The sequence below is a fragment of the Paraburkholderia sp. BR10923 genome (genome assembly GCF_040948765.1).
In the GTDB taxonomy this organism is placed as follows: Bacteria; Pseudomonadota; Gammaproteobacteria; order Burkholderiales; family Burkholderiaceae; genus Paraburkholderia; species Paraburkholderia youngii.
The window spans coordinates 56,365-114,035 of the sequence record NZ_JBFPKO010000013.1; the positions used below are offsets into that span (position 1 = coordinate 56,365).

The following is a 57,671-nucleotide window of genomic DNA, read 5'->3' on the forward strand; positions in this document are numbered from 1 at the left end:
AACCGCCAAGTATCGAGCTTGTGGTCGGCTATAACCGGAACAACCGCTCAGCGATCCTGTCGACGTTTCTGTCGCGCATCGACCAGATCAAGCAGTAAGTTGCACAACGGCAGGTTGCACGCCAAAAGCTGTGGCCTGCGCGTGATAGCTGGCCACAAGTAGACCAAGCCTAAACTGAGTCCAGTATGCCGCTCTGAAGCGTGAGGCTGGGGCCCAGCCTCACGATCGGTACTGAACCGGTTGAGCCTTTTCGCGGGGACTTTCACCTTGGCATCCGCGCAGGAAATGGCGAGTTGCGCAGCGCTTGCGCCGGACGCAGTTATCACGGCTTTGATGCAGCTCGTCGACAAGTCGCTTGTTTCGGTGGCCTCGGGTAGTGGCAACGTCCGGTATGCAGACGGTTTGATCATCCCCGCGCTGAGATAATCGGACATTTGTTGCGAGCCCCTTGCTGACCATCGCAAGCTGCACGTCTTCAAGATCAAGGGCCGGTGCTTTGTTCGGTTCAACGTCTGCGCCGGTTCATCGCGCACCTGTCCGCTTCGCGGCCGACTTATGCGAACCCGCACCCCGCGTGCGACGTCAATCGACGCTGACGGTCCACCCGGACGGCTAGTGATAATCTTCCCCCGCGAGCAGCGGAACGACCCTGGTGAAAAGTACATGAGGGGGCATTACCGCGAATCCGGCACGGATATTACGCTCTCGACGATGCCGGCGAAGGTCTGCACAGCGGGACGGATGGCTTCGATATCGAGCGCACCGAATCCCAGCAGAAATCCGTCACGAAATCCTGGATCTCCTTGATTGAACGTGTGCAGCCTGCGAAGGTAAATTCCCTGTTCAAGCGATCGCGATACAGTCGTATCGAAGTCAAGCAGATCACGGATTCTGATTGTCATATGCAGACCCGCCGCGTTCCGTGATGTTTCAAGTGCATCGCCAAAGCACTGGTCCAGACATCGGAGCAATTCCGATTGTCTTGCCCCGTAGATGTCGCGCATCCGGCGGATATGCTTCGAGAAATGCCCGTCCGCAATAAAGTCTGCCATCGCTGCCTGCAAGGAAAGGTGCCCCGGTCTGTACAAGCGCAACGAAGCGGCTGCGAAGGAATCGACCAGGTCGGGCGGAACAACTATATAGCTGAGCCTCATGCCGGGATACATGACCTTGCTTAACGTTCCCATCAGAATGACACGGCCGTTTTCATCGACGCCCTGAAGAGACGGAAGCGGACGCTGGTCATATCGGAACTCACTGTCATAGTCGTCTTCCAGAACGAATGCATCCCACTGCTCAGCTGCCGCACGCAGACCGGCACGCCGTTCGTCCGACAACGTCACCCCCATCGGAAACTGATGCGATGGGGTCGTCACTATGAGGCGAGCTCGGCGCGAACAGCGTTCGAGCTTCATACCGTTATTGTCGACAGCAATAGCCTCCACTTCCAGCCCGTTGGCGCGCAACAGGATTGGCGTTGCCCAGTGGCAAGGGTTTTCAACGTAGGCCAGTTCGCCCACGTCGGCCAGAATGCGTGAGCAAAGGTCAATCGACTGATTGCTCCCCATCGTCACGATGATTTGTTCCGGGGAGGCCCGAACCGCGCGCGATACGCGCAAATATTCCGACAGCGCGCGGCGCAACGGCAGATATCCGCCCGGATTGGAGTAGCCCATGAGTTCCGCATGCTGCTCGCCGAGATAGCGATTCTGGATACGCCTCCATATCTGATACGGAAAACAATCCGTGTCGCAAACCCCCGGAACGAACGCCCCCTTGCGTTCCTGGATGCCCGCAGGAGCGCTTATCAGCCGCTGCCCGCGCTCGGACAGGGTTCGTGCGGTCGATTCCCTGGGCGCTGACTTCATTGATTGCGGCAGCTTGTCGGAGACACGCGTACCACTCGTGGAATCGGTATGGAGATAGCCGTCGGCCGACAGCCTGTCATAAGCCGTTACAACGGTTATCCGGGAGACTTTTAGTGCAGCCGCGAGCGCTCGGGAAGACGGCAAACGTGTGGAAGCCTTCAGAGTGCCGTCCCATACTGCGTCCCGGATCCCGTTCGCAATCTGGATCTGTAGTGGTAGGGACCCATCCCGGCGGAGGTGGCCGATCAGGAGGTCAGCAAGCAACGAGTCAGCCATTGGACCTATCCAGCTTTTTGAATTGGACTCATAGGTTCGCAGTGGGTACGCGTACTGTCAAGGCTCGTCATCGACCAGGGCCTTTTCAGTTATTGGGGATCCTATGCATGTATCTCTACGTGAGCGTATTCGTCAGTTACATCGCGTGATAGGCCTGAGCATCGGTCTGTTCGTCGTCATGGTGGCGATTACCGGCGCGGGCATGCTGTTTCGGGAGCCACTCGAACCCGTCATCTACCACGGTCTGCTCAAGGTCGAATCGTGCAAAGAGCGCCTGCCGCTCGATACGTTGATTGCCAATGCCAGCGCTTCCAATCCAGCCGCAGGCCGGCCAAAGCAGGTGCGCATATACGCCGACGCGGATTCCAGCACACGTGTTCTCCTCAGCGACGACCGGTGGTACTACGTCAATCCATGCACTGGCGAAGTGCTTGGCAGCGAGCATCGTTACGGCGGCCTGTTCGGTACGATGGCCAGCCTGCACAGTTTTCAGTTTCTGAAGAATGGAAGCGTCGTCGCTGGAACGCTTGCGCTGACATTCGCGATTGTGCTGGTCGGTGGCGGCCTGGCTGTGTGGATTCCAGAGGCGTTGCGCAAACGCAGGCGAGTCGTCACGATCAAGCCCAACCTCACCGGTCGCGCGCGCTGGCTCAGTCTGCACAAAACCCTTGGCGCGTATGTCAGCCTCATCGTACTTGCGTGCGCACTCACCGGCGCGCTGCAATCGTTTCAATTCTTGAGAGATGCGCTCTACACGCTGACGGCATCGAAGCCCCCCGCACCTTCCCCAAGATCGGTCGTGCAGGCCGCGACGCAACGCCTGCCAGTCGAGGCCCTCTGGCAACGCGCACAGGCACTGGTGCCGCAACCAGAATATGCCCGCATTCGCTACCCTGGCAAGCCGGGCGATGCTTTCAACTTCGATCTTGTCGCACGCGACGCGCCGCATATCAATGCGTTCTCCTACGTTAGTGTCGATTCGAACACAGGCAAAGTGTTGCGCTTTACTTCATATGCGGAGAACAGCCTGGGTCATCGAATTTACCTGACGGCGCTTGCGCTGCATTACGGTTGGCTGAGCGGCGGAGTTCTGCAAGTGCTGCAACTGATCGGCGTGCTCTCTGTACCGGTATTGGCTTACGCCGGCATCGGCAGTTATCTGCGCGGCAGACGGCCTCGGCCGGCTCCCGTGTCGCCCCGGACGACTCTCGCGTTGAAAGTAGCCAGAAAAACGGCGGAAGCGGAGAACATCCAATCTTTTGAACTTGTCGACCCTGCCGGAAAAGCGCTGCCGCCGTTTGCCGCCGGCTCCCACCTCGATGTTCACGTACCCGGCGGAAAGGTTCGACAATACTCGCTGTGCAATCCTCCCGGGGAAAGACATCGCTATCTGATTGCCGTCATGCGGGCGGAACCAACGCGCGGTGGGTCGAGGGCCATGCATGAGCAGGTCAAGGAAGGCGACCTGATCGAAGTCAGCGCTCCGAAAAATCACTTCCCGCTCGTGGAATCCGCGAAGCATTCCCTGCTCATCGCGGGTGGTATCGGTATTACGCCGATTCTTTGCATGGCGGAACACCTGGCTCGTCTCGGAGCCGATTTCGAAATGCATTACTTCGCGCGCTCGCCGGCGCGCGCGGCCTTTGTCGAGCACATCAAGCGCTCGACATTCGCCGACCACGTTTTCTTCCACTTCACGGAAGAAGAGAAACAGCAACGGCTGGATCTGGCCGTGCTTCTCCAGACGCACGATGCCGGAATGCACTTGTACGTATGCGGCGGCGAGGCATTCATGAATGCCGTCATCGACGCCGCATTGCAGAAAGGCTGGCGCAAAGACCGCGTGCACAGGGAATATTTCAGCGTTGAGAAGAGGGAATCCGACAGCAATGTCGAATTCGACGTCACGATCGCAAGCACAGGTAGGACTATTTGTATCCCGGCAGACAAGACGGTAATGACTGCTTTGGCCGATTACGGAATCCATATTACGGCGTCCTGCGAGCAGGGCGTCTGCGGTACCTGTGTGACGCGCGTGCTGGAAGGCGAACCGCAGCATCGCGACGTGTTTCTCTCCGACGACGAGAAGAATAGAAACGATCGATTCACTCCCTGCTGTTCACGTGCCAATAGCCGGACGCTGGTACTCGATCTGTAGATGGAAAGACCGGAACTGTTTCAACCACTGGAAGGAGACACAAATGGGGATCACCGGAAAACTCGCTGTCGTGGCAAGCCTGATTGCAAGCATGGGCATCGCCAGCCTGGCGCACTCGCATGGCATCTATTTCGCGCAGCGCTCGAACCAATTGGCGCTGATCTACGGCGAGGGCAGCGACGACCTGGATGTCATCAAGCGCCAGCACAAGGTGAAAAGCGTCACTGCCTACGACGAGCAGGGCAAGGAGGTCGTCACGCATCTCACGCCCAACGGACCGCTGCTCGTGGTGGATACCGACACGCAGCCGGCAATCGTTGCCGGGATGATGGACTACGGCCTGTGGAGCAAGACCGCGAACGGCGAGTGGCAAAACAAGGGCAAGGACGAGGTGCCCGGCGCCACGTTCAGCGAGCACACGTTCAAGTACGCGGTGCATCTGCGCCGGCCCCTGAATGGGGCGATGCCCGTACTGCCCGGGCAGAAGCTGCAGATCGTACCGGTTGGCAAACAGATGCCGGATCAGTTGGGTCAGCCGCTCACGGTGCGGGTGCTCTACGACGGCAAGCCCGCGCCCGGCGCCGAGGTGCAACCCGATTTCGTCAATGACCCTGATTCCAAACCAATGAAGACTGGTGCAGATGGCACCGTGACGATCAAGGTGCGCAACCAGGGCCTGAACGTGGTCGTAGCAACACTCGATACGCCGCCGTCGGAACCAGCGAAGGCGAACCAGGACGAGCATAAGGCCACACTGTCGTTCGTGCTGCCGCACCTGCCCGAGTGATCAACGGTTATCTGCTGGAACTCCTCCCCAATGAAACGAATTTCCGGCCTGCTGCACTTGCTGCAGCCGCTTGCGGCGTGAAGCTTGTCGCGGACGACAAGGCGATCGCTCTCGCGACGATAGAAGACGAGTCGACGAGCAGCGCGCGCTTTGTCATCAAGTAAGGAAGGCGTCCCTCGACCTCGGCAACTCTGATTTCCGGCGTTTTCGTCGTTCCCCGATGCGCTGCGCCGCAACCGGCTACATCCATCTCGACGCAGCGAAGCGGGAGAAGTTTTATCCACCACATCATATGCGCCGGGTCGTCGGGTGACGACGCGTGACGAGTGTCGTTCGCTTTATTTCATTTTCTTATTCAACCAAGACCTTCTTATGAAAAAGTCTTTGATTGCCGCGGCGCTCGTAGCCTCGTTCACATGTACGGCACACGCTCAGAATAGCGTGACTCTCTACGGTATGATCGACGTCGGCATGAACTATGTGAACAACGTTGGTGGCCACAAGCAGTATTCGATGGTTGCCGGAAATCTGAGTGGCAACCGTTGGGGGCTGCGAGGCGCTGAGGATCTCGGCGGCGGACTTCAAACACTTTTCGTGCTAGAAAACGGCTTCAGTGTTGCGAACGGGAAGCTCGGCCAAGGGGGCGACGAGTTCGGGCGTCAAGCCTATCTCGGTTTTTCATCATCGAACATAGGTACCGTTACGTTCGGGCGTCAATATGATTTGATTAACGACTTGACCTACATGTTCGTGGCGGCACAGATGTGGGGTGGATTCGCCAGCGCCCATCCTGGTGATTTAGATAACACAGATGGTAGCAACCACGTCAACAACGCGATCAAGTTTCGCAGTGTGTCATACGCTGGATTGTCGTTCGCGGGCCTCTACAGCTTTGGCGGTGTCGCTGGGAAATTCAACCAGAACCAGATCTGGTCGGTCGGGGCGAACTACAATTTGGGGCCACTCACGCTTGGCACCGCCTTCGTTGACGCGCGAGATCCTAACTTTTCCTATTTTGGCAATACCGCGGCCTCAAGCACGACGGGGTCCAACATGTCTGGAAGCCGCGTGTATTCGGGCTATGCGTCCGCGAAAAGCCAGCAGATTTTCGTCGCAGGCGCTTCTTATGTCGTTGGTGCCGCTACGTTCGGCGTTGTCTACAGCAACACGCAGTTCAAGGATATCGGGACGCTAGCGGGTCTCCCGGCTACCGGCGCAGGCGGCGATGCCAAATTCCACGACGTTGAAGTCAATCTCGGCTATCAACTCACGCCAGCCCTCCACCTCGGCGTCGCCTATAACTACCTGAAAGGATATGGCGTGAACGGTGCAACTTACAATCAAGGCACGATCGGGGCTAACTACTTGCTATCCAAGCGGACTGACCTTTACACAGTCGCGGTTTACCAGCATGCGTCGGGCACCGATTCGACCGGTGGGAATGCGGTCGCAAACCTCAACGGCCTAACCGCCTCCACAACTCAGAGCCAGGTACAAGTAGTTGTTGGCATCCGGCATCGCTTCTAGCAGAGCTTGAAGTAGGTTTCGGATTGACGAGATGGGCGGGCATCCAATGCAAAGTGAACTGACGACTATTAAAACCCTTCAGAGTGGTTCGTTGTTTTTTTGAAAGGAGAACATTCCGGCGCATCTTCGTGCTGGATCAATCGCAGCAAAGGGCCGATGGCCTGGTTTAGCAGAGGCTGGCGGTGGCGTACCCAAATCTGCATCGGCTCCGGCCGGCAGCCAATGCGCGCTTTAGGTGCGAGCGCTGTCCTGCCGAAAGAGACACGTCGGCAACGGAAATCAATTGCCTGCGTCAGTGACGCATGCAGCAGGCGCAGATATAGCGGCACACCATTGGCGGCTGTTTCGCGATCGAAGCCGATGTGCCAGACGACCGCCGTCTCAGCATCCTTGAGCGTCACAACGAAGCCGTAAATTTGGCTTCCCGTGACTGCGACGTGGAACGCGATGGATGCAGCGGCAGCTAGCGCTAACGCCGACCAGTATTCCTGTTCCAACATAAACGGGCGCAATTTGGCATTAGTGTGGGTCTGCAGATAGAGATCTTGCAAACGTGCAGAAAACGGCGTCACCTGGTCAAGACGCTCGATCCGGAATCCAGCCGCCTCGAATGGCTTGTAGATCTGGGACTTGACGGCATTGCGATACTTGGAAGCGAGACTCGCAAGATAGTCATCGTGGGTATGGACACCTTCAGGTAGCGTCAGCACCATGTTTGGCTCGGTTTCGACGGCGGAATAGCTGAGTTCCCCGAGGCAGGCACTGGGCATCTTGTCGGCCTCCAGAATGTCCTTGACCAAAATCACGTTGGTCTGGCCATCCAGCTTTTCGCTTCGACGGGTACGATACAGTGCTTCCGCCACGGCGGGCCACAGTTCCGCAGGGGTGCTGCCGGGCGCGAAACAAACCCCGTGCTGCCCATAGCTGAGCAGGTTGCCACAGATAAGCACGCGCTCTTTGAATGGAACCTTGAGTTTGTGGTTGCGTTGTTCGCCTAGGTGGTCGAGGCTCACCTGGACGATTTGCATGCAGACAGTGGCGCGCGGTCCGTCGTCATCCGAGATCAAGGCGTAGCGCGGCTCTAGATTGGCTGGACCTGCCGCTTCAATCATTTGCAGGTATTCCGGCGAAAAATAAAAGCTCTGCCCAGCAGTTACCGAGCGCCAATCCTCCACATTGAGCTGGCGGAGGCGATGAGCAATGGCGATTTGAAACCCGCTAGCGCGACGCAGTTTCTTGCGTAGTTGCATACGGGTGTTCAGTCGTGGTGGAAGTAGTTTCATCGCGAACGGGCCGAGGACCAGCGGCAAACTCAAAACGACTGCACATCCTGCTTTCTCATCTTAGGCGAAGCCTCGTCGACATTGTTGCCGCCGGTGTTAGTGGCTGGAGAACAGGACGTCCGCAATGATGCCAGTCGCGATAGCGGCGAGCACGTAATCCCCGTTCACCCCGACCCAGTGATAGCCGTGCGGCGGCGGTCGGAGGCCGTGGCCGCGCCAGTCGTCGACGACGTAGTTGTGATTGCGGTATTCGGACGGAAGTCGATCGCCCTGACGCCAGTCGGCGTGCGGCATCGGGCCGCCCGGCCGCCCGCGATAGGCCTCCTGCGGCATGGGGCCATGACCGTGAACGGGCGGCGGACGCATGTCGTGTTGTTTGGGACCGTGCGCCGACCAGTCACTGTGATGCTGATTGTCGTGAGGCTGGGCGAAAGCGGGGATCGACGCACCGAGTAGGGCTGCAATCATGAGTTGGGCGAGCAATTTTGATTTCATGGCTGCCTCGAGAGGAGAATTGATCGATATGAAACAGTGGCGTGTGACGGCGATGATGTTTCCCCAGCCGTTCAGCGGAGATGGTCAGTGCGCAGGCTCTCTGCGCACTTCCATGGAAAGACGGTCGGACGAAGAGCCGTCCGGCAGTCAGCCGGTTAGTGACCGAAGTAGACGGAACCCGGGCCGGTGCGGGCTGCTTCGCTCGTGTAGGCATGGCCGCCCGCTGCGGACGAACCGCTTATGACGCCACCCACTCCGGACGTGTCCCCGTGTTGCGCAGCAACCTTGGCTTCAGCAGCCTGGATGTCCGCTGGATATTCGCGCGGGTTCGCACGGGCTGGGTTGTAGCCCGCTGCTTCTATTTCGACCAGTTGCTCACGGACTTCAGCGCGGGTTAGTGGATGGTTTGCTGCCGCGTTCGCTGCGGCGAAAACCGTAATCGGAGCAGCGAAGGCGATGGCAGCGACAAAGGCGGCGAGTTTAACGAGGGGCTTCATGGTTACTACCTCCTTGGTTGTTGGTTGGACGTTACAAGCTTCTGCTTGTTTTCAACCGTCAAGAGAAGTGTAAGGAAATAGTAAACAAGGGTAAACACCTACTTTGCAAGAGACTATTGCATTCAGTGCAATAAACATAGGCTATTACGGCAGCACAGCAGATATATAGTGCAAATTAGATGGCAATTCACATGCGGGCAGGGACGAGGAGGGGCTGTCGTAGCTCGCGCTCGCGAAGCCACGAGCCTACGCACGACCTTGAAACTGCGGATCAGTTCGTGGCGGCTTATGGATTCATAGTCTCCGAGCGTGGGCGCGATCTCGTCATCGCAGGCGTTGCCGTGATCCATTCGGTGTTCTTGCTCTTTGCCGGCGGTCTGAAATTCATCTTGCTTTCAGCCGTCCCGTATGTGCTTGCGACCGCGCTCTACGTCTGGGCTGACCGCGAGCAGGGCAAGCCAGTATTCATCACGTCGGACTGGATCATTTTCGTCGTTGTCATGATCGGTGCGTCATTGGAATCTATGGTCTCGCGACAGGAGGGGTCATGATCTGGCGGTCCTGGGCGGATAAGGGCTCCGATATCTCCTTGCGCCGTTGCCGAACACGCAGTACAGGCGCGACTCGACTTGCTGGATTTCCGGCTGAGTCACACTGAACCGTTGTACTAGCCAGCGGACATGACGAGACGATCCTCTCGACCGCGACCTATAGCATTCATCGAGGCTTCGTCGGCAAGGTCAACGTATGGTGGAACGAGTTGGGTGACGTCGTTACGATCGGCACCCGTCTCTACTGTTGCACTATAGGTCCCGCGAAGAATCTCGCGGGACCATTGCCGCCAGGGAGCGAGACTTACTTGATCGCCTGGATCTCGTCGACGATCTGCTTCATCTGCGGGGTCTTTTCGTACTTCGCCCACACCGGCTGGGTCGCCTTCACGAACGCGGCACGGTCGATCTGTGCTGCCGGGATGATCGTTGCGCCACCTGCGGTGACGGTCTTCTGCGCTTCGGCTTCACGTGCGGTCCACAACTGCTGATACACCGGCACGGAGTCGGCCGCAGCCTTCTTGATGATCTGCTGCTCCTGCGGCGTCAGCCTGTCCCACACCTTCTTCGAGAACACCAGCACTTCGGGGGTCATCGTATGCTGGGTTTCAGAATAGACCGTGGCGACTTCGAAGTGCTTGCCTTCTTCATAAGTCGGGAAGTTGTTTTCTGCGCTGTCCACGATGCCGGTCTTCAGGCCCGTGTACACCTCCGCGGTCGGCATCGGCGTCGGGATGCCACCCATTGCCTTGATTTCGTCGACCACCAGCTCGGACGGCTGGACGCGGACCTTCAGGCCCTTCATGTCCGCCGGAGACTTGATCGCCTTCTTCGCGTACATCGAGCGCGCGCCGCTCTCGTAGAACGTCAGAGCGATCATGCCTTTCCCCGTGAACGCGTTGAGGATCTTCTGGCCTTCCGGGCCGTACATGACCTTGCGGAAATGGTCGATGTCACGGAACAGGAACGGCAACGACGGGATCATGATTTCCGGCACGATCTCGGTGAATGAAGCACCGTTGGCACGCGTCATGTCGAGTGCGCCGATGCGCACCTGGTCGATCGTGTCTTTCTCCGAGCCGAGTGCGCTGTTGCCGAGGACTGCTGCACGCGCTGCAGAGTGTTCCAGCAGATCACGTAACGGCCGAGTTTGAGACGCCGTAGGCATCGGCTTGCATGAGGCAATGAGTGGCCACCTGCAGCCGTTCACCATCGTTGCCACGCGGTGATGCGAGCGCCCGCTCTGTGCAATACAGCGGACTTCCATGCAGGAACCGTACTGGAGCCGTCCCCATTGAAATTGTCACTCTCTGACTGGCGCAGGCAGATGCCGACGCGCTTACGTTGCGACGCGCGGGCTCACGAAGCGGGAGCCCCGGAACCCCGGAGTAACTCAAGCAGCCTCGCGCATCGTCTTCGCATTGGTTGAGTCCTCTTTGTCTCTTTTGGGTGGTGCGCCAAACATCCGCGCGTACTCCCGACTGAATTGCGAAGGGCTCTCATATCCCACCGCAAATGAGGCGGCTTGAACGCTCATCGACTGTGACAGCAGCAGCCTGCGGGCCTCCAGTAGGCGCAATTGCTTCTGATATTGAAGAGGGGAAAGTCCGGTCAGCGCCTTGAATTGACGGTGGAACGTCGACTGACTTAGTTGGGCGATTTTAGCCAGATCTTCCACTCGCACTGGCTGCGAAAATCGAGTTCTGATATTTTCCATCGCGCGCAGGACACCGTGCGAGGCATTCCCGCTCGACGCCAGCTTTATGATTTCGGGGCCTTTTGGACCTCTTAGCAACCAATAACAAATCTCCCGCATGACCAGCGGGTAAAGAATTCCGACCGCGTCCGGGGTATCCAGCAAGCGAACAACCCGCAACGCGCAATCGGCCAGCGGGCCGTCGAAGTCCGCGATGAACACGCCGCAGCTTGCGTCTCCTGCCGCCACAGGTGGCGGCGACATCTCCCTTGCAACGGCGCGCATCATTATCAGGTCGAGTTCCAGAACAAGAACCAGGCAAGGATTGTCGGGACTCGCTTCGAACACGCGGCCCTGCGACGGCGTCTCAACGCCGACCACCAGCGCCTGTCCGGCCCGGTACTCCAGTTTCGCCCCACCGAAGCTGGCCCATTTGGCACCCTGTGCAACGATGCACAGTGCTGGGCGCGCCACGAGAAATGTCGGCGGTTTCGGGTGGTCGGAGCGCAGAATCAGAAGCCCGTCCACGGCCGTGCGGTATGGGCTTGTTCCTGTTTGCGTTTCGATATAACGAAGCAGTGCAACGGCCAATTCGTTCGACATAGCTGCCTTGTATGGAGAATGCGCGTGGATCAAGCTTAGTGAGCGCAGCAGGATCAGGCAAGATTTGGGTAGGTTCGGGTATTAACTGCTGGTGGCTCTGCCGGGAGAATTGAGGTTTTCAAACTTACCGCCAGGTGCCAAATGGCAACGAACAATGGTCGTCACCCGACTTCGAGAATCGCGGTCGTCACCGGAGGCAGTCGCGGGATAGGCCGCGACACAGTTCTGCGCCTCGCGACTCGTGGAGTCCGCTCGGTCTTCACCTACCACTCGAATCGCGTCGAGGCGGAAAAGGTCTGTGCGATGGTTGCCGGAACGGGCGGACAGGCGCTTGCCCTCCAGTTGAACGTGGGTGATGCAAGCGCATTTGATGATTTCGTCACACGTCTGCGAGAGGCACTCGGGAAGTTGGGCGCGCAACACTTCGATTACCTGGTGAACAATGCAGGGACGTCGTCAGCGGCGACGTTCGCAGTGGGCACCGAAGCGGAGCTTGACGCTCAGTTCGCGGTGCATTTCAAGGGGCCGTTCCTGTTGACGCAAAAGCTGTTGCCGCTCATCAACGACGGCGGACGTATTGTGAACATTTCCTCGGGGCTGGCACGTTTCGCGTTTCCGGGGCGGGCGATCTACGGGCCGATGAAGGCAGCCGTTGAAGCGCTGACGCGCTATATGGCCCTTGAGCTCGCGCCGCGCCGGATCGCGGTCAACGTCGTCGCGCCAGGCGCAATCGCGACGGACTTTAGTGGTGGCATCGTGCGAGACAATCCGCAGGTCAACAAGGCCGTCGCCGACCATACCGCTCTTGGCCGAGCCGGACTGCCGTCGGATGTGGGCCCCGTGATTGCCGGTCTTTTGTCGGATGACTTTGGTTGGGTAAACGCGCAGCGCATAGAAGTGGCGGGTGGCATTCAAATCTGACTCGCCGTCGCTGGCGGCGGCAGCTCGAGGCCGGGTGCCAAGTCAATGCTCAGCCTGCGCGATATCGAAGAGTTGCTGTTCGAGCGCGGAGTGACGGTCGGCTACGAGACGATTCGCCGCTGGTGCGAGAAGTTCGGTGCGGCGTGCTTCTCTCTATCGTAAACACCTCGCGGCCCGGTTCGTCGCGTGGCGCGAATTTACCAATGTCACCCAAACTCCGTCGAATGTCTTCTGAGCCGCAGTGCGTTATGGATCATCATCGACGAGGTCGCCCAAATTGACAGTGCCGGAAGCGTTGCTATGTCATCGGGGCTCGACATGACCAAGCAGCTCCATCAGCGATTGCGGGTGGCCATCAAACAACGCCGCGTAGTAGACCGTGTTCGACAACACATTCTTGACGTAGTCGCGGGTTTCGTTGAACGGAATAGTCTCCGCGAAAATCGCGCCTTCCACCGGACGCGGCAGGTTGGCCTGCCACTTGCGCGAGCGTCCAGGGCCGGCATTGTAGCCTGCGGTCGCGAGCACGGCCGAACGGTCAAGCTGGTTGTATATCATCGACAGATAATACGTGCCGAGCAGGATGTTCGTGTCGATCTCATTCATCCTCGCCCGCGAGATCGGACCGAGCCCGATCTTCCTCGCGACCATCTCTGCGGTATCCGGCATCACCTGCATCAGGCCACCTGCGCCAACCTCCGAGCGCGCACTGATGATGAAGCGCGACTCCTGGCGAATGAGGCCATACGCCCATTCGATATGGGACCCGTTGGACTGCGCATCTCGCTCGACAATCGCGCGGAACGGCGCCAGATAGCGCAGCGAAAAATCATGCTCGGTCTGCGTCCTGTCGGCGGTGCTCACAGTCCGGTCGTAGAGCTCGATGCGGCGTGCGTACTCGGCGACTGCGAGCAGTTGCCGGTCGGTCATGCCGCGCAACTGCCAGTTCCACTCCCGGTTGCCTTCCGTGCGCAGGTTCAGCGCATAAAAACGTTTTGCCAGTTCGAAGCCCGGTGTCTGACTGGCCTTCTTAACTTCTTCGTCGGTCACTTTGATCTGTGGCGGAATCACAATCTGCTGGCCGAGCGCCTCGGAGGCCAGTTGGCCATAAAAGGTGTAAGTTTCCGCGATCTTCCCGAATTCCTGGTTCGCCGCTGTCACCTCGCCGGCCTGTTTCAACGCGCGTGCGTACCAGTAGACCCACGGTGGTTGTGCGCGCAGCGCGGCCGGCATCTGCTCGATCGACCAGCGCACCATCATCCAGTCTCCTGCCAGCAGCGCGCTACGCGTGCGCCACTCATAGGCCTGGCTCGACAGGGGCGCGTTCGCCGACAGCCGGTACCAGTCCACCGCGCCTGGCAGCTGCCGGGTCGCTGCCTGATAGGCAATCGTGCCCCAGCCGATAGCGCGTTCCGCCAAGGTGAGCGCCGGTGCGATCGCGGTGAAGATGGCTGCGGCCGCTGCCGGGTCGCTGGCCGCCACCTGCGTGATGGCGAGCAGCGCGAGTTGATGTGACGCCGAGTCCATCTGGATGCCTTTCGCCAGCAGCGCGCGCGGCTGGTTCCTCGCCTGATCGAGCAACAGTGGATCCGGGCGCGCCGTGCCCAGCGCATCGACCAGTCTGCCGCCGGTCCTCGTCGCGCCCTGTTCATAGGCCTCGCGAATCTGCTGCCAGACATCCTCCGAAGTGAACTGGGAATTACCCTTGAGCGCGGTGATCAGATCGACGCAGCCGTCGCCGTACCACTTCGGCTCGACGAGCAGCGCGCGCGCCGCGTCGGCGACGTTTTCACCCCGCGCGGCGCGCGACTCGAGCGCATAGCAATTCACCTGCGTGTCGTCGTTGAGGACGAACAGGGAATATTGGGAATCGAAATCCTTCCAGTCGTGGCGCGCGCCCAGCACGCGCAGGTAGTCGTTGCGCAGACGGTCGGCAATCGCCTGTCCGTCGTAGCGTTGCAGAAACGATAGCACCGGTACGTCCGGCGCATCGAGATTCGCATGCCCCGCGCCGTTGAACAGACGCGGCTTGATCTGAAAATAGCTGAGATAAGCCGGCGCTGGATAATTTCGGATTAGGCTCGCCAACTGCGCGGCACGCTCGGGATCGTTGTCGCGGGCGGCGTCACGCAACTTGATGAAAATCTGATCGTCAGCGGGAAGCGAGGAGAGTCGGGTGGGATGTCTGGCCACCGCCGTGCCAGACACGACGAACGTCGCGGCGGCAAGGGCAAAGCCGATCGCGCGAGACGCCCGGTCACGTCGTGTGGACATCGCTGTTCTTACCTTGTTTTAGTGCAGAAAATTGAGCCAAAGCTTAGGCCGCAATTCGGCGAAGCGATGCTTCGAAAAAGACTGGACCCAGCCCGTAATTCGGCGCTTTGCGAGCCGGATGGTTGCCTGTGGGGCGCCGTCTCACGCATCTAATTCCAGCCTAATTCTCAAGGGGGAGGATTCGTTCCGCAGCACCTCCGGAGCGCTGTATCTTCAGCTTGGTGTGGAATAGCCGCAGCCCCGGTCTAAAAATCTCGACTACTTAATTGTCGATGGTTGGTGACCTTATCTGAGTGGAAAGCAGTGTCCCATTCGCTTAACCTGACCAAGCCGGCAAAAGCCCACAACCAGCTGTCGGTGCGACAAATCGCTCTTGACGTTATCTTCCGCGCCTGCATAGACTTTGGACGTATTCAGGTCAGTTCTTCAGAACATTCGACTATCCGGGGAAGCGCATAGAAATCCTGCCCGAATGAAACCGGCCCCCGTCAACGAGCGACGTCGCGTTGCCTGTTCGCTGCTCGCACTGTCTGCGTTCGCCCCGACCGCACTCCGAGGCGCGACGCATGCATCCGTTGCAGGCACGGTTAGCAGATGGCCCGTGTTGCTGTTCATTCCCTACGCCGGAAGCGATCTCGGATTCAGCGAAGCCGCATATCGCGGCTACCTCCAGGTCCGCCACAACGGCTACCGGATGACCGTCGTGCGCGATGCCGACAGTCTGGGTGCCGCGCGAATTCTCACGGTTATCGGCCGCCACTACACGGCAGGTGTACGCGGTTTCATTCTGGTAGGCGCTGAGCTGAGCGCAGTCACCGCAACGGCAGCAGCACAATACCCGCAAGCCTATTTCGCGACCTTGTCTGGTAAGGCGAGTGGCCCCAACGTCGTCAACTATTGTCTCGATTGCAAGAGCCTCGGTGGCGCGCTTGCTGGTGCTGTTGCCGCGAGCGTGTCGAAGACGAAGACCGTCGGTTTCGTCGGCGGCGTAGAGTCTGTCGACGGTACGGAGGCGCAAAGCTTCAGGCAGGCCGTACTTGCCAAGGCGCCCGACGCAACGGTTCTGGTAGATTGGGTCGGCAACTGGGATGACCGCCGACGCACGCAGCAGTTGACCGTGCAGCAGATCGACGCCGGCGCCGACGTACTCGTTGCAGATGCAAATGACGCGGTGATCGTCGCGGCCGCCCGCCATCCGCACGTCCGCGTGATCGGCTGGATGGCCGATGCATCGCGTCGGTACGGAAACGTCGCGGCGAGCGTGATCATCGACACGAGCATCATTTTCCGGCGTTTCGTCGATGGAGTGGTCGCGGGCCGATTTGAGGGCGGCGACTACTCCGTCGTCGATACGGACAATGTCTGGAAGATTGTGTGGCCGCACGGGTAACCGCTGATATACGCTGAACTCGATCGCATGAGCTCGTTGAAAAACCAGATTACTGTAACGTTGATCGTACTGGTCACGGCAGTCGGCCTCATCGATGCGTATACGTCGTATTGGCTGTCGCGCAAGCACATCGGCGAACTGCTCGACGTGCACTTACAGGGCGCCGCTATCTGGCTGTCCGCCGGCAACGTCGGCGCGATAGGCTCACACGGTCCGCCGCAGCACTCCGTCGACGGCTTTGTCGGGCAAATCTGGAGGAGCGGCGACGCGGCGCCAACGGATAATACCGATCCGGAGCTGCTATTCGATCGCAATGCGCCGGACGGATATTCGATCGAGAGTATCGGCGGGCATGCCTATCGCATTTACACGTTAAGAAAGGCCGACGGCCGGTACACATACCAGGTCGGACAGCCGGTGGCGTTCCGCGAAGAAACAGCAAGGCATGCCGCGCTCGAAAGCCTGATACCCACGCTCATCCTGATTCCACTCGTCTGGCTCGCTATTCCCTTTGTCGTCAACGCGGCGTTCGCGTCGCTGTCGCGTGCAGCGGCGCAGTCGGAGTTAGTCGGCATTCGGCATCTCGAGCCTCTCGATATATCGGGCGTGCCGGACGAGGTACGGCCGTTCGCGGCGTCGATCAATCGGATGATTGCCCGCCTTCAGGTTGGTATCGACGCTGAGAAACGATTCGTCGCCGATGCCGCGCACGAGTTGCGCACGCCTATCGCTGCGATGCAGCTCCGCGTCGACAACCTCGTCAACGCTCCCGACGAGGCGGCACGCTCCGAGCGTCTGCGCGAATTGCGCGAGGCCATCGCTCGAGCGTCGACGATGATCCGACAGCTTCTCTCGCTAGCGCGAGCTGATGCACAGCTCGATTTGACAGCAATCGAGACAGTGGATCTGTCCCAGTTGGTTCAGAAGCTCGTCGCGGATTTTCTGCCGGTTGCAGATGCACGCTCGATCGATCTCGGTGTAGGGAAGTTCGAGAGCGCGCAAGTTGAAGCGCGTGAAGGAGAATTGCGTATGGCCGTGCGCAATCTGCTCGAGAACGCACTGCGCTATACGCCTGCCGGCGGAACCGTCGACATCGATCTGTTCCGAAGCGCCGACGACTTGGTGGTGCGCGTGACCGACAACGGACCGGGCATTCCGGAAGCGTCCCTGGACCGGGTGTTTGATCGCTTCTTCCGTCTGCGTGCGGAGGATTCGGAAGGTAGTGGTCTCGGGCTTTCGATCGTCAAATCGGTCGTGGCGAAGTACCGGGGCTCTATTTCGCTTGCAAACCGCAGCGATGGACACAGTGGTCTGATCGCTACAATCGTTCTGCCGGCGCGCGGCACTATGTAGGAGAGTGGGCCCTGAATGGCACCCGGTGACGGGTTTCGGTCGGGGAAGCGGCGTAACGCTAATTCTCATCAAATAGGCACCGTACATACTGGCATTGTGACTACGTTCCTGTCAGGTAGCCTTCTCTGAGCAGCGAGTTGCTTGCAGCTCTTTTGGTTATGCCTGCGATCAGTGCGATTGCAGTAGCGACTTGCGGCGAGCGCTTTGGAGATGTTCTAAGGATTATCGCAACCCTTTACAGTACATCTGTCGATCCAATGGAAATGGATCGAATACTTGAAGACATAAGAAGATTGGAATGTGTTTCTGACGTTGCTCTGATGTCACGTGTCGGGGCGTAGCGTAATCGAACGTCGGTAGACGCCAATCATCGCGGCGAGGGAAGGACACTGGCGGCGCAGCGGGCGCATGCACAGGTCGCCTGACTTCATCCGCAGCCGTGCATCGCGACCGACCCCATTTAATAGGACCGAGGAAGGACCCTTCCGTCGATTCTCATTCCCATCTCATTCTTGGGGCCTAAAATATTTCCTGAGACGAAGATTGCGGATTGGCGGGCTGAAAAGCGCCAGTGCAGGCTGGATTCCGGGAGTTATTGCGAGGGAAACCCTAGTGCAAGATCGTCGCCTACGCGAGGGGGACAACATGCTTAATGTGTATTTACTGCCCGTCGATTCCGAGGATAGTGAGTGTTCAGTCACCTGTGGAAATCCGGGGCGATACAGCTTCATCAGTTCCGGCATTCCCGAGTGGTTCAGAAAGTTTTTCCCGCGGAGAGCTAATTCGCCTGATGCGAAGCTTCCGAACTGTTGAGAAAAAACCGGCGCATTACGCATGAATCGCAAATCGCTCAGGCGCGAAACGCGCCCGCGGAAGAATGTTCCTTGCCTTGCGCCCAACGACAACGCTCCATTGCCGTGGACATTGCACTATGCGAGTGCTCATAGTCGAAGACGACCTGCAGATCGGTCAAAGTTTGCTGCGCGCGCTTCAGGATGCGGAGTACAGCGTCGACTGGGTCCGCGACGGCAATGCCGGCGGCGCGGCCATCGCTGCCGTTGAATATACGCTGGTCTTGCTCGATCTTGGTTTGCCCGGCATGGGCGGCATCGAATTGCTGAAGGCGGCGCGTGAGAAGGGTAGCAAGGTACCCATACTGATCTTGACCGCACGTGACGACCTTGACGCCCGGGTCCAAGGGCTCGATTTCGGCGCTGACGACTACGTTCTCAAGCCCTTCCACCTGCCCGAACTGCTCGCGCGGATTCGTGCCGTGTTGCGTCGCAGGGCAGGCTTTGCGTCGTCGCGTCTAGGCAATGACACGTTGAACCTCGATCTCGACAAACGAACTCTATGCTGCAACGGGGTGTCATCCGTTCTGTCGGCGCGCGAATTCGCATTGATGTTCGCGTTCCTTGAGCGCCCCGGCACTATCCTTTCGCGAGATCAGCTCGAGGGGAAGCTTTATGGTTGGGGTAAGGAAGTCGAGAGCAACGCGGTCGACGTGCTGATCCACGGTGTACGCAAGAAGTTCGGACAGTCTGTGATTCGCAACGTGCGTGGCCTCGGCTGGACTGTGACGCTCGGCGAATCGCCCGAGGTGTGACCGCGCGTTTCGGCTACGTTCCCGTACGACGGCGATGTCAATTTTCCGGGCTCTTGTTGACGGAAATAAAGCGAATCTCCAAATATTCTTCTTCGGAGCACTTGTGATGATCGGAGACCCCCGAAGAAAAGCATAGTTCTGCGTCGCTCAGCAAGCGCTCGTCAGCTCCTCGATATTCGCATTTTTGTTCCATTGAACAAAGCCCGGCTAGCAGCACCTGATGTTCCCTCCTACTAATGGTTATCTAAGTTATCACGCGCACTATGCAACCTAAGCGCAACGGATTGATGTCTTTTCAAACGCGCATTGGGTGCCTCGGCACGCTGGATCGTGAGATTTATTATGAAAACATTTAACCATATTAAGTCGCTTTTAAGTTTCATGATTATGTGACCATGCAAGGCTTATGGCGGAGCGGCTTCCGCTAATTGCCCCATGTCTGATCAGATCCGCGTGGGACCAGGTGGTGTTGCATTCGCAGCCGCCGACGATGAATCCGAGTGGGCTTCAAAAAAGGCGCTTGAGGATGAACGGATCAGCCCATTTTGACGGCCTTAATCAAGTTGGAAAACCTCCGCCGAAATATTCCGGCGAAAGTTAGAAATTAATCATCTTCCTGGGCAGCGCTCAATTTCGTAGGCATCACTTGCCAGTGCCGGCTTGCGGTCATTCGTCGTGTCCAGAAATCGGATTTTGTCCGATCGAGCCGGGTCGCCAGTAAAACCAGTCTCTGTGCGACTCGCAGACAGATTCGATGTCTTTTTCAAAAGACTGAAACCAGTTGCGCCTGTTATTGCGACAGAACCGAATGAGGAAGATCGTGTACATATTCAAGCATTCATCGCATTGTGAGTCTGCGCGGACATTGACGTCGGCGCTTTGTTTTGAGGATTGCTGCGGCCGCAAGCGTCGGACCGTGGTTGCGTTGGCCTCTGCCGTAGCGTCGCTTGCCGCGCTGTTTGTTCCGGTCGCTGTGCGAGCCCAGTGCAACAGCAGCGCCGACCCGGCGCTGCCTGTGGCGCCGGCACAGACCAACTTTTCCAATCAGTCGTTTGGCGCAGCGCCGCTTCCCCAGTACTACCTGAACGCCGCGGGGCAGGCGGGATGCAAAGGCGCCGACGACGGCTCCTGGAACGGAGTGGGCCAGGATGGCTTCGCTGGTCAGTCGGGCGGTTCCTTTAACAGTGTCAACAGCGGAATTACGGTGAAGGGGGGCTTCGCGCCGACCTTCATCAGCCCCACGATGGGAGCGGGATGGTCCGTCGACGGTGGTGATGGTGGTGCCGGCGGACAGGGCGGTTATGACGCCAATGGCTCCGCCCACACGGGAAACGGCGGGGCGGCAGGCAATGGCGGCGCGGTCTCCGTGCAGTTTAGCGGCACGGTTGGTCCCGACCCGAAAGGTGTCCTTCCGGAAGTTGCGCTCGACGTGGAAGCCAATGGCGGCACCGGCGGAGTGGGTGCCGTGTCCAATGCCCAAGGTACTGAGCCGCTCTACGGCGGCAACGGCGGAGCAGGGGGGCGGGGTGGTCAGGCAGCGCTTAACGCCTCCGGCAGCATTCAGTTCTATGGTGTCGGCCTGCGAGCGTCCGCCCTGGGCGGGACCGGCGGGGCAGGTGGCAACTCGCCCACTCCGGGCGATTTGGTTGTAGAAGGCCATGGAGGCAAGGGCGGCAACGGCGGCAACGGCGGTACCGCGACGCTTGCCTTTCAGAACGGCAGTCTGACTGCCAGCACCCCGGCAGGCCAGATCTTTCCGATGCAGGCCGACGCCGATGGCGGTACGGGCGGCAGCGCTGGTGGCGCGTACGGTGGAAGTGGCAGTTTTGGCGGGACCGGCGGCAACGGAGGTAACGGCGGCACAGCGAGCGCGGAACTCGGCAGTGGTGGCCAGATCGTGTTCTCCGACCAGATGCAACCGGCGAACAGTCGGTATCAGCCGGGCAGCGGCGTAACCGCCAGGGCGAATGGCGGAGCGGGCGGGGGCGGCGGCACTGCCATCGACGGCTCATTCCGCAATGAGGGTGGTGTGGGCGGCAACGGCGGAATTGCCGGCAACGCCAGCGCCACTGTCCTTGGTTCCATCGATTACACCGCGAATGTTCCGGCTGGGCAGTCTGCTGCCGGGTTGATCGGGGGTCAGGGGGTGCTGGTGCAGGCCAATGGAGGCGCCGGCGGTATCGGTGACGGCGCCCAGAGCACTGTCGTGGGTGAAGGCGGTGATGGTGGTAAGGCAGGCGCTGGCGGCAGCGCTTCGCTGACCCTTGGAGACGCGACGAACACGGCGACAATTAAAACGAACGGCCCATATACACATGGCGCGTTGGTGCAAAGTGTCGGAGGCGGCGGGGGCAATGGAGGTAGTGTCAGCTTCGCGCTGGCCGGCACGGGCGGTGCAGGTGCCGCGGGCGGCGATGGCGGCGCGGTCACGGTGAACTCGGACCACGCCTTTGTCACGGTCGGCAGTCAATCAGGCGTAGGCAGCATCCCGCTGATCGCGCAAAGCATCGGCGGTGGCGGCGGAAGCGGCGGGGACGCCAGCGGCGTCACCGCTGGCGCGGGCTTCGAGATTGGCGGCAACGGCGGCCAGGGCGGCAATGGCGGCGCGGTGAAACTCGCGCTGGGCCAGAACAGCGTGTTTGGCAGCCTCGACCAGAGCGGTGGAGCCGGCATCCTTGCGCAAAGCATTGGCGGCTCCGGCGGCAATGCCGGCAGCGCGACGTCGAGCGGCGGGGGGCTGATCACCATGGTGATCGGCGGTGATGCCCACGGTGGCGGCGCGGGCGGCCAGGTCACCGTTGACAACGCCGCACTCGTCACGACCTACGGCGACCACGCAGCCGGTATCAAGGCTCAGTCGATCGGCGGCGGTGGCGGCAATGGCGGCAACGCTACAGCGTTCACCGTCGGCGCCCCGCTGTCGAGCTCCGTTGCCATCGGCGGACAAGGCGGCGGAGGCGGCGCGGCCGGCGCGGTGTCGCTGACGAACACGGGGCAGGTCGTTACGTATGGTTCGGACGCCGAAGGTGTCGTGCTGCAAAGCATCGGCGGCGGCGGCGGCTCCGGCGGCAGCGCCACGGCGCGTGCCGTTGCCGCATCGGCCAGCCCAAATATTCCTTCGATCAGTGTCAGCGCCGCTATCGGCGGCGCCGGCGGGACCGGCAACACCGGCGGCAATGTCACGCTTGATAATTCCGGCCTGATCACCACTGCGGGCGACAGCGCGACCGGCGTTTTCGCGCAGTCCGTCGGTGGCGGCGGTGGTACGGGCGGCGACGCAACCGCCGCGTCCTACTCCGCGTCGCCTGCCAAGGGCGCGTCCCTGTCGGTCTCCGTGGCTCTCGGGGGCAGCGGCGGCAGCGGCGGCACGGGCGGCGCCGTCAACCTTGAAAACTCAGGGCTCATCGCAACCCTGGGCCAGGACGCCCACGGCGTGTTCGCACAGTCGATTGGCGGTGGCGGCGGCAATGGCGGAACGGGCGATGCCTCGGCAACGGCGGCTAACGCCAAAGCCAGCTTCAGCGCGTCAATCGCGGTGGGCGGAACGGGTGGAACGGGAGGGACGGGCGGCACGGTCGGCCTGACCAACGACGGTTCGATCGCGACGCGTGGCGACGGCGCCGATGCCGTGTTCGCCCAGAGCGTGGGCGGCGGCGGCGGCGCAGGCGGCGGAGGTACCGCTGCGGCCAGCGGCGGCAAGGATGCCATCGCCGTGGGTGTTGGCGGCAAGGGTGGCGTCGGCGGCGACGGCAACACGGTGACGACGATCAACAACGGCAACATCGTCACCCACGGCGCGGCCTCGACCGGCATCTTCGCGCAAAGCGTCGGCGGCGGCGGGGGCAAAGGCGGCAAGGGCGCGGCGGCCGCGGGCGGCAGCGGCGGCCTCGACACGATCTCCAACGCCCAGACGCTGTTTGGCATTCTGGGTCAGGGCCTCGGCCTCAACCAGAATGTGCAGAACCTGGGCAACAACATCCTGCAGGTCGGAGTGCTCGGCGAAAAAATCAAAGCGACTTATGGTGATCTGGAAAAGCTCCTCACGCAGCCGGACGGGGTATCGAAAGTACTGGCCACCGTGAACCAGATCAGCGTCGGCGTGACGGTCGGCGGCAGTGGCGGCGCGGGTGGCTTGGGCGGCGCGGTGAACGCCAGCAACGCCGGCGCGATCGGCACCTATGGCGCGCAATCTCACGGCATCTTCGCGCAGAGCGTTGGCGGCGGCGGCGGCAGCGGCGGCGCGGCGAGTTCGGTCGGCAAGTCGAACAATGATTCGAAGGTGCAGGCCGCGGTCGCCGTGGGCGGCAGCGGCGGCGCGGCGGGCTCGGGCGGGGCGGTGAGTGTCGTGCAGAAGGCAAATGGCGCAGTCGAGACGCAGGGGGTGGAAGCGTTCGGCGTGTACGCGCAGAGCGTAGGCGGCGGGGGCGGCAACGGCGCGATGTCGGGGGCGGTCAGCGGTTCGCTGAAAAGCCTGTCGATCGCCGTGGGCGGCAATGGCGGAGGCGCCGGGAATGGCGGCGACGTGAGCGTCAGCAACGGCGGCACGGTCACGACACTTGGCAAGCACAGCGTCGGCATCCTCGCGCAAAGTATCGGAGGCGGCGGCGGTGTCGTGACGACCGCGAGCAGCGATGAGACATTCGATCCTTCCAAAGCCGTCCAGAATCCGCAGGGACGGATCGCCGACATCTACGGGGTGACACTGAGCTTCGGCGGTCAGAACGGCAGTTCGGGAAATGGCGGCGGCGTCACTGTCAACACGCAAGGCAACGTGACGACGAGCGGGCTTGACGCGCACGGTATCGTCGCGCAGTCGATCGGCGGCGGGGGCGGGTTCGTGGTGGGCGGACAGATCAACACGAGCACGCTCGTTGGCGCCGGGGGCGCGAGCGGCAATGGTGGCAACGTTCTTGTCGTGGACACCAACAACACTGTCTCTACCACCGGCGACGGTGCGTATGGGATAGTCGCACAATCGATCGGCGGTGGCGGGGGCTTTGCCGGCGACCCGTCCGCCCCGAACTACTACGATGACAATACGAGCGGCACGGTATTCGCCAACAGCGGCAATGGCGGCACCGTCAACGTCATCGTGGCAAACGGCGGGAAGATCGTGACGACCGGCCGGTACGCGCCCGCGATTTTCGCGCAATCGATCGGCGGTGGCGGTGGTCTGGTGGCCTCCAACAACAACTCAAGCACGCTCGGCCCGCTGCATGATGTGGCACGTGGCAGCGCGGGTGGCGCCGGCGTGGGCGGCATGGTCGCCGTCAACGTCAGGGATAACGACACGGTCATGGCCACAGGCGTCGGGTCCGCCGGCATCCTGGCGCAAAGCGACGGCCAGAAAGGCGGGCAAATCTCGATCCACCTGGCGCCCGGGTCGAAAGTCGTAGGCGGCACGACCGATCCCAATTTTCGGACCTCCTCAATGGGCGGGTTGGACCCGGAGTTTCGCGACGCTGCCGCCGTCCGTCTGATTGGCGGCAATAACAACATCATCACCAACCAGGGCACCATCCAGACCTTAGGCAAATACGCAATCCTGGTGGACCCCACGTTGTATGGCGAGGCGTCCGCCACCACCACGGTCAACAACTCCGGCACTATCACCGGTGACATTCACGTCCTTGGTGGCCCCGGCAACAGCGTTGTCAACAATCTGCCCGGTGGCGTTATCGACACACCGGCCACGCTGAACGTCGGAGGCGGCACGGTGAACAACGCCGGTACGCTGAAAGTCGGCGGCGCGAAGTCGATCGGCAATACGATTCTCACCGGCAATCTCGTGCAGAGTTCGACTGGCACGCTGAACGTACAGATCGATCCGGCCAACAAGCGGTCCGATCTGCTCAACATCACGGGTACCGCCGCGCTTGCCGGCAAGGTGCAGGCCGATCCGGTGAGCTATCTGAAGAGCACGAGCACCGTGCTGTCGGCGGCCGGCGGCATTCGGCCGGACGCGGCGCTCGCGGGTTCATCGACGCCGGTCTACCGCTTCACGCCGCTGGTGCAGGGCAACACCGTCGCGATCAAGACCGATGCGGACTTCGTCGGTGCGAGCAAGGGGGCTTCGGCCACGCAGCAGAGTGTCGCAGCCAACCTGGACCGGTTGTGGAACAGTGCCGACCCTACCTTTGCACCCATCTTCGGAGCCTTCGGTAGCGCCGGTAGCACGGCGGGCTATGCCCAGACGCTGACCGCAGTTTCCGGCCAGGAGTTGCTCGGCGTTGCCGCTGCGCGCTACCAGTCCAGCCAGGCATTCTCGCGCTCCGTCTTCAGTTGTCCAGAGTTCGGCGACGACGACACCACCGTGAGAAAGCAGGGCTCCTGCATGTGGTTCCGTGCCACGGGCATGTGGGAAAACCGCAGCGCCGACGCTTCGTTCCCAGGTTTCGGCTGGCAAGGTACGACGATGAAAGTCGGCGGGCAGGTCCAGTTGCAGCCCGGCTGGTTCCTCGGTGGCGCCATCGGCTACGAGACCGACCGTTTCACCGGCAACGATAACCTGACGAGCGCCAATGGCAATGCGCTTCTTGGCGTCGTCGCGCTCAAGCACGAGGTCGGGCCGTGGACTTTCAGCGGTGCGGTGGACGCCAGCTACGGCTGGTTGAACAGCTCGCGCGTGATCCCGAGCGCCAATGCGGTGGCGACCGCGTCTCCCAATTCGTTCAATCTCGGAATGCACATGCGCGCGGCCTATCAGATTCCGTTCGGCCGTTTCTACCTGGAGCCGGCGCTCGATGGCGACCTGAACTACATCAATCTACCGGGTTACACGGAGAGCGGTGCGGGCGCGCTCAACCTGAAGGTGAATAGTGCGAACAGCGTCATTGCGACCGGCACGCCGAACCTGCGGATCGGGACGCGCGCGCAGATCGGGTCAGCGACAGTCGACGCTTATGTCGGCGCCGGGGTGAGCTTCATTGCAGGCAATAGCTACACGACCAACGCCTCGTTCGCCGCTGCCCCGGGTTTCGGCAGCTTCACCAATACGCTCACCAATGCGCACGTTGCAGGCAAGTTTTCCGCTGGGGTAGAGGTCTATACGACCAAACGTCTCGATGTGCGTCTGGAGTATGACGGCGTCGTTGCCGCGCACGAGGTCGAGAATGGCGGCCAGATCCGGTTCAAGTACCGGTTCTGAAAAAACGTCCGGGACCCGGACAATGCAGCAAAAGCCATAAAGCGTAGTTGGATTGGTGACCAGGATGCGCTGTCGCAAATCCGGTTCGGGTACCCAGTGCGCGAGTTGATTCAACACGCGCGCGTCGTCGACGTGACGGAATGGGCTTATGGCGGTCGATTTTTCGCCCGGCTCATTCTCGGCGGCATCGAGTTCATGCACATGATCGTGAAAGGCCAGATGAAAGACGACGGCATCGCGCAGACTCCCGCCCAGCAGTTCTACGCCTTGATCGTATAAGTAATCCTCACCATATCGACATTTCTTTGACTCGTCTTCATTAACGCGACAAAACCCGAATGCCTCCACTCAATCGCCTGTCGATTGCCGTTTTCTCCTACACCTGTTCTGGACTGGTTCCATATATCAATGAGAGTGAGGTATCTCAAAGCAGATCATGAAGGGCATACACACACAATCCGAAACGGAAAAGGCCACCCGACCTGTGCTGATATCCCGCGTTGACAAGCTGCGCTGGTGCTTCACTTCGCGGGACGGTTGCACGCCATCACGATACATTGACGCGTTGATGCGTTCGTGCAGCCGACGCCAGCGCATCAAGCACTCTGGCGTTGGCGACCGCGTCATCCGTCGTGAATGGCATTGTCCGCTTAGTCAATACCGCAGATGCAAACGCCTCAATCATCAGGCAGTACTGATTGACTGGAGGAAATACCTCTTCCCGTCGATTTCCGTCCGCGTCGACCAGAACGACCAGGGCCTGAGGGACGCGGGTACCCATTCCAGGGAGAATTGCACGCGGCACTTCGATCGAACCCTCGGTGCCGATCACGGTGTAAGTTCCCTGACCACCTGCCATGAACGAGCAACTGACCGAAGCAGAGCAACCATTCGGGAATTCGAGAATGCCCGTCGTTGCAATGTCCACGTCGAAATGCGGGTCGACGATCCAGATCGCGCTCGCATGCGTGGGCTCGCATGCAAATATCATCCGCGCGATGTTGACCGCATAGCACCCCATATCCAGCAGGGCGCCGCCTCCAAGCGCAGGCTGCAATCGAACGTTGGCGGGGTCGGGCGGATTCATCAGATTTACGGACAGATGTGCGCGAACCTCGCGGACCTGGCCTATCGCACCTTGCGCAATAAGCTCGTGCACGCGCCGGTGTTGCGGATGAAACCGATACATGAAGCCTTCCATCAGTGCCACGCCGTGACGCGAGAAGGCGTCGGAAACCATTTCTGCCATCTTCGCGGTCGTCGCGAGCGGTTTCTCACACAGAACCGCTTTCCCTGCCTCGGCCGCGCGCATTGCCCATTCGGCATGCATGCTGTTGGGAAGCGGGATATAGATCGCATCAACGCCGACATCGGCCAGCAACGCGTCGTAGCTCTCCACTACTCGCGGTATGCCCAAGGCCTGTGTGTAGTCGCGGGCTTTTGCAGGGTCGCGGCTCGCGAGTGCCACAACGGACCCGTTGACGGACGTTTGAATAGCAGGGATCACCTGAGTGCGCGCGATATCGGCAGTGCCCATCACGCCCCAACGCAAATGACTGACCATCACTGATTCTCCTTCATTGTTGACATAGGCGAAATGCGACTAGTTGCGCCCGGCTGCCTCAGTGGGTGCTAGTCATCAATTGAACCGCAGCCATAGCGCGTTCCGCTGCAGACAATCGCAACCATATTGCGATCTCGTTGCGAATGGCAGGGGCGCCAGATGGCGCAGCCTGCCAGGCAAACAATCATTGGTAACCTTGGCTAGCATTACCACGGCCCACAACGAAACGTTTAGCGAAACGTTTTGTTAGGAATTTATAGCAACCTGGCCGCCATATCACAATCAGGGGTTACACCGGCCACAATCTTGTTTCTCGACGCCACTTTGGGCACGCCCTTGACCGAAAGTCCACGTTTACCCGCCATTGACATCCGCAAGTGCCTTATCTAAATTTTGACGAAACGTTTCGCTAAACGTTTCGGCGCGCGAGGCGCGTGGAAGGCGGAGCGGCTCGCTGCCTTTGACCGATGACGCGAACTGCGAACACGTATGGCCGGCCGCCCTACGAACGGCGCCTGCGGTGTCCGCGGATGGTTGCAGTGGAGGCGGCAGCAGCGTCTCGATCTTGTCCGAACAGACGGGCAGCAGTATGGGTGCGCCTAAGGCAGAAATTGGTCAACCGTGGGGAGAAAGTCGTGCAGAAAAGTCGTGGCGAAGACGATTGCGCTAGATGGCTCCTGCCTCAGTCCGTAGGCGTCAGGTATGAAGGAAGCGGTGGGGTGGGGAGCGCTTCAACATGGCCCCAACTGTCGATCCAAAACGCACAGGACTCCTGTAAATGCTGGAACAATGCTGCTGCAGCAGCCTCAAGCCTACCGTCGAGCCACAGGCCGAGCACGTCGAGGTGCTCGCGTAGGCTACTTTCAAGGTGGGCCTGCGGTTCACCAACGCAACATTTAAGACGATGCGGGTTCGAAACGAGCAGAGAATGGGTCCGATCGAGCACGCGCAACAATTCTTGGTTCGGGCAGGCCGACAGTAATTCAATGTGCAGGTCCTTCTCAAGGCTGATGTGCGTGTCGCTGCCCAGCTGCGGCATATCATCGAGCGCCGCTCGCAACCTATCGTGTGCCTCGCGCACGCGTTCTCGGGGAATAGCGCGCGCCGACTGCATCAGCGCCTGCGGCTCCAGGAGCCAGCGCAATTCATATAGGGCGTGTAGCCGATCGGCTGTGATGCGTTCAGCTTCCCACCGGCCCTGCCGGTCTTTGGTCACCATCCCAAGACTATGCAATCGCCCTAGCGCGTCGCGAGCGACAGTGCGGCTTACGTCGAAATGCTCGGCCACGCGTTCTTCAGTAATTCGCAAAGAATGATAGACGACGCCGATGCAGACCTGTCGTTCCATCTCTGCATAGACCTGCTTCCATCGTGGCATCGGCTCGACAATCATTTCGGCGATGTTAGCGAGATCGCCCCGACTGTCGTCGGCATGCCGACCGACCACGATATACCCTCTGCCGGGTGCGGCACGCACGGCCTTGTCGATGCAGAGGGCTTCGAGCGCCCGTCGCGCTGGTGAACGACTTACCGCGAATGCGCGAGCGACGTGAACCTCGAGCAGGCGCTCCCCAGGGCGGATGCGTCCGTCCTGGATCATCGCTTTGATATGCGCATAGACGCGCTGCTGCATCGGAGCGTGCTCGTCAGGATTCGAGCCGAGGCTGGAGAGGGCAGGCTTGGAACTCATAGTTGGTTTGGTCCGCGGTGAGTCGTGTGCAACGAAATTATATTGTCAAAAACGAAGCGTGCTGAAAGCTCTGCCGTGCGAGCATTTCGGCCCCCTATGTTACGTGTTCTCAAGGTTCCGCTCGGGTGACTTAAAGCTCCAGGGTATGCACGGATGGTCACACAATGTACGTCGTATACATTGCACCTATGTACAACGTATTCAATGTACGTACCGACAACTGTACACCTTTTTACTCCACCATCGCACTCATTAGAAAGGATTCAGCCGTGTCACACGCTATGACTCGTCTGCCCAGTCGGCGCCGCTTTGAGAGCCGTTCCGGCCGGTCGTTGCAATTCACTTCTCTAGGCTTCGGTAGCGCGCCCCTAGGGAATCTTTACCGCGCCTTGAATAACGAGCAGGCGCGGCTGACGCTCGAAGCAGCTTGGCAGCATGGAGTGCGTTACTACGATACGGCGCCGCTGTATGGATATGGATTGGCGGAGACACGCGTGGGATCGTTCCTTCGTGAACAACAGCGTGACGACTATCTCTTATCTACCAAGGTAGGGCGGCTGTTGAAACGCTGCGCACCCGAGCAGCGCGACGGCATCGGGAAGTTCTTTGAGGTACCGTCTCGCGAAGTCATCTACGACTATTCATACGACGGCGTGATGCGCAGTCTCGAGGCTTCGTTCGAGCGTCTGGGAGCCGACCGGATCGACATTGTGTTGTGTCATGACATCGATATCTTCACGCATGGAAGTGCGGAAGCAAGCGCACAACGCACGCGTGAATTTCTTGACGGCGGTGTGCGAGCACTCAGCGATTTGCGCAGCCAGGGCGTGGTTGCAGCGATCGGCATCGGTGTAAATGAATGGCAGGTCAGCGAAACAGTTGCGCGCAATACCGACGTCGACTTATTCCTGCTGGCGGGACGCTACACACTGCTCGAGCAAGAATCGCTCGATTCCTTCCTGCCGCTGTGTATGAAGAAGGATATGGGTGTAATCATCGGCGGCCCGTTCAACTCGGGCATTCTCGCGACGGGGCCGAAGCCTGGGGCCTACTTTAACTATGGACCGGCCTCGCCCGACATACTCAAGCGGGTGGCGGCAATTGAAGCAGTATGCCGCGCCCATCAAGTAGCGCTGAGGGATGCCGCCTTGCAATTTCCGCTGATGCACCCGGCTGTCGTCAGTGTGATTCCCGGGGCGATAACGTCCGCCGAGTTACAAGGCAACGTCGAATCCATGCAAACGCCGATTCCCGCGCAACTGTGGAGCGATCTGCGCACCGAAGGTTTACTACGCACCGATGCGCCCGTCGTCGAGAACATGCAGGTCTAGACAAGCGCGGAACGGGAAGATAACCGGCCGCGACGCGGGTAATCAGGACACCATTGTTAGCAACACGATAGGCATCGCGATAAATCATTAACTTTCTCCGGGAGACGCAGATGAACACCGCTGAAGCACTGGCGCAATTGGGCATTTTCGAATCGATCCTCACGCAAGAACAGATCGACGCCTTCGATAGGGATGGCTATTGCATTTTCCCGAATGTTTTCTCCCCGGCAGAGATCGACGAGATGAGGGCCGAAGTTGACCGGCTTCAGAAAATAGAAGGCGCTTACGGCGGTCATGAAGTCCACATCGAGCCGGGCGCAATGCGCCTGTCCAACCTGTTCAACAAGTCAGAAGCGTTTGACCGCTGCCTTCGTTGCGGTCCCACCCTTGCGATTGCGCACCGTCTAATGGGCGAAATTCGTGTGTATTCGCTCAACGCCCGCAACCCTGCAAAAGGTGAAGGTCAACAGCCTCTGCATAGCGACGTTTGGCGCGCCCACGACACCGACTGGCGCATGATCAACACTATGGTCATGCTCGACGACATGACCGAGGATAACGGCCCGACGCGTGTTGTACCGGGTTCGCACAAGCTCGTGCCGATCAACGTGCCAGACATTAATCTGGTCAACGCAGAGCGCATGGAAGTCACGCCCGAAGAAAAGGCCATCATGCCTGCGGATCCTGTGGCAACCCACCCGCGCGAAGTTCACATCACGGGGAAAGCTGGCTCGATCGCTGTAATCAACGGGCGAATCTGGCACGGCGGCACCGCAAACAGGACTGGAATAACGCGCCGCGTACTGCATATGGCAATCGGCCGCCGCGATATCCCGCAACAGCTCAACGAGCGCGAACATCTGACGCTCGCGCTCTACAAGCGTGCTGCTCCGGCCGAACGCTTCCTGCTCGATATCGAGGGTGCAGAGCCGAAGGTAGACGATCCGCTTGCTTTACCGAAAGACGCGCGGCTCTGGAAGGCCGCTCAAGCAGAAACGACTGGCCGTTACTGACAAAAACGCTCGTGCAACAAGCGCTGTGAGGACAAACAAGATGGAAAGGATGGCTTTCGTACTCGGTATCAAGCCCGAAGCGCTGCCGGAGTACAAACGGCTTCATCGCGAGACCTGGCCGGAGGTCATTGAGATTATTTCGGCTGCAAATATCCGCAACTATTCGATTTTTCTGAAGGAGCCCGAGAACTTGTTGTTCGCCTACTGGGAATACCACGGCACGGACTTCGCTGCGGACCAGGCAAAGCTTGCTCATGAGCCACGCATGCTGGATTGGTGGCAGATCTGCGAGCCGATGCAGGTCCCGCTCGAAACCCGCCGGCAGGGCGAATGGTGGGCTCGCCTCGAAAATGTGTTTTTCAAGCCATGAGCGAGCCCATGGCCTGAGTTGGTTGCAGTCCTACGAAGTTTTCGATTCTGTGCCAATTTGCGTGCGCACGGCAGAGACCAAGGAATCATTGAAACAACTTGGCAAGGCTGTACGCGTGTGGTTCGAGTAGATAAAACCGATGCTGTAAGGAGACAATCGTGCGTCACACCACCCCTCTGCTGAAGTTCCTCTCCGCGGCCATGCTGATGGCAGCGACGCTATCGAGCAGCCTGGCCCATGCCGATGCAAAGAATCCCGTGATTGCTGTCGCGATGAAAACACAGGTACAGCGCCGCTGGGCCTTTGACATCGCCGCTATGAAGCGAGAGGCCGCGGCGCTTGGCGCCAAGCTAATCGTGCAGTGGGCCAACGACAATCCGGTCCTGCAGGCATCGCAGGTGGAGAACCTGTTGAGCCAGCAGCCCGACGCCTTGATTCTCGTACCCGTCGACAGCCAGGCGGCCGGACGAATCGTCAATTCTGCACACCAGGCAGGCGTGCCGGTAGTCGGATACGACATCGGCGTGACGACCGCGAAGCTTGACTACTTCGTGATGCGCAACAATGCGCTTGTCGGAGAACTGCAGGCAAAGGGCGCCTTGGAAAAGTCGCCCCACGGGACTTTCGCGTTGATGAAGGGCGATCCCGGCAATGATGTTGCGCAGACCATCAGCAAGCAGTATGACAAGGTGCTGGTGCAGGACAAGGACGTGAAAGTCGTATTCGACCAGTTTGTTCGCGGATGGGATCCAAAGCTCGCGCTGTCGAATGCGGAAAATGTGTTGAGCGCACAGAACGACAAGATAGATGGCTTCGTCACCTCCAACGACGGCATGGCGCTGGGCGTGGCGCAGGCGCTGAAGGCGCGCAACTTGGCCGGCAAGGTCTACTTGTCCGGGCTCGACGCCGACCCGTCCTCGCTGCAACTGATTGCTCAGGGCGTACAGACGATGTCGGTATGGACCGACCTCAACGACCACGGCACTTCGGCAGTCAAGGCTGCGGTCGCGCTGGCGAGGAAGGAAAAGCCGGCAATTAGCACGACCGATGTGAACCTTGGCGCTGGCGCCGTACCGACTCATCTCGTGAATGTCTACGCGGTGACGCAAGCCAACCTGTGTAAGTTCATCACAAAGGGCGCGCCTAAGGGATGGGTCACGGCGGACGAGGTGTATGGCGCTGGTAAATCACAATGCAAGTGAGCAAACTTATGTGGCGTGATCCTGCAACGCTCGATGTCTCGCAGCCTCACGCAGAGGGCAATGCCGTCGATGCGTCGCGTGCCGACGGCTATGTGCTCGAGCTGCGCGAGGTGGGCAAATCGTTCGGCGGCATTCCTGCACTCAGCGATGTGAATTTCAACGTGCGGCCAGGTGAAGTCGTCGCCGTCATCGGTGAAAACGGCGCGGGCAAGTCGACGCTGATGAAGATCATTTCGGGCGTCTATCCGACCGACAGCTACCAGGGCGAACTGTTGCTCGACGGCCGGCCTGCTCGTTTTCGCACAGTGCGCGACGCGGAGGCGGCCGGCATCGTGCTGGTGCCGCAAGAACTGTATATCGCGCCGAATCTGAGCATCGCCGAAAACATGTTCATGGGGATGCTGCCATCGCGGCGCGGTTTTGTCGACGAGGCGAAGCTATTCACCCTCGCGATGGAGCGCTTGGCGTTCTTCGGTGTGCAGGCCAATCCGAACGCTTCCGTTGGAGAACTCAGCCCATCGGCTCAGCGGCTCGTCACTATTGCATCGGCGCTGTCGAAAGCGGCCACCCGAGTGCTGATTCTGGACGAACCGACAGCTTCGCTCACACAGGGCGAAGCTGTGCATCTGTTCGAGCGGATTGCACAGATCAAAGCGCAGAATGTCGGCTGTATCTACATTACCCACCGGCTCGACGAGATCGCCCAGGTCGCCGACCGAGTGGTCGTGATGCGCAATGGCCGGGTGGTCGAGCATTTTGCGTCTGCTGAGGACAAGATCTCCGATATGGTCCGCGCCATGATCGGCCACGATCCCGAGCCAAGCACGCCGCGCGTGCTTAATGAACGCGCCGCAGCCGTGCTGACTGTATCGAACCTTTCGGTGCATGAAGGCTTTGGCTCGAAGCGCTGCCGGGTGCACAACGTAAGCCTTGAACTGCGCCGCGGTGAAGTGTTGGGTCTGTTCGGGCTAGTCGGCGCCGGTCGCACTGAGCTCGCCAAAGCAATCTTCGGCGCATGGCAAGGAACGTGCGAAGGCGAAATTCGTATCGACGGTGAACGGGTACATCCGCGTTCGCCCGCTGAAGCGATTTCTCTAGGTATCGGCATGTTGACGGAAGACCGAAAGCAGACCGGCCTGATTGAGGGGCATAGCGTGCTGCACAACATCAGCGCGGCGAGTATTCGATCTGTCTCCAGTGGCCCGTTCATTCGCGAACGCGACGAGGTTGATCGCAATCGCGAACTGATTCGCAAGCTCGACCTGCGGCCGCCGCGGCTGGACGCCAAAGTCGAATGGTTCAGCGGCGGCAATCAGCAGAAGGTGCTGCTCGCGCGGTGGATTGCGATCCGACCGCGCATCCTGATCGTTGACGAACCGACCTACGGGGTCGACATCGGAGCGCGTCAGGAGATCTACCGTTTGCTACACGAGCTCGCTGCCGAAGGGACCGCGGTACTTATGATTTCGAGCGACATGACCGAGATTCTCGATGAAAGCGACCGTGTACTGGTCATGTACAAAGGCCGCGTTACGCAATCGTTTGACAGAAAGGCTAGCCGTCACGAGTTGATGGCAGCCGCGACAGGGGAGATCCATTAAATGAAGAATCAGACTTTGCCGGGCACTGTGCGGCCGCCGGCAGCCGCTGTGTCAGCGGGCAGCGCTGGGCGCCGCGCGCGTCAGCTTATCAACCCTCGAACGCTGACGATGGTCGTAGTGTTCGTTCTCCTCGCGGTTGTTTTCAACGTCGCCTCGGGCGATATCTTTCTCACGCCACGCAATCTGTCGCTGCTTCTGCGACAGGCCTCAATCGTGGCGCTGGTGGCGGCTGGCGTATCGATCCTGATGATCATGGGTGAGATCGACCTGTCGATTGGCAGTTCGGTCTACCTGTGCGGGGTGGTCGCGGCAAGCTTGCAGATCACGCACGGCCTCGGCGTCGTGCCGACCATTATGTTAACCATCGGCGTGGGCATATTGATGGGCCTATGGCAGGGGCTTTGGGTGGTTACGGTAGGGGTGCCATCGTTTATCGTCACCTTGGCGGGGCTGCTCGCGTTCCGCGGCATCGGCTACTATGCGACCGATGCGGCCACCCTTGCTCCGGTGTCGATGGCGTTCTCGGCCCTCAGCGAGGGCTTCGTCCCCGTGATCGCCTCGATAGTGGCGCTTGTGATCGCCTATCTCGCGGCGGCGGCTTACATCCTGCGGAGGCACCGTGTCAGCCGGTCACACGAGGGCGAGACTAATACGCTGCGGCTCGCGAGCAAACTTGGGGCTCTGACCGTGACCGTTGGCCTCCTGATCTGGGTGTGTGCCGGCTTCCGTGGGATTCCGACCGCACTTATCTGGGTCGCCGTAATCGGTATCGTCCTCTGGGTGGTGATGACGCGTACCGTATTCGGCCGCAATGCATACTTGACTGGTTCAAATCGTGAAGCTGCGGTTCTGGCGGGGATTCCACTGGCACGCCAGCTCTATGTCGGCTTCATGCTAATGGGTGGCCTGTATGGAATCGCCGGCGTTCTGATGACCGCCCGTATCGGCGCCTCGACACCGACCACTGGCATGTATATGGAACTCGACGCGATCGCGGGCGCCGTAATCGGCGGCACCGCGCTCAAGGGTGGTATTGGCACCATCCCCGGCGCGATTGTCGGCGCCATCCTCCTGGCGACCATCGACAATGGCATGAGCATCCTAAACATTTCGTCATTCATTCAGTTAGTCATCAAGGGTTTGGTGCTGCTTTTTGCTTTGGCTTTTGACTCCTTTATGAGCAAGCGCAACGGACGCGGCTAATATGAACACGACGACATTCGATACGCTCGAACGCGCGGGTGCGCATACGTCACCGCGCGTCATTCGGCTCAACGCGCTCGACGATGTAGTGATTGCCATCGACCAACTGGTATCCGGTACGGCAATTACGAGTGAAGGTGTGACCGCATCGGGTCTGATCCCGCCCGGGCACAAGATGGCGACCCGCCCGATCGAGACCGGCCAGCCTGTGCGACGCTACGGACAGATCATCGGATTCGCAAGCCAGCCGATCAAGCCCGGCCAGCATGTTCACAGTCACAACCTCACGATGGGCGACTTCACGCGCGACTATGCCTATGCTCACGATGCACGGCCCACGGTCCGCGCGACCGAGCCCGCGTACTTTCAGGGCATTGTGCGCGACGATGGCCGGGTCGCCACCCGCAACTACATCGGTGTATTAACCTCCGTAAACTGTTCGGCCACGGTCGCCCGCGCGATCGCAGATCACTTCCGGCGGGACGTTCATCCTGAAGCGCTCGCTGATTTCCCGCATGTTGATGGCGTTGTCGCACTCACCCACAGTTCGGGCTGTGCCGTCGATTCAGAAGGGGAGGGCCTCAAGATCCTGCAACGTACGCTGGGCGGTTACGCGTGTCATCCGAACTTTGCTGGTGTACTTGTGATCGGGCTTGGCTGCGAGACCAACCAGATTTCGACGCTACTGAAGAGTCAGGGCCTAAAGGACAATGGCCGGCTGCGCAGTTTCACGATTCAGGACACAGGTGGCACGACGCAAACCATCGCGCGCGGCATCGAGCTAATTCGCGAAATGTTGCCAGGGGCGAATGCTGTGCACCGCGAAAGCGTGCCGGCGAGTCATCTGCTGGTCGGTCTGCAATGCGGCGGCTCGGATGGGTATTCCGGCATCTCGGCCAATCCGGTGCTGGGTGTTGCCGTCGACATGTTGGTGGCGCATGGGGGCACCGCAATTCTGTCGGAGACGCCTGAAATTTACGGCGCCGAGCACCTGTTGACTCGACGTGCGGAAACCGTTGAGATCGGGCAAAAGCTCGTCGAGCGCATTCGCTGGTGGGAGGCGCATTGCGCTCGCAGCGGCGCTGCGATGAACAACAACCCGTCGGCCGGCAACAAGGCGGGTGGCCTCACGACGGTGCTCGAGAAGTCGCTGGGCGGCATCGCGAAAGCTGGATCGACGAACCTCGTCGACGTGTACGAATACGCGCAGCCCGTAGACGCTCACGGACTGGTATTCATGGACACGCCGGGCTACGACCCAGTCTCCGCGACGGGCCAGGTGGCCGGCGGCGCCAACCTGATCTGCTTCACGACCGGACGGGGTTCGGCCTATGGTTGCGCACCGTCGCCTTCGATCAAGCTTGCGACCAATACGGCGCTTTGGGAACGTCAGTCCGACGATATGGACTTTAATTGTGGCGAGGTGCTGAGCGGAGCATCGATTACCGAACTTGGTGCGCAGGTGTTCCAAATGATGCTGGAAACCGCGTCCGGCAAGGCGTCGCGCAGCGAAATACACGGCTATGGGCAGCAGGAGTTCGTGCCTTGGCAGATCAGCGTGATCACATAACGTGCTCATGCTGACTAGTCGCTCCGAAATCTTCTCTGGGCGGCTCCTTCGCCGAATTCAATTTCAAGGCAACTTTTCAAACCGGGAAATTTCGTGCCATCGTTTCCGGTTGTCGATTCCATCTACATATTTGGGATCCCGCTGTCCTGCCATACTTTTGGCACAAAGCCGTGCCATCGCTTAATCGTGCCTATCTTCCGAACGACCTGGATGCTGCAAGCGATGCGGGAACCGTGGGAGCGATGATCTTTGTGGAATGCGACGTTGATTCCCCTTACTCGCTTGACGAAATCGCCTGGGTCAACGAGCAGGCCCGACTGGATCCGCGCATTGCTGCCTTTGTCGCACACGCCCCGGTTGAGCAAGGCGCTGGCGTACTAGCGCACATGGAGGAACTGTCAGAATTTGGATGTGTGCGCGGCGTGCGTCGTCTGATTCAGTCGGAAAGCGACCGCAACTTCTGTGCGCGCCGGCAGTTTATCGCCGGGGTGCGTGAACTTGTGCGCTTTGGGTGGACTTTCGACATTTGTATCAGACACTTTCAAATGGAGAGTGCGATCCGGTTGGTCGACGCATGTCCACGCGTCCAATTTGCTCTAGACCATATAGGCAAACCCAATAGATCTTGCGCGGTGCCGGCCTCGAGCGCAGCACACGCTTGAAGAAACGTTTGGGCGCGGCTTTGTCGCGCCGCTTTTGTAGCAAGAGTCGAGTTCTGCGCCATGCTCGTCGACCGCACGCGACAGCAGGTGCGGTGCGCCACGCAGCGCGATGAACATCTCGTCGAGGTGCCATGTGCTACCCGGCTTGCGTCGCGCAGCCTTGACCGGGTGTCGCGCAAGCTCAACTGAAAGCGGGAAATACCAGCGCACAGCGCAACTGTGTCGCGCATGAGTGACTCCGCAGGCCCGGAGCGACCTAGTCAATGTGAAACACGTTATCCATCATTGCCCAATGCTCGCCCTGTTTTCGCGACTCAAGAGGCACTTGACATGGGTCGGTCAATTTCCACCACCTTTGTGTTTCTGGATCGGCCGCAATCGCGGCCATATCCGCCTCGAAGTCTGTCCCGACGTATTCCCAGTATCCGAAAAGAAGATTTTCTGGTTCCTTGAGAAATATCGAGTAATTGGTGACATTGGAACGCTGGAGCCGCTCGACAATCGCAGGCCACGGAGCCGCGTGCAGCGCCTTGTATTCGTCGATCTTCTCGGGCTTGATGTGGATGACCATTCCCATTCGTTGCATTGAGTGTTCTCCGTGTTTCGCTTGCATACGCGAGAGGTATCTGTCCGGTGGGAATTTTGGTCGTGCTTAGGCTGCGGCCTTCGTAGCGGCGTATTCGTCGCCAACCATCATCTTGACTACCGATTCGCCGTCGGTTTCGCTTACCCGCTTTTCTCCCACGGCCTCGCCACGTCGAAGAACGAAGATGCGATCCGACACACTGAAAATGTCGAGCAGATTGTGCGAGATCAGAATGACCGAGACGCCTTTTTTCTTCAGCCCAAGAATCAGTTCCATCACCTTTCGCTGCTCTGGCACACCCAAAGCAGCCGTGGGCTCGTCCATGATCAGCACCCGCGCATTCCAGTAAATTGCGCGTCCGATTGCGATAGCCTGACGCTGGCCGCCAGAGAGCATCTTGACCGGACCGTGGATCTTCTTCTCCGGAATGACGATGTCGAGCTGATCCAGCACCTCGCGCGCGACGCGAGCCATGCGCGGGCGGTCGATGGTGCTGACGCCGAAGCGACGGGTCACCGGCTCACGTCCTAGAAAAATGTTGCTGCCCACATCGAGGTTGTCAGCAAGCGCAAGATCCTGATAGATCGTTTCAATGCCTCTCGCGCGAGCGTCGTGAGGGTCGCGCATGTCGAGAGGTTGACCGTCGAAAAGCACCTCGCCTTCACTCGGTTGATAAACGCCCGATATGATCTTGATTAACGTCGACTTACCTGCACCGTTGTCACCGCACAATGCGACGACCTCGCCGGGGTAGACCTTCATCGACACTTTCTTGAGCGCCTCGACGCCTCCGAAGCGGATTGATACGTTGCGCACTTCAAGTAGCGGTTGGTTCATGATTTTAGACTCCGAGACGTTCCTTGTACTGGTCGATCAGCACCGACACGATGATGACAACGCCAACCGCGATGAACTGCCAGAATGCATCGACGTTAATGAATACCAGACCAAACTCGATCACAGCGATAATCAGGGCGCCGATCAACGTGCCGATCAGGTTGCCGGTACCGCCAAAGAGGCTTGCGCCTCCGATGACGACCGCGGCGATGGAGTTGAGCAGCATGGGTTCGCCAGCCGTGGCCGATCCGGCAGAGAATCGAGCCGTATAGACGATGCCGCCGACTGCAGCGAACGCTGCCGCGAGCATATAGATCACGATCTTGTGCCGACGTACGTTAATCCCTGCTCGGGCGGCAGACTGCTCATTGCCACCGACCGCATAGGTATATTGGCCGAAGCGGGTGCGCGACAGGATGAAGTGCATGACGGCCAGCAGGATCACCGTGACGATGACCGGATTCCACCCGGAGCCCAGCCATTGCAGTCCCGCGTTGTCCACCGACACAGTCATGCCACTGCCTGCAGCGAGAAAACCGGCACCGCGGGCAATACCGTACATCCCGAGCGTCCCGATGAATGCTGGAACACGATATCGCGCAACGAGCGTGCCGTTAATAGCGCCTGGAATGACTGATACAGCAATGGTCAGCGGCACAGAGAGGCCGAGCGCCCACGGTGATGAGCCTCCGAGCAAAGTGAACTGGGCAGCGCACACCGCTGCAAGGCCCATGACGAATCCGACAGACAGATCGATGCCCGCAGTGATGATCACGAACGTCTGACCAATCGCGAGAAGCATCGGTGCGCTTGCCGCAAGTGCTATCGACTGCAGGTTGTAGGCATTGAAAACGAAGGACCTTTGCTGGATTACCTGCGACCAGATTTCAAAGAAGAGGCAGAGCACCGCCAGAAATAGCCAGGGCCAGAAACGGCCAACCAGCGCCTTGTAGTCGATCGTCCTCGGAGCCGGCGATGTGCCAGTCGCTCGTGGCCGACCGGAAAGTGAGGTGGCTTTTTGCATTGCAGTGTCTCCAGATAGCCCTTACCAATCACCGACGGCGGTTTCGAGCCGCCGCCGGCACAAATCAGTTGGAGTAGATGTATTGCTTGACGTCAGCGTTGTCGATGTTCGACTTGTCCATGACGACGAAACCGGTGCTTTTCTCCTTCGGGACCGGCTTGCCCCGGATTGCGTCGACTGCATACTTGACGCCGTAGTAGCCCATGTCGGCTGGGCGCTGGGCGATTGCGTAGTCGACCAGGCCGCTCTTAATATCCTTATCGATGCCCGGTACGGCGTCGAAAACGATTAGCTTAACCTTGCCGCTCTTTCCGGACATGTGGATCGCCTGCGCCACACCTTTGCCGGAAAACGTATTCGTGCCGAATACGCCGGATAGACCCGGCTCACGCGCCATCACACCCGATACATCCGAAACCGCCTTGTTCGCGTCGTCTTCGCTATACAACGTCGGCAGCACCTTGATGTTCGGATACTTTTTCATTTCTTCCTGGAAGCCCTGCACCCGCGCATCGGTGCTCGAGACACCCGGTTTGAGGCTTTCGCAGAAGACGATGCCCTTTTCACCGAGCGCCTTCGCCAGCGTTCGCGCTGCAATACGGCCGCCTTCCTTATTGTCAGACGCTACGAACGAAAGCGGGAAGTCCGCGTTTCCGCTGCCCGTCTGATATCGCCCGGTGCCGATGTAAGTGTCCACAGTGATGACCTTGATTCCCGCATTCTTTGCTTCCGTCAGCGGCTCGATCAGTTGCTGTGCGTCCACGGGAGAAACCAGGATCGCATCGGGACGTTTGGCAATGAATGCCTTGAGGATCGGCACCTGCTCCGTGGTGTTCCAACTTTTCGGAAGCTGGAAAAGCAGCTGGGTGTTGTCCTCCGCTGCCGCCTTCTGGGCACCGCGGTACATCGTGAAATAGAAGGGATCGACCACCCCGGGCAACAGGGCCACAACGGGGTGATCCTTGTCCGCATGCGCCGGAGGTGCGGCTAGCGCCGAGAGCATAAGCGCGCCCATTACTGCACTGATCACACGACGGCATGTACGCACGGGGCGTGTTGTGTACAGCGGCTTCGTCAAGCTGTCCATGTCTGTCTCCTGTCTCTTTCTGGGGTTTGAAAAACCAGTGGTCCCGGTTTCGCGGCAAAACGTTTAGCGAAACGTTTCGTTGAATCTAAAACCTGTTCTGCGCAAAGTCAATCTATCTCGGGTAAACATGAACAGGTCGGATCGATATGTATCATTTGGGCCTTGAACGCGGAAGCGCATAGTGGAAACCCGGATGTATCTATCAATCCCCGTTTGCTATAAATCCGTTCACCGAAACGTTTCGCTAAACGTTTCGCCAGATAACGAAATTGACGGAGACAGGACTCATGTACACGAGACAGGCGATGCATGAACTGGGCATCAACGACGAGTTGGCCAGCGAGCAGCTGAAGGAACTCGAGGAAAAAGGATTTTTCGTCGTCGAAGATGTGCTGAGCCAGGACGAGTGCCGCTCGATGGCCCGCGAGTTTGAGCGGCTCCATGAAGCCGAGCGCCTCACGGGTGGACATGAAGTTCACGTCGAGCCCGGAGCGCGGCGCGTGTCGAACATCTTCAACAAGACGTCAGTGTTCGACAAGTGCCTGGAACTGCAGCCGGTGCTGGCCGCAGCCCACAAGCTGTTGGGGGAGATCAAGGTGCATGGCGCCAATCTCCGCGATCCGGTGAAGGGGTTCGGTCACCAGCAATTGCACGCCGACGTGCCGAAGCACTTCGAAGATGACTGGTGGGTGGTCAATGCCGTCATCCTGTTTGACGACATGACGCTGGAAAACGGCCCGACCCGGGTTGTGCCCGGGTCGCACAGATGGGCACCGATTAACGTGCCTGTTGTTAACCAGGGCGACTGGGAGCCCGGCCCCATTTCCGAAGAAGATCGCAAACGGATTCCCGCCGATCTGGACGCTCCGTATCCGGGTGAGGTCTATCTGACTGGTCGGGCTGGCACCGTCTTCATCATGAACGCGTCGGGCTGGCATAGCGGCACACTCAAAAAGAACGACGCAAACCGCCGGGTACTGCATCTCACGTATACTCGGCGTGACCTCCCGCAGCAGCTCGTCCAGATCGACCATCTCACCCCGGAACTGTACGAGCGCATGTCACCTGCACAGCGGTTCCTGCTCGAAATTGAGCCGCTTCGTACGCCGGACGGCATCTTGCGGCAGCCGAAGCGCGAGCATGCGGGATGGTGGAACTGAACGAATATGAAGCTCGGGGCACAACTGCGTGGCGGGAAAATCATGGCAACAATGAAAGATGTCGCACGTCTAGCGGAAGTAAGTTTGGCGACCGTCTCGGCGGTCCTGTCAGGATCGACCTACGTGAGTCCGGACCTCACGGAGCGCGTGCGCGTCGCTGTCAAGGCGTTGGGTTACGCGCCGAACACAGTCGCGAGCAGTCTGAAAAAGGGCTCCACCAAGCTATTGGGCCTGGTCGTCCCAGACATCACGAACCCATTCTTCACCGAGTTCGTGCATTCGATTCAGAAACGCGCTCACGTCCACGGCTACTCTGTTCTGTTATTCGACAGCGATCGGGATCTTGAACAGGAGCATGCGTATCTCCGCATGCTCCGCGCCCATCTGGCCGTCGGCACGATCCTCTGTGCATCGGCACCGGAAGAAGCCTACGACAAGATTCGTTCGGAGATCGGCATCATGCCTGTTGTAGCGGTCGACCACGTGGTCTGCCCCAACGAGTGGGATTCGGTTGCTCTCGATAACGTTGCCGCAGCACGCCTTGCAGTACAGCACATTCTGGAATTTGGCCATCGGCGCGTCGCAATCATCTCCGGTCCGCAGAACCTGCTGCCTGGTCGTGATCGCTTGCGCGGCTTCGCCCAGGGGATCGCGGCCGCGAATCTGCCGGTCAATCCCGACTACGTAAGACAGGGCGCGTTTGGTGAGCACGACGCCTATACCGCAGCGCTTGAGCTAATGGATCTCGCGGAGCCGCCGTCAGCCATCTTCGTGGCCAATAACCAGATGCTGATTGGCACGATGCGGGCATTGGCGGAAAGGCGTTTCGCGTGTCCTGCGGACGTATCAGTCACCGCGATCGACGATTTTCCATGGGCGAACGCTTTCTCTCCCGCACTGACCACAGTGCGGCAGCCGGTTGACGCGATGGCCGAAGCGGCGCTCAACATGCTGCTCGAGCGCATCAGGGGGGACGAGCGAAGCCCTCGGCATATGGTCTTTCCGCCGGAACTGATCGTGCGTCAATCGTGCAGCAGTCCGGCGGCGGGCGGCAAGACGGAAAGCCAGCGAGCCGGCCGGAATGCAAGCGTGACGGCACGCAACAGTTCCGACAAAAAGTCGCGCGTGAAGAAGACGGATATAGCAGGAACGGAAGAAAACATCGATGTTCCGACGGCTGCCCGCTGACTGGCATACATATTCATGCCTGGCACTCCAGTCAAAGCTGACGGCTGACTTTGATCTGCGTATTACATATGCGATACAACGTCATCACTAACTCTCCAGTCAATCGATGCACTAATTGGGAGAAGGACGGTCATGAAGGTTGATGCACATCAGCACTTCTGGACGACTGCGCGAAGCGACTATGGCTGGCTCACCCCTGATCTCGCTCCACTATGGCGAGACTTTTTGCCATCGGACCTTGCGCCACTTGCGCAGGCGGCGGGCGTTGACAAGACCATTGTCGTGCAGGCCGCACCGACGATGAATGAGACGCTGTATCTGCTGGAGCTGGTCGCGGACGATCCACTCGTTGGAGGTGTCGTGGGCTGGGTTCCAATGCTTGACCCCGACGCACCGACCCTCATCGAGAGGCTGGCTCGTGAGCCGAAGTTCAAGGGTGTCAGACCCATGCTGCAGGATCTGCCCGACGACGACTGGATTGCAAATCCTGAATTAGATCCGGCTGTTGCCGCGATAGTCAGGCACGACCTGGCGTTCGATGCGCTGGTTTACGTGCGTCATCTACCATATCTCGCCAGGTTTGCAGCTCGACATGCCGAATTGCGGATTGTGATCGATCACGTCGCCAAGCCTCGTCTGCCCAACGGTCAGGGAAGTGTGCGAACAACCACGGGCGTACGTGTAGGGGAAGACTGGGTTGAGTGGGCTCGCTGGATGGGCGAATTCGCCGAGATGAACAACGTGGTGTGCAAGCTCTCCGGCATGGTGACGGAGGCAGCTCCGGGTTATGCCGACGATGCGTTCTCGCCATATTTCGCTTTTCTGCTCTCGCGATTTGGCGCTCAGCGCCTGATGTGGGGGAGCGACTGGCCGGTCCTGAATCTGAACGGCGATTACGCGTCGTGGCACGCATGCGTCGAACGACTGTCCTCCAGTCTCGCCAAGGAAGACCGGGCGGCGATCTTTGGAGAAACAGCCCGCTCATTTTACCGGCTGTGAGATCACGCCCGCGCGCTGGTGAGACTGGGATCAAGCGGGCAGCGTGTTTGATATCCGCAGCCCGTCGGTCAAGGATCATCAGCACTTGCCTTGCGTCCAGCGCGGCGAATCGATTGCGCGACAATTAGGCTGGAGTGACATCTTCCCGTGAGGCAACACGCAGATCCAGTCCGATAGTCGCTCTCTTCATGATGAACGCTCCTTTGCCGTGGACGTCACGACTTCTCCACTCTGGCATCAACGCGCGCTAGGTGGCGGGAGTCGTCCATCACATCAGAGCCTCTGACGCTAGAAGAGCGGCTTTCGAGCGACAACCGGCAGGCTATCGGTGAGAAGTGTCCGTTATCGCCGCCATGCAAGCCCAGCTGACCCGATCGAGAGCCCGACGGGCTGGATATGTCCCTCCGATCATGCGCGCGGCTCTTCAAACTATTCAGACCCGACTGAGTAGCTGGCGCGACCGTTAAATGGCGTGGCTGGTCCTGGACAGAAGCTAAGGAGCGAACGCCGAGCTAGGGGAGTCGTCGATCCGCAGCAGACGGCCCGCGTTGGCGATCACGATGAACGTGCCGACGTTGTGCAGGATCGCGGCCCACACTGCGCCGAGCATGCCGGTCGCGGCGAGCGCGATCACCGCGAGCGTCCACGCGAGGCCGATCGCCGCATTGGTCGTCGCCGTGCGCCGGCATTGCCGGCCGAGGCGGATGCAGGTCGGAATCCGCCGCAGATCGTCGCCCAGCAGCACGATGTCGGCCGACGCGATCGCAATGTCGACGCCGCGCTCGCCCATCGCGATGCTCGTCGAGCCGGCCTTGATCGCCAGCACGTCGTTCAGCCCGTCGCCGACGACGAGCGGATGCAGGCCCGCGCCGATCTCGCGCATCACGTAGTCGAGCTTGTCGTGCGGCAGCGCCTGCGCGACCACCGTCTCGATACCCGTCTCGGCCGCGACTTTGCTGGCGACGCGCTCGAGGTCGCCCGTCAGCAGCGTTTGCCGCGCGAGGCCCAGCGTCCGCAGCTCGGCGAGCGCTTCGCGCGCGTCGGGCCGCAGCGTGTCGGCAAAACCGAACCACGCGAGCAGCCGCCCGCCGAGCACGAGTCCGACGAGCGGCCCGTCGAAACCATCAGGGGCCGGCGGCAAGTCACCGGCATGGTCGGCCAGCAGCGTGGGCCGGCCGAGTACCGCCGTGCCGGCCGGCGTGTCGGCGACGACGCCGAGCCCGCGCAATTCCCGCGTGCGTTCGAACGGCGCAACAGCGGCGCCCGTGAGGCCGGACGCGGCGGCATCACGGACGAGCGCGCGGCTCGCCGGATGCGCGCTGCTTTCGCCGAGCCGCGCGGCCAGCGCACGCGCCTGCGCGGCGTCGACACCGGGCTGCAGCCACACCTGCCGGACCTGCAATTCCCCGCGGGTGAGCGTGCCCGTCTTGTCGATCACGAGCGAATCGACCTCGGCGATCTTGTCGAGGAACGCGGCATTGCGAAACAGGATGCCGTGCCGCGCGCCGACCGCGATCCCGGCAATGGCCGTGGAGGGCGCGGCGAGCACCAGCGCGCACGGGCACGCGGCCACGATGACCGCGAGCATCGCCGATGCATTCGCGGACGTGAACCAGACGATCGCCGCGATCAGCAGGACGAGCGCGAGATACACGCCCATGTGCCGCTCGAGGACCTGTGTGACGGGCGGTTTCGCCTGCTCCGCATGCTGCATCAGCGCGATGATCTTGCCGAGCGTCGAATCCTTGCCGGTGTGAGTGACTTCGATGCGGAGCACGCCGTCGAGATTCAGTGCGCCGCCATAAACGGCGCTGCCCGCATCGATGTCGTGCGGCACGGATTCGCCGGTGATCGGCCCGTTGTCGACGCTCGACGTGCCCGCCATCACGATGCCGTCGACCGGAATGCGGGCGCCGGCCACCACTTCGATGCGGTCGCCCGCGCGCAACGCGTCGTACGCGACTTCGACCACGCTGCCGTCGGCGCCGATGCGGCGCACACGGCCGGCCGTCAGCCGGCCGAGCGCGCGGATGGCTTCCTGCGAGCCCAGCACGCTGCGCTCTTCGAGCGCATGGCCGAACGTCATCACGATCGGCAGCAGCGCGGCCGTCGTCATGTCGCCGATCGCCCATGCGGCCAGCATCGCGAGCGCGATCAGGCGATCGGTCACGCCGTGCAGGCTCGGCGCACGCAGGCTGTGCCACGCACTCGCGAACACCGGCCCCGCGACGATCAGCGATGCGAGCGCGGCGAGGAGTTGCGCGAGCGTTTCCCCGCCGCCCCACAGCATGCGCGACGCGAACGACAGCACGAGCAGGCCGCCCGCGAGCAGCGCCAGCGCGATCTGCCCCGTGATCGTGCGGCGCTCGTCGGAGGACAGCGCGTAGGCCGTCGTACCTGCGGGAGCGGCGTCCGGCTGCGTGGCCGGTTCGGCGAGCGAATTCATCGGGCGTTTCCGGGCAGGATCAGGTTCGAGGTGTCGTGCGGATCGATCGTCGTCACGCGCCCGGCTTTCGACAGCACGCGCTGCACGCGATCGCGATACAACCGTGCCAGCAGCCCCGGATCGCCCTTCTCGCGGAGCGTTGCAGCGAGTTGCCGGATTTCAAGCGTGTCGGTCTGCGCGGTCGCGACGCGTTCGGCCGCGCGGGCCTGCGCGTCCTGCACGATCCGGTCGGCATCCTGCTGTGCGTCCTGGCGCCGCTGTTCGGCGGCGGTGCGTGCTTCGGCGATGGTGCGCTCGGCGACCTGCAGCGACGTCAGCACCGCGTTGAACGCGTCGGCCGCCGCGCCGGGAAACGCGGGCTGCACGTCGACGCGCGCAACTTCGACGCCGAGCCCCGCGTGCGCCGCGTCGAGTGCGCGCAGGTGCCGCGCGATCGCGTCGGCGAGATCGCCGCGCAACCGTTCGCGACGCGCGGCCATCTGCCGGTCGGCGGCCAGTTGCTCGGGCCGCGCGACCAGAATCGCGTCGAGATCGCGGGTCGCCGCGACCTCGACGGCCGACGCGGACACGATCCGCTCGAGCGCCGCATCGAGACGGTCCTGCTGCAGCACATACGCGTACGGATCGCTGACCCGGTAATAGAGCACCGCGCTCAACGCGACCGCGCCGCCGTCGCCGGTCAGCACGTAGCCTGAACCGGCCAACGCGTCGGGCAATCGGGCGACACCCTGCGCGGATGGCGCGAGCGCCCGCGGATCGCGGTCGAGCGAGCGGATCCGCTGCTCGAGCACACGCGCGGCGCCCGGTACGAGCAGGACCGATTCGAACGGCTGCGGCCACGCGATCACGAGCCCGGCGTCCTGGGTGCGCACGAGCGCGCCGAAACGCATTACGACCGCGCGGCTGTCCGCCGGAATCCGCCGGATGTTCGAGCCGGCCCATGTGCCTGCGGCGAGCACCGCGAGCGCGGCGATGAACCAGAACGACAGGCGCACGGCCTGCGCGCCCGGCCCGAGCGGCGGTGCGGACGGCTCGCTCATCGCGCGGCCTTGTGCGCTTTGGGTGCCGGCGGCGCCTGCCCCGACCCGTCGGTCGGGCCCTGCACGAGCACGCGGAACGGCGCGGCGTCGGTGCGCAGGATCAGGTTCGTATTGGTGCCGACCACCGCGTTCAGCGTGTCGAGCGAACGCAGCATCGTGTACAGGTGCGGGTTGCCCGCATAGCTCTTGCCGTAGATGTCGGCCGCGTCCTTGCGCGACTGCGCTTCGATGCCGGCCGCTTTCACGTTCGCATCGGCCAGCGCGATGCGCGCGTCGCGCTCGGCGTCCGAGCGGATCTGAGCGGCCTCGCGATTGCCGTCCGCGGTACGCTGCGCGGCGACGGTCTCGCGTTCGGCGCTCATCCGGTCGACCGTCGCGGCAAGCGTGGCGGCCGGCAGCGTGAGCCGTTCGAGCCCGACCTGGGCAACGCGCACCCCGTAAGCCGCATAAAGCTGCGCGTCGATCTGCCGGCGCAGTGCATCTTCGAATTCACCGAGCTTCACCTGGGCCGGATCGGTGTTCACGAGCGACGCCAGATCGTATCCGGCGGACGTCGTTTGCAGCGCGGAGCCGACGAGCGAGCGGATCTGCCGCGCCGCTTCGTCCGGCTCGTTGCCGACTGCGCGCATGAAGCGCCCGATGTCGCGCGCATCGGCTGGCACGCGCCACGCGACGTAGGCCTCGACGATGATGCGTAGCCCGTCGCGGGTACCGACGTCCTGCAGGCCGCTCGACGTGGTGTGCAGGCGCAGGTCGACGGGCGTCACCGCATCGATCGGCGCAGGCAGGCGCCACGCGAGCCCGGGTTCGAGCAGCACCCGCACGGGCCGCCCGAAGCGCGTGACGACCGATGCCTCGCCGGCGCGCACCTGCACCAAACTCGCAACCGCGAGCGCGACCAGCACACACAGCAGCGCGATGGCGACGCGCAGGCGGAACGCGCCGGGCGGCTGCGATGCGCCGTGATGCACGTGGTGGTGGCCGTGGCCATGGCCGTGGTGCGCATGATCATGCGCGTGCGAATGAAACAGACTCACGATGTCGCCCCGGGTGCGGCGTCGTCCGCGTGCGGGGCGGCGGCACGGCCTGCCGCCGTGTTGCGCCGCCCGTGCGGATATCGCCGCGACATTTCAATGGATGCCGGCCAGATCGCCGGCAGGAGTATTGCGAAGATCGACGGTCGCCCGCGTGCCGTCGGCAAGCCGGTCGTCGATGACCGTCATGCGCGGGTTGCGCAGGCCGCGTTGCAGCCGGTCGAGGTAATACTCGAACGGAAACGCGGGGCCGCCGAGCCGATACGCGACCAGATCGGCGTCGAAATCGATCTGCTGCACGCGCGCCGACGACACCATATCGCCAGCCTGCGCTTCGGCCTGCGCGACCCGTTCGAGCCCCTGCTGCTGCGCGTTGCCGAGCAGGCCGGCCGCGAAGCCGCGTGCCTGCGCCACGCTGCCCTGCGCGCGAATCTGCGCGGCCTGAACGTCGTGGAAAGCAGCGGCCGCACCGGTCGGCGGATGCACGCTCTCGATCACGACCGCGATCACGTCGACGCCGCTTTGCAGCCGGTCGATCTGTTGCTGGATCGCGCGCTTCAACTGATCGGCCATCGCGGCCTGATTTGTTTCCAGCAGCGATTCGAGCGTATGCGACGCGAGGTAGTGCACGAGTTCGCGATTGGCGCTCGTGCGCACCGTGCTTTCCGGGTCGATCGTGCGATAGAGCGCCGCGCGCGCGTCGGCATCGGTCAGCCCGAGCCGGTAGTCGACCCGGACGTCGGCGTTGACGATCTGGAAGTTCTGGCGGTCGCCGTTCGCGCCGGCGATTACCTGGGTGGTTTCCCACGGATGCGGCACATCCCACAGACGGTCGAGGCGTTCGGGCGTCGGGCCATCGGCTGGCACGGACGTCGTATCGGCGCTACCGTCATTCGCGCTACCCGCGATCGCGACCTGGTGCACCGCGCCGTTGTCGACGATGCGCGCGCGCCCGAACGGCCAGGGCAAACCGACGTGCAGGCCCGGCTGCCAGACCGCGACCGGCGCGCCGAACCGTTCATATACCGCGCGCTGCTCCGGGTTCAGCACGACGACGGCGGTGAGCAGCCACGCGCACGCAACGGTGGCGGCCAGCGCGCCGGGCAGCAGCCGCACGAAGCTGCGCCAGCCCCAGCTCTGCCGCAGATCGACGCCGTACCGATGGCGCAGTTCGGCGCCGAGTGACGCGAATGGCGACGGGCGCCGGCTCAGCAGCCCGGCGATCGCGCTGGTTGGCACGACGGCGCCGCGCGGCACCGCAAACCACGACAGCACGCCGCGCAGGGCCAGTTCGGCGGCGACGGCTGCATTGAGCAGCGCGACCGCCTGCACGAGCCAGTCGGCCGTGAGGTGCCGGAATGCGAACCATGCGGCGGCCAGCGCACCCGCGAGCGCGGTGACGAGCGCGACACGCAACACCCGGGTGAGCGACGCGGATACCGCCGAACCGCTGGCGGCCGCCGCATGATGGCGTTCGGCGACCAGTGTAAGAAAGGCGAGGACGATGCAGGCCGCACCGGCCGCGAGCGTGGGTTCGGGCGCAGCCATTGCGCGAACCAGCATCGCGGGTGACGGCGGCTGCCACGCGAGCGCGGCAAGCGCGACGGAGAACGCACCGCCGGCGGTGACGGCCCACGGCCGCCAGTCGATCGCGGCGGCGATCGCCGGCCACGGATTGTCGACTTGCTGCGCCTCCTGCTTGCGGCTGAATGCGCTGCGCAGCCAGTTCTTGAGCAGGCCGGCCGCCGAGCCCTGCGGCGGATGGCGGCGTGCACGATCGGCGAGCAGCACGCCGATCGCGACGACGAGCACGTTGCACCATGCGCTGGCGAGCGGCGCGCACCAGCGCTGGTCTACGGGCAGGAAGTAGACGGCGCTCAGCGTGGCGAGCGCTGCGACCAGCAACGCGGCGGCCCTTGCGACCGGCGCGAACGCGTCGCGGCCGGCCGGGCTGCAGGGAGTGTCGTCGTTGCCTTCCGCCTGTTGCCCCATCGGAGCTTCCTTACGTACGAGTTACAGAGTGCGCAGGAGTCCGTGCGGAATGCTGCGAGCGGCAATGTAGCGCGACGGATGATGAAACTCAAGGTGAGCAACGCGGGTGGAGGTATCCGCGCTTACCGGGAGAAATTCGTGATGGAGAATGTTGAGCCAATCGCGGCAAGGCTTTGCGGGCAGGCAGGTATAGATTGATGAGGAATTGTGAATTTCACTATTAATCTAGATTTTTAAAGATGACTTTAAACCGCTTGATGAAAATGAGAAGTGCGATTACCTGGCAGCGTCAGTTTGGAACAACGTTGTCAGCGACTTCGCAACATCGTCGTAACAGTCACCCGTTGCCGGACCGATCGCGCGCTTGATGCTTTGTCCCTTGCGTCAGACGCCGCACTCCTGCTATCGGTTCTGCGGATCAAGCCCGGTGGAATTCCTTTGCCGACTTCCTTTCATCGCGAAAGAAAACTTAAAGAAATTCTTGGCTTGAACAATTGATCTGAAGAATGCTGCGGCATTGCCGTTAACCCTTATGTGAGGTTCTGGCAGGGTCCCGGTCGTCCAGACCGGCGCTGCTTGTCAGACGTCAATCGCAAGTAGGGATGAGGTGCATCTGCTCGCAACTCGGGGCGCACTTGCGGTTCCATTGTTGTCCTGAGAAAGCGAATTATGAATTTCAGCAATATGAAACTCGGCGCCAAACTGATCACCGCCTTTGTGCTGGTCTCGACCATCAGTGCCATCGTCAGTGCAATTGGCCTGCGCAATATGTCGCAAATCAGTGCAAACGCAGACAAAACCTATCGGCAGGATCTCGTCGGGCTCAACCTCATTCAGCAGGCAAACGCCGACGTCCTGAGAGTCGGTACATACCTGCGCAATGCCATCCTCGCTCCGACGCCTGAGCAGCGGACTACCTCGATGGGTCAGGCCGAAAAAGCCCTCGCTTCGGCACGCGATCACCTTAACCAGGCGGAACCCCTCGTCTACACGGAGAAGGGCAAGGCCACCTTCACCGAACTCGACCAGGGCTGGCAGGACTACATCCAGGCGTTCAACGAATTCAAAGCCAGGATCAATGCAGCCGGGCCACAGGACCGGGACGGGCTGACTGATTACCTGTTGGGCGAGTACCACCATAAGGGCTTCAGGACCCTGGTCCTGATGGGCAACCTCGTGGTTCTCAAACAGGGCGATGCGCAAAAAACCGCCGAAGCCAACGACGCGGTATACGGTGAAGGCCGCAATCTGATGTTTGTTCTGGTGGCGATGTCCGTGTTGATCGGCCTGGGAATTGGAGTCTGGATGATGCGTAGCGTGACGCGTCAGTTGGGAACGGAACCGGCGACGGCCGCGGCGCTCGCCAGAAGCGTCGCTGCCGGTGACCTGAATGTCAGGATCGATCTGCGTCCCGGCGACACCAGCAGCCTGATGGCATCGCTGAAGGCAATGTGCGATGCCCTGATGCGGGTCGTCTCGGACGTGCGCGAGAACGCCGAAGGTGTGGCCGCAGCAAGTGCGCAGCTCGCGCAAGGTAATCAGGATCTGTCGAGCCGCACGGAGCAGCAGGCGGCCTCGCTTGAAGAAACGGCATCGAGCATGGAAGAGCTGACCGCCACGGTCCGTCACAACACGGACAATGCGAAGCAGGCCGCAACGCTCGCGGGCACCGCCTCGAACGTCGCGCAGCGGGGCGGCGAAATTGTCGGGCGGGTGGTCGAGACGATGCGCGACATCACCGCCAGTTCGACCAGGATGTCCGAGATTATTGGTGCGATCGAGGGCATCGCCTTCCAGACCAACATCCTGGCGCTGAACGCTGCGGTCGAGGCGGCTCGCGCTGGTGAACAGGGACGTGGCTTCGCTGTGGTCGCCGGTGAAGTCCGCACGCTCGCGCAGCGCAGCGCTACCGCTGCAAAGGAAATCAAGGAGTTGATCTCCGCCTCGGTCGGCCGGGTGGAGGCTGGCTCGATGCTCGTCGAAGAGGCTGGTGGAGCGATCAAGGAGATCGTCACGTCGGTAAAGCGCGTGACGGACATCGTGGGCGAGATTTCGTCGGCATCGAGCGAGCAGAGCAGCGGTATCGAGCAGGTAAATCAGGCAGTTAGCCAGATGGACCGGGTCACCCAGCAGAACGCTGCGCTCGTGGAAGAAGCTTCGGCCGCAGCACAGAACATGGCGCAGCAGGCAGAAAGCCTCCGGGACGCGGTGTCTTTCTTCAAGGTCGCCAGCGGGCAGGCAAGTGCATCGCAAGCGATGACGCCACGCAAGGATCCACAGCGGATGCCGCCGCGACATTCAGCGTCCTCGGCTGCCATCACCGCATAGGCAGCGAAAGTCGTTCGTTCTTTCGCGGGCGAACGTGCAGGAAAAACGACTAGGGGCGAAGCGGGCTGACGCAGCGAGCTAAACGCTGCGCACGAGTGGCAACCCCTCGAGCCATTGCCTTCGGCGACTGGACCGGCGCATGCGAGCCGTGAGGTCGCCGGGGAGGAAGCGACATGGACGGAGACACGGGCTCGCCGATGACGCGGGTTCGAAGAAGCAACGCGAGATGCGACTGCAGTCAGTGTGCAGCGCACTAAAGGCCGTCTCGCCGTCTCCATGCCGGTTGACGCAGGCTTCGTCACTTAGTCCATGCAAGCTGCTACACGTGACGACCGGATGAGAAACGGCGAGATTCGACTAACGGGTTCTGTTCGGATCGTGACCAAAAACTATGGGATCACACGCGTCTCTCAATGTATCGAAAACGGTCGTGAAATCGTTGGAAGTAGCAAACATCGATCATGTCTTTCTGGTCCCCGGGAAGCTGATCTACCCGCTGCTCGAGGCCATCGACGAATCGCCGACGATCCGCGCGATCGTCGGCGCCCATGAAACCGGCAGCGCTTTCATGGCGGACGGTTATGCGCGGGCGAGCCGGAAATTCGGCGTCTGTGTCGGAATTTCTGGGCCGGGCACGATGAATTTCGTGCCCGGCATGGCGGCCGCCCAGGCAGACCGGATTCCGGTGCTCTATATCGCCGGCGGAGTTTCGTCGAAAGCGGAAGGTAAAGGCGCGTTCCAGGATGGTACGCAGGGTGGCATCTTCGAAAGCGGCGTGGTAAGAGGACTGGTAGAAGATGTCGTCGATCTCAAGAACAAGGAAAACATTCAGGCCGAAATGCGCCGCGCGATGGACGGGTTGAACTGGATGCGTCGAGCGCGATCATTTATCAGCATTCCCGTCGACGTTCAGCAACAGGATGTTCCGGGTAGTCATGCGGCCGCGCGCACCCCCTACCTCCAAAGCGAATTCAACGCACGCGAAGTCCCCGCCAACCGCGCAGCGCTGGATGTCTTGTGCGACCAGTACCTGCTCGGGTCGAAGAGGGTCGCGTTTCTGATCGGAAGCCGTGGCAACGACGCGCGAACGGCACAGGCCCTTCTCGAGGTAGCCGAAAAATTCCATGTTCCTGTTGCGACGACGCTTTCAGGAAAGGGGGCGTTTCCTGAGGAGCACCCCCTCGCGCTCGGCGTCTATGGATTCGCCAGCCACTCCAGGGCGGTTCGCGCGATCAACACCGACGAACTCGACGCCCTGATCGTGTTCGGCAGCGACCTGAATCAACGCGACAGCATGAACTGGAGCAGAAAGTTGCTCGCGGGCAAAGAGGTGATCGTCTTCGACGACAGCTTCGATCCGCCCGCTACTGGCCACATCGCTCAAGGAACGATTTTCTCTGGTATTGGCGCGTCCTTCCGCTTGCTGGCAGAAAAGAAGGTGGAAACGGGCGCCGGGTTCCGGCAGGTGCTGGAAAAAAGAAAGGCATGGGTGGCCGACCTCAACACGACTGCGCTGTACGACTATCAATTCGAGCAAGCCGGAGGGCGGGTTTCAGATAGCGATCAACGGCTCTATCCTGGGGACGTGGTGAAGCGTCTGTGCCGGCTACTGCCGAAGGACAGCAATGTCGTCGTGGACTCCGGTGCTCATCGAATCTTCATGGCTCACTATTGGCTTTCGTCCGGAATGGGCAACTATTTTTCGTCGAGTTCTCTCGCGCCGATGGGGTGGGCTATTGCCGCTGGAATCGGCGTCAAGCTTGCTGCACCAGAACGGCCGTGCGTTGTCGTGACCGGTGACGGTTGCATGATGATGCATGGAATAGAAATTCAGACCGCAGCCCGATATCGCGTCAAGGTGATTTATGTCGTTTTGAATAACGCCGCACATGGCGCAATCCATATCGACGCGGTCGGCAATGGTTCGATTTCAGAACAGTTCACCCGGCTGCCCGGCCATAACTGGACGGCTTTTGCGTCTTCGCTCGGTGTAGCGGCGCGCAATGTCGAGCACCTTGACGAGCTGGAAGCAGCCCTCAGCGAAGCGATGCAACACGAGGGGCCATTCCTGATAGAAGTGAAGACGGGCGTCTTTCCCGCACCGAACCGGTACTATGCGCAAGCTACCACTCACGGTGAGGCCGTCGAGCTCGAGTTCGATGTGAGGCGGCTCACCGGCGATCGTGCCGACGTTGGCGACGACGAGTCATGCGAGATCATCGTTTGAATTGAGTTCCTTCGAAGAGCGCATGTTGCGTCGCTCGCCCATCCAGCGCATCGAGCAGATGCTTCGGGCGAGCGTGCCGATCTCGCGCGTGTCCACGTGCACCGTCGTCAGGGGCGACCGCGCTTCGCGCGCGATCGCGAGACCGTCGAAGCCGGTGTCCGAAAGCTGCTCAGGAATCGCGATATCGAGTTCTTCTGCCTCCCGCAAAACGCCCATCGCAATGTGATCGTTGCCGCAGATCGCCGCCGCAGCGCGCGGCCCGGCTCCTGCCAGAGCGCATGCAAGGGCCGCCGGCAGAAATCGAGTGTTGTTTGACCCATCGGAGAACGGCTTGGCGCTCGCCACGCGGCCACGCCACGAGTTATTTCAACCCTGCCACTGCGCGCCGACGCGCCAACACCCTCACCGCAAGCAGACACCCGCCCATCACGGTCAACGACAACACCGTCGTCATCGTGCCGAGCGCATATATGACCGGTGTCGTCACCGACGTGGTGAGCCCCTGAAGCTCGAGCGGCAGCGTGTTCTGATCGCCGATCGCCTGCGAGGTGCGAGCGATCTCGTCCCATGACAGCGTGAAGCCGAACATCGCGACGCCGACCACCGACGGTCCGATGATCGGCAGCACGACATGCAGGAAACTCTGCCACGGCGTCGCGCCCAGATCGCGCGACGCCTCTTCATAGGCCGGATTGAAGCGGTTGAACACCGCGAACATCACCAACAAACCGAACGGTAGCGTCCACGTCAAATGCGCTCCGAGCGCGGAGGTGAACAGTCCCATCGACGTCGTATAGCTATCGGAGAACGATTGATACCCCCATGTCGACGCGAGGTACTTCACCCCATTATCGAGCAGCCGGAACGTCAAACCGATCCCAAGCGAAACAATAATGGACGGCATGATCAGACTCGCGACCGACACGTAGAACACCGCCGTGTCGCCGCGAAACTTTCGACGAAAGGCGAGGCCCGCCGCCACTGAAAACAGCACCGTCAGCACAGTGACCGCCAGCGCGAGCCGCACGGATCGTCCGAACGCGCTCCAAATATCAACATCGCCGACGCCGTCGCGCAACGCGGCG

At 60.8% G+C, this 57,671-nt stretch carries 41 protein-coding genes and 6 pseudogenes (2 of these 47 only partly in view); 27 read left to right on the forward strand and 20 right to left on the reverse strand.

The features are described from left to right. A protein-coding gene (locus AB3X94_RS23385) for a hypothetical protein (RefSeq protein WP_368612853.1) crosses the window boundary here: on the forward strand, positions 1–98 show its 3' portion. 112 nt of this gene lie to the left of the window's left edge; only the last 98 of its 210 coding nucleotides appear in the window; the start codon falls outside the window, past its left edge; it ends in the stop codon at positions 96–98. Between the two features lie 576 nt (positions 99–674). Here the strand turns inward: AB3X94_RS23385 and AB3X94_RS23390 are convergent. Next, positions 675–2,144: a PLP-dependent aminotransferase family protein gene (locus AB3X94_RS23390; protein WP_368612854.1), complete on the reverse strand. Its 1,470-nt coding sequence runs from the start codon at positions 2,142–2,144 to the stop codon at positions 675–677. 103 nt (positions 2,145–2,247) lie between these two features. Between AB3X94_RS23390 and AB3X94_RS23395 the strand changes: the two genes are divergently transcribed. The 4 genes from AB3X94_RS23395 to AB3X94_RS23410 all read left to right on the forward strand — a co-directional run bounded on the left by AB3X94_RS23395 (position 2,248) and on the right by AB3X94_RS23410 (position 6,616). Next, positions 2,248–4,302 carry a PepSY domain-containing protein gene (locus tag AB3X94_RS23395; protein WP_368612855.1) on the forward strand — a complete coding sequence of 685 codons (2,055 nt, stop codon included), beginning with the start codon at positions 2,248–2,250 and terminating at the stop codon, positions 4,300–4,302. Positions 4,303–4,393: 91 nt separating this feature from the next. Continuing rightward, positions 4,394–5,089 (forward strand): DUF4198 domain-containing protein, encoded by a 696-nt coding sequence (locus tag AB3X94_RS23400; RefSeq protein WP_368612856.1) that lies wholly within the window; start codon positions 4,394–4,396, stop codon positions 5,087–5,089. Next, positions 5,086–5,253, forward strand: coding sequence for a hypothetical protein (locus AB3X94_RS23405; RefSeq protein WP_176110788.1), 168 nt, complete (start codon positions 5,086–5,088; stop codon positions 5,251–5,253). Before AB3X94_RS23400 ends, AB3X94_RS23405 begins: the two co-directional genes overlap by 4 nt. A gap of 208 nt (positions 5,254–5,461) precedes the next feature. Further along, complete coding sequence (locus AB3X94_RS23410; protein ID WP_368612857.1) at positions 5,462–6,616, forward strand: porin; 1,155 nt, start codon at positions 5,462–5,464, stop codon at positions 6,614–6,616. A 68-nt stretch (positions 6,617–6,684) separates the two neighbouring features. Here AB3X94_RS23410 and AB3X94_RS23415 read toward each other — a convergent pair whose 3' ends face one another. From AB3X94_RS23415 to AB3X94_RS23425, 3 genes are all read right to left on the reverse strand, one after another. Beyond that, positions 6,685–7,932, reverse strand: a complete 1,248-nt coding sequence (locus AB3X94_RS23415) for a GNAT family N-acetyltransferase (RefSeq protein WP_368612858.1) — start codon at positions 7,930–7,932, stop codon at positions 6,685–6,687. A gap of 63 nt (positions 7,933–7,995) precedes the next feature. After that, positions 7,996–8,394, reverse strand: a complete 399-nt coding sequence (locus AB3X94_RS23420) for an RcnB family protein (RefSeq protein ID WP_176110790.1) — start codon at positions 8,392–8,394, stop codon at positions 7,996–7,998. Between the two features lie 155 nt (positions 8,395–8,549). Beyond that, positions 8,550–8,891, reverse strand: coding sequence for a DUF4148 domain-containing protein (locus AB3X94_RS23425; RefSeq protein ID WP_368591899.1), 342 nt, complete (start codon positions 8,889–8,891; stop codon positions 8,550–8,552). 278 nt (positions 8,892–9,169) lie between these two features. On the opposite strand from AB3X94_RS23425, the gene AB3X94_RS23430 reads away from it, so the two are divergent. Beyond that, complete coding sequence (locus AB3X94_RS23430) at positions 9,170–9,442, forward strand: hypothetical protein (RefSeq protein WP_368612859.1); 273 nt, start codon at positions 9,170–9,172, stop codon at positions 9,440–9,442. A gap of 304 nt (positions 9,443–9,746) precedes the next feature. Here the strand turns inward: AB3X94_RS23430 and AB3X94_RS23435 are convergent. Then, a pseudogene (locus tag AB3X94_RS23435) lies at positions 9,747–10,538 on the reverse strand (TRAP transporter substrate-binding protein); the annotation flags it as partial. Positions 10,539–10,835: 297 nt separating this feature from the next. Beyond that, positions 10,836–11,741: an AraC family transcriptional regulator N-terminal domain-containing protein gene (locus AB3X94_RS23440; protein WP_368612860.1), complete on the reverse strand. Its 906-nt coding sequence runs from the start codon at positions 11,739–11,741 to the stop codon at positions 10,836–10,838. Positions 11,742–11,882: 141 nt separating this feature from the next. Between AB3X94_RS23440 and AB3X94_RS23445 the strand changes: the two genes are divergently transcribed. Both AB3X94_RS23445 and AB3X94_RS23450 read left to right on the forward strand, forming a co-directional pair. Beyond that, positions 11,883–12,662, forward strand: a complete 780-nt coding sequence (locus AB3X94_RS23445; RefSeq protein ID WP_368612861.1) for an SDR family NAD(P)-dependent oxidoreductase — start codon at positions 11,883–11,885, stop codon at positions 12,660–12,662. A 48-nt stretch (positions 12,663–12,710) separates the two neighbouring features. Continuing rightward, positions 12,711–12,800: pseudogene (locus tag AB3X94_RS23450) on the forward strand (IS6 family transposase); the annotation flags it as partial. A gap of 165 nt (positions 12,801–12,965) precedes the next feature. On the opposite strand, the gene AB3X94_RS23455 reads toward AB3X94_RS23450, so the two are convergent. Continuing rightward, positions 12,966–14,936 (reverse strand): transglycosylase SLT domain-containing protein, encoded by a 1,971-nt coding sequence (locus tag AB3X94_RS23455; protein ID WP_368612862.1) that lies wholly within the window; start codon positions 14,934–14,936, stop codon positions 12,966–12,968. 601 nt (positions 14,937–15,537) lie between these two features. On the opposite strand from AB3X94_RS23455, the gene AB3X94_RS23460 reads away from it, so the two are divergent. From AB3X94_RS23460 to AB3X94_RS23485, 6 genes and pseudogenes are all read left to right on the forward strand, one after another. Next, on the forward strand, positions 15,538–16,326 hold the full coding sequence (locus AB3X94_RS23460) for a BMP family ABC transporter substrate-binding protein (protein ID WP_368612863.1): 789 nt from the start codon (positions 15,538–15,540) through the stop codon (positions 16,324–16,326). 417 nt (positions 16,327–16,743) lie between these two features. Beyond that, positions 16,744–17,679 carry an ATP-binding protein gene (locus tag AB3X94_RS23465; RefSeq protein WP_368612864.1) on the forward strand — a complete coding sequence of 312 codons (936 nt, stop codon included), beginning with the start codon at positions 16,744–16,746 and terminating at the stop codon, positions 17,677–17,679. Positions 17,680–18,610: 931 nt separating this feature from the next. Continuing rightward, positions 18,611–19,285, forward strand: a complete 675-nt coding sequence (locus AB3X94_RS23470) for a response regulator transcription factor (RefSeq protein WP_176111929.1) — start codon at positions 18,611–18,613, stop codon at positions 19,283–19,285. 808 nt (positions 19,286–20,093) lie between these two features. After that, positions 20,094–26,432, forward strand: a complete 6,339-nt coding sequence (locus tag AB3X94_RS23475) for an autotransporter outer membrane beta-barrel domain-containing protein (RefSeq protein ID WP_368612865.1) — start codon at positions 20,094–20,096, stop codon at positions 26,430–26,432. Between the two features lie 165 nt (positions 26,433–26,597). After that, positions 26,598–26,711: pseudogene (locus AB3X94_RS23480) on the forward strand (IS6 family transposase); the annotation flags it as partial. 63 nt (positions 26,712–26,774) lie between these two features. Further along, a pseudogene (locus AB3X94_RS23485) lies at positions 26,775–26,955 on the forward strand (ISKra4 family transposase); the annotation flags it as partial. A gap of 24 nt (positions 26,956–26,979) precedes the next feature. Here the strand turns inward: AB3X94_RS23485 and AB3X94_RS23490 are convergent. Then, entirely contained in the window at positions 26,980–27,996 is a 1,017-nt protein-coding gene (locus AB3X94_RS23490) for a Gfo/Idh/MocA family protein (protein WP_368612925.1), read from the reverse strand. A 682-nt stretch (positions 27,997–28,678) separates the two neighbouring features. Continuing rightward, on the reverse strand, positions 28,679–29,686 hold the full coding sequence (locus AB3X94_RS23495; protein WP_176110800.1) for a GntR family transcriptional regulator: 1,008 nt from the start codon (positions 29,684–29,686) through the stop codon (positions 28,679–28,681). 281 nt (positions 29,687–29,967) lie between these two features. Between AB3X94_RS23495 and AB3X94_RS23500 the strand changes: the two genes are divergently transcribed. From AB3X94_RS23500 to AB3X94_RS23535, 8 genes are all read left to right on the forward strand, one after another. Next, positions 29,968–31,017 carry an aldo/keto reductase gene (locus AB3X94_RS23500; protein WP_368612866.1) on the forward strand — a complete coding sequence of 350 codons (1,050 nt, stop codon included), beginning with the start codon at positions 29,968–29,970 and terminating at the stop codon, positions 31,015–31,017. A 110-nt stretch (positions 31,018–31,127) separates the two neighbouring features. After that, on the forward strand, positions 31,128–32,030 hold the full coding sequence (locus AB3X94_RS23505) for a phytanoyl-CoA dioxygenase family protein (protein ID WP_368612867.1): 903 nt from the start codon (positions 31,128–31,130) through the stop codon (positions 32,028–32,030). A gap of 40 nt (positions 32,031–32,070) precedes the next feature. Further along, the gene (locus AB3X94_RS23510) at positions 32,071–32,400 is read left to right on the forward strand and encodes an L-rhamnose mutarotase (protein ID WP_368612868.1); all 330 of its coding nucleotides are present in this window, start codon (positions 32,071–32,073) and stop codon (positions 32,398–32,400) included. Positions 32,401–32,558: 158 nt separating this feature from the next. Then, positions 32,559–33,602 carry a substrate-binding domain-containing protein gene (locus AB3X94_RS23515; protein WP_368612869.1) on the forward strand — a complete coding sequence of 348 codons (1,044 nt, stop codon included), beginning with the start codon at positions 32,559–32,561 and terminating at the stop codon, positions 33,600–33,602. Further along, positions 33,593–35,203 (forward strand): sugar ABC transporter ATP-binding protein, encoded by a 1,611-nt coding sequence (locus AB3X94_RS23520; protein WP_368612870.1) that lies wholly within the window; start codon positions 33,593–33,595, stop codon positions 35,201–35,203. Before AB3X94_RS23515 ends, AB3X94_RS23520 begins: the two co-directional genes overlap by 10 nt. Further along, positions 35,204–36,406 (forward strand): sugar ABC transporter permease, encoded by a 1,203-nt coding sequence (locus tag AB3X94_RS23525; protein ID WP_176110805.1) that lies wholly within the window; start codon positions 35,204–35,206, stop codon positions 36,404–36,406. It begins immediately after the preceding gene. A 1-nt stretch (position 36,407) separates the two neighbouring features. After that, positions 36,408–37,976, forward strand: coding sequence for a UxaA family hydrolase (locus tag AB3X94_RS23530; protein ID WP_368612871.1), 1,569 nt, complete (start codon positions 36,408–36,410; stop codon positions 37,974–37,976). A gap of 128 nt (positions 37,977–38,104) precedes the next feature. Continuing rightward, the gene (locus tag AB3X94_RS23535) at positions 38,105–38,638 is read left to right on the forward strand and encodes an amidohydrolase (protein ID WP_368612926.1); all 534 of its coding nucleotides are present in this window, start codon (positions 38,105–38,107) and stop codon (positions 38,636–38,638) included. Here AB3X94_RS23535 and AB3X94_RS23540 read toward each other — a convergent pair. The 5 genes and pseudogenes from AB3X94_RS23540 to AB3X94_RS23560 form a co-directional block, all read right to left on the reverse strand. Next, a pseudogene (locus tag AB3X94_RS23540) lies at positions 38,598–38,902 on the reverse strand (DDE-type integrase/transposase/recombinase); the annotation flags it as partial. The gene AB3X94_RS23535 and the pseudogene AB3X94_RS23540 sit on opposite strands and share 41 nt — an antisense overlap. After that, the gene (locus AB3X94_RS23545; RefSeq protein ID WP_176110808.1) at positions 38,895–39,224 is read right to left on the reverse strand and encodes an L-rhamnose mutarotase; all 330 of its coding nucleotides are present in this window, start codon (positions 39,222–39,224) and stop codon (positions 38,895–38,897) included. The pseudogene AB3X94_RS23540 and the gene AB3X94_RS23545, both read right to left, overlap by 8 nt. Positions 39,225–39,290: 66 nt before the next feature. Next, complete coding sequence (locus AB3X94_RS23550; protein WP_368612872.1) at positions 39,291–40,061, reverse strand: ATP-binding cassette domain-containing protein; 771 nt, start codon at positions 40,059–40,061, stop codon at positions 39,291–39,293. 4 nt (positions 40,062–40,065) lie between these two features. Beyond that, on the reverse strand, positions 40,066–41,085 hold the full coding sequence (locus tag AB3X94_RS23555) for a ribose ABC transporter (protein WP_176122185.1): 1,020 nt from the start codon (positions 41,083–41,085) through the stop codon (positions 40,066–40,068). 64 nt (positions 41,086–41,149) lie between these two features. Next, positions 41,150–42,172, reverse strand: coding sequence for an ABC transporter substrate-binding protein (locus AB3X94_RS23560; protein ID WP_176110811.1), 1,023 nt, complete (start codon positions 42,170–42,172; stop codon positions 41,150–41,152). Between the two features lie 287 nt (positions 42,173–42,459). On the opposite strand from AB3X94_RS23560, the gene AB3X94_RS23565 reads away from it, so the two are divergent. The 3 genes from AB3X94_RS23565 to AB3X94_RS23575 all read left to right on the forward strand — a co-directional run bounded on the left by AB3X94_RS23565 (position 42,460) and on the right by AB3X94_RS23575 (position 45,519). After that, complete coding sequence (locus tag AB3X94_RS23565) at positions 42,460–43,332, forward strand: phytanoyl-CoA dioxygenase family protein (RefSeq protein WP_368612873.1); 873 nt, start codon at positions 42,460–42,462, stop codon at positions 43,330–43,332. 6 nt (positions 43,333–43,338) lie between these two features. Then, positions 43,339–44,520: a LacI family DNA-binding transcriptional regulator gene (locus AB3X94_RS23570; protein ID WP_368612874.1), complete on the forward strand. Its 1,182-nt coding sequence runs from the start codon at positions 43,339–43,341 to the stop codon at positions 44,518–44,520. A gap of 132 nt (positions 44,521–44,652) precedes the next feature. Then, positions 44,653–45,519 carry an amidohydrolase gene (locus AB3X94_RS23575; RefSeq protein WP_368612875.1) on the forward strand — a complete coding sequence of 289 codons (867 nt, stop codon included), beginning with the start codon at positions 44,653–44,655 and terminating at the stop codon, positions 45,517–45,519. Positions 45,520–46,012: 493 nt separating this feature from the next. Here AB3X94_RS23575 and AB3X94_RS23580 read toward each other — a convergent pair whose 3' ends face one another. From AB3X94_RS23580 to hflK (AB3X94_RS23595), 4 genes are all read right to left on the reverse strand, one after another. Beyond that, positions 46,013–47,965, reverse strand: a complete 1,953-nt coding sequence (locus tag AB3X94_RS23580) for a heavy metal translocating P-type ATPase (RefSeq protein ID WP_368612876.1) — start codon at positions 47,963–47,965, stop codon at positions 46,013–46,015. After that, positions 47,962–49,005, reverse strand: a complete 1,044-nt coding sequence (gene hflK, locus AB3X94_RS23585) for a protease modulator HflK (RefSeq protein ID WP_368612877.1) — start codon at positions 49,003–49,005, stop codon at positions 47,962–47,964. Before hflK (AB3X94_RS23585) ends, AB3X94_RS23580 begins: the two co-directional genes overlap by 4 nt. Further along, on the reverse strand, positions 49,002–50,042 hold the full coding sequence (hflC, locus tag AB3X94_RS23590; RefSeq protein ID WP_368612878.1) for a protease modulator HflC: 1,041 nt from the start codon (positions 50,040–50,042) through the stop codon (positions 49,002–49,004). Before hflC ends, hflK (AB3X94_RS23585) begins: the two co-directional genes overlap by 4 nt. 93 nt (positions 50,043–50,135) lie before the next feature. Continuing rightward, the gene (hflK, locus tag AB3X94_RS23595) at positions 50,136–52,031 is read right to left on the reverse strand and encodes a protease modulator HflK (RefSeq protein ID WP_368612879.1); all 1,896 of its coding nucleotides are present in this window, start codon (positions 52,029–52,031) and stop codon (positions 50,136–50,138) included. A gap of 669 nt (positions 52,032–52,700) precedes the next feature. Here hflK (AB3X94_RS23595) and AB3X94_RS23600 point away from each other — a divergent pair. Continuing rightward, entirely contained in the window at positions 52,701–54,359 is a 1,659-nt protein-coding gene (locus AB3X94_RS23600; RefSeq protein ID WP_368612880.1) for a methyl-accepting chemotaxis protein, read from the forward strand. Positions 54,360–54,750: 391 nt separating this feature from the next. After that, on the forward strand, positions 54,751–56,586 hold the full coding sequence (locus AB3X94_RS23605; RefSeq protein WP_368612881.1) for a thiamine pyrophosphate-binding protein: 1,836 nt from the start codon (positions 54,751–54,753) through the stop codon (positions 56,584–56,586). Here AB3X94_RS23605 and AB3X94_RS23610 read toward each other — a convergent pair. Both AB3X94_RS23610 and AB3X94_RS23615 read right to left on the reverse strand, forming a co-directional pair. Then, positions 56,576–56,903: pseudogene (locus AB3X94_RS23610) on the reverse strand (substrate-binding domain-containing protein); the annotation flags it as partial. The gene AB3X94_RS23605 and the pseudogene AB3X94_RS23610 sit on opposite strands and share 11 nt — an antisense overlap. Before the next feature lie 44 nt (positions 56,904–56,947). Next, positions 56,948–57,671: the 3' portion of an ABC transporter permease gene (locus AB3X94_RS23615; protein ID WP_368612882.1), read on the reverse strand. It continues 182 nt past the right edge of the window; 724 of the gene's 906 nt are visible here — the last part of the coding sequence; its start codon lies off the right edge, out of view — the gene reads right to left on this strand; its stop codon occupies positions 56,948–56,950.

Bases quoted from the DNA above. Each gene is read 5' to 3' on its own strand.
- AB3X94_RS23390 (WP_368612854.1), bottom strand. From the start codon at position 2,144: ATGGCTGACTCGTTGCTTGCTGACCTCCTGATCGGCCACCTCCGCCGG.
- AB3X94_RS23395 (WP_368612855.1), top strand. From the start codon at position 2,248: ATGCATGTATCTCTACGTGAGCGTATTCGTCAGTTACATCGCGTGATA.
- AB3X94_RS23400 (WP_368612856.1), top strand. From the start codon at position 4,394: ATGGGCATCGCCAGCCTGGCGCACTCGCATGGCATCTATTTCGCGCAG.
- AB3X94_RS23410 (WP_368612857.1), top strand. From the start codon at position 5,462: ATGAAAAAGTCTTTGATTGCCGCGGCGCTCGTAGCCTCGTTCACATGT.
- AB3X94_RS23420 (WP_176110790.1), bottom strand. From the start codon at position 8,394: ATGAAATCAAAATTGCTCGCCCAACTCATGATTGCAGCCCTACTCGGT.
- AB3X94_RS23425 (WP_368591899.1), bottom strand. From the start codon at position 8,891: ATGAAGCCCCTCGTTAAACTCGCCGCCTTTGTCGCTGCCATCGCCTTC.
- AB3X94_RS23440 (WP_368612860.1), bottom strand. From the start codon at position 11,741: ATGTCGAACGAATTGGCCGTTGCACTGCTTCGTTATATCGAAACGCAA.
- AB3X94_RS23445 (WP_368612861.1), top strand. From the start codon at position 11,883: ATGGCAACGAACAATGGTCGTCACCCGACTTCGAGAATCGCGGTCGTC.
- AB3X94_RS23455 (WP_368612862.1), bottom strand. From the start codon at position 14,936: ATGTCCACACGACGTGACCGGGCGTCTCGCGCGATCGGCTTTGCCCTT.
- AB3X94_RS23470 (WP_176111929.1), top strand. From the start codon at position 18,611: ATGCGAGTGCTCATAGTCGAAGACGACCTGCAGATCGGTCAAAGTTTG.
- AB3X94_RS23475 (WP_368612865.1), top strand. From the start codon at position 20,094: ATGAGGAAGATCGTGTACATATTCAAGCATTCATCGCATTGTGAGTCT.
- AB3X94_RS23490 (WP_368612925.1), bottom strand. From the start codon at position 27,996: ATGGTCAGTCATTTGCGTTGGGGCGTGATGGGCACTGCCGATATCGCG.
- AB3X94_RS23495 (WP_176110800.1), bottom strand. From the start codon at position 29,686: ATGAGTTCCAAGCCTGCCCTCTCCAGCCTCGGCTCGAATCCTGACGAG.
- AB3X94_RS23500 (WP_368612866.1), top strand. From the start codon at position 29,968: ATGACTCGTCTGCCCAGTCGGCGCCGCTTTGAGAGCCGTTCCGGCCGG.
- AB3X94_RS23505 (WP_368612867.1), top strand. From the start codon at position 31,128: ATGAACACCGCTGAAGCACTGGCGCAATTGGGCATTTTCGAATCGATC.
- AB3X94_RS23510 (WP_368612868.1), top strand. From the start codon at position 32,071: ATGGAAAGGATGGCTTTCGTACTCGGTATCAAGCCCGAAGCGCTGCCG.
- AB3X94_RS23520 (WP_368612870.1), top strand. From the start codon at position 33,593: ATGCAAGTGAGCAAACTTATGTGGCGTGATCCTGCAACGCTCGATGTC.
- AB3X94_RS23525 (WP_176110805.1), top strand. From the start codon at position 35,204: ATGAAGAATCAGACTTTGCCGGGCACTGTGCGGCCGCCGGCAGCCGCT.
- AB3X94_RS23530 (WP_368612871.1), top strand. From the start codon at position 36,408: ATGAACACGACGACATTCGATACGCTCGAACGCGCGGGTGCGCATACG.
- AB3X94_RS23545 (WP_176110808.1), bottom strand. From the start codon at position 39,224: ATGCAACGAATGGGAATGGTCATCCACATCAAGCCCGAGAAGATCGAC.
- AB3X94_RS23550 (WP_368612872.1), bottom strand. From the start codon at position 40,061: ATGAACCAACCGCTACTTGAAGTGCGCAACGTATCAATCCGCTTCGGA.
- AB3X94_RS23555 (WP_176122185.1), bottom strand. From the start codon at position 41,085: ATGCAAAAAGCCACCTCACTTTCCGGTCGGCCACGAGCGACTGGCACA.
- AB3X94_RS23560 (WP_176110811.1), bottom strand. From the start codon at position 42,172: ATGGACAGCTTGACGAAGCCGCTGTACACAACACGCCCCGTGCGTACA.
- AB3X94_RS23565 (WP_368612873.1), top strand. From the start codon at position 42,460: ATGTACACGAGACAGGCGATGCATGAACTGGGCATCAACGACGAGTTG.
- AB3X94_RS23570 (WP_368612874.1), top strand. From the start codon at position 43,339: ATGAAGCTCGGGGCACAACTGCGTGGCGGGAAAATCATGGCAACAATG.
- AB3X94_RS23575 (WP_368612875.1), top strand. From the start codon at position 44,653: ATGAAGGTTGATGCACATCAGCACTTCTGGACGACTGCGCGAAGCGAC.
- AB3X94_RS23580 (WP_368612876.1), bottom strand. From the start codon at position 47,965: ATGAATTCGCTCGCCGAACCGGCCACGCAGCCGGACGCCGCTCCCGCA.
- hflK (WP_368612877.1), bottom strand. From the start codon at position 49,005: ATGAGCGAGCCGTCCGCACCGCCGCTCGGGCCGGGCGCGCAGGCCGTG.
- hflK (WP_368612879.1), bottom strand. From the start codon at position 52,031: ATGGGGCAACAGGCGGAAGGCAACGACGACACTCCCTGCAGCCCGGCC.
- AB3X94_RS23600 (WP_368612880.1), top strand. From the start codon at position 52,701: ATGAATTTCAGCAATATGAAACTCGGCGCCAAACTGATCACCGCCTTT.
- AB3X94_RS23605 (WP_368612881.1), top strand. From the start codon at position 54,751: ATGGGATCACACGCGTCTCTCAATGTATCGAAAACGGTCGTGAAATCG.